The organism is Nocardia sp. NPDC004068 (genome assembly GCF_042874315.1).
Lineage (GTDB): Bacteria > Actinomycetota > Actinomycetes > Mycobacteriales > Mycobacteriaceae > Nocardia.
Window position 1 is genome coordinate 54,575 of sequence record NZ_JBIAMW010000004.1, and the last position, 55,624, is coordinate 110,198.

Below are 55,624 nucleotides of genomic sequence, written 5' to 3' on the forward strand. Positions count from 1 at the left end.
TCGCGGCCTGGGGGCCGCAACCGCGGGAACAAGGGGGGAGCGGGTTGGGTGCCGCAACCGCGGGAACATGGGGGAGCGGGTTGGGTGCCGTGAGGTGGGGAACAAGGGGAATGCGGCGTGGGAGCCGTAGGGCCGGGAAAGAAATGATGGGCCGGGCATAGGCTGCGAGGGATCGGGCCGAACCGGCGGCTCGGAAGGAGTTCCGCTCATGGTCAATGTCACCGACGGCTTCGGATCGAGCATCCTCGGGTATCCGCGGATCGGCCCGCACCGGGAACTCAAGCGCGCGCTGGACGGGTACTGGCACGGGAGCGTGTCCCGGGAGGAGCTGCTGCGGGTCGGGCGGGAGATCCAGGACAGTCAGTTCGCCGAGCTGCACGCGGCGGGGCTGACGCAGGTGCCGGGGAACACCTTCTCCTTCTACGATCACATCCTCGACAACGCGCTGCTGTTCGGCGCGGTCCCCAAGCGGTTCGAGCCGTATCGAGAAGGCTTGCACCCCTTGGACTTCTACTTCCTCATGGCTCGCGGCCGCCCGGATCTGCCGCCGCTCGAGCTGGTGCGCCTGTTCGGCACGAACTATCACTATCGGCAGCCGGAGCTGGACGCCGACACCGAGTTCTCGCTGCATCCCGAGGCGCTGCTGGAGGAATTCGATCGCGCCAAGGAGCGCGGCATCGAACTGCGCCCCGTCGTGCTCGGGCCGCTGTCGCTGCTGCTGCTGTCCAAGGCGGGGCAGGTGCCCGGCGAGGACGAATTCGATCGATTGTCGTTGCTGGACAAGCTGCTTCCGGTCTACGAGCAGTTGTTCGAGATCCTGGCCAAGCGCGGATCCACCTGTGTGCAACTCGACGAACCCTGCTTCACCAGCGAGCGCACGCCCGCGGAGCTGGCCGCGTTCGAGCTTGCGTACCAACGACTTTCGACCGCGCCGCTGCGCCCGCGCATCCTCGTCACGGGGCAGTACGGCGATTTCGGTGAGGCCGTGCGCATTCTGGCGCAGACCGCGGTGGAGGCGATCGGACTGGACCTGTCCAGCTACCGCATGCATCCCGAGGAACTGGCCGAGATCCCCGGCATCCGGCGCAAGCGCCTGTACGCGGGCGTCATCAGCGGAACCAATGTGTGGCGCGCGGATCGCTACGTCACGCTGACCTACCTCAACGAGCTGGCGAAGGTCTGCCCCGACCTGATCGTGTCCACCGGCACCACGCTGCTGCACGTGCCCTACGACCTGCTCGTCGAATACGACCTCGAGGGTCCGGTCGCCGACCGCCTCGCCTTCGCCAAACAGAAGGTGCTCGAGGTGGTCTCGCTGGCCAAGGCGCTCACCGAGGGCCCGTCGGAGAACTGGCGCAAGCGGCCCAGCGAGGTGCACTTCAAGCAGAAACACGCGGTGCGCCAACGGGTTTACGCGATCACGCCGGAGATGCGCGAGCGCGAACCGTACGAGGTGCGCCGAGAGGCCCAGCGGCAGAAGCTGAATCTGCCCGTGGTGCCCGCGACCACCCTCGGCTCCTTCCCGCAGACCGCGGGCGCCCGGCAGGCGCGCTACGACCTGGGCGAGGGCCGGCTGTCCTTCGACGACTACCGCAAGCGCATCGAGGCCGAGATCGAGGCGACCATCCGCCTGCAGGAGGACATCGGCCTGGACGTGCTGGTGCACGGCGAGCACGAGCGCAACGACATGGTGCAGTACTTCGCCGAACTCCTCGACGGCTTCGCCACCACCCACTTCGGCTGGGTGCAGGTGTACGGCTCGCGCTGCGTGCGCCCGCCGATCCTCTACGGCGACGTCGCGCGGCGCGAACCGATGACCGTCGACTGGATCACCTACGCGCAGTCGCTGACCGACAAACCGGTGAAAGGCATTGTCACCGGGCCGGTCACGATGGTCGCGCGCTCGTTCGTGCGGCAGGACCAGCCGCTGTACGAGACGGCCGATCAGGTGGCGCTGGCCATCCGCGACGAACTGGCCGATCTGGAGAAGGCCGGCGTCGCCATCATCCAGGTCGACGAGCCCGCCGTGCGCGAACTGCTGCCGTTGCGGCCCACCGGACGGCCGGAGTACCTGCGCTGGGCGGTCAACGCGTTCCGGTTGGCCACCTCGGGCGTGCGCCCGGAGACCCAGATCCACACTCACATCGCCTACTCCAGCCGCGCCGAAATCGTCCGTGCCATCGAGGAACTCGACGCCGACGTGACCGCGATCGTCGCGAGCCGCTCGATCGAATGGGTGCTCAAGGCGCTCGCCGAGGACGCCGAGGAGGGCCACGGCCTGTCCCACGGCGTCGGCCCGGGCGTCTACGAGAGCCGGTCGGCGCGCATCCCCGACATCGACGAACTCGACGCGGCCCTCACGGCAGCGGCGGCGGCCGTCACGCCGGAACGGTTGTGGGCCAATCCGGACGGCGGTTTGAAGACCCGGCACTACTGGCAGCTGGAACCGTCGCTGCGGAACATGGTCGCGGCGGCTCGGCGCGTGCGGCGCCGAGCGGAATCCGCGGACTAGATTCCACGACGTTCCCGGGCGCTGCCTGCGCGGTTTCGGGAGGGGTCGGGCCTAGCATCGGCTAACGAAGCGTTACTTCTCTTCGGTAGGGAAGGGACAGTCGATGCGGGCGCTGGCGGTTTACCTTGTCTCCCTCTGTTGCTGCACGGTGTTCGGGATCGGAGCGGCGGCGGCCGATCCGGTCGAGGCGATGGAACATCCGGCCGACGGAAGTTCCTCGCCGCCGGGGGCTAACGACTGGCAATGCGCGCCCGCGGCGGCGCATCCGGATCCGGTCGTCCTGGTGCACGGCACCTGGGACAACCAGAACGCCTGGGATGTGCTCGCGCCCGACCTGCGCGCGGCCGGGTACTGCGTCTACTCGCTCAACTACGGTCGCGACACCTCCAGCGTCTGGGGCGTGCGGCCCGGCGTGTACGGCACGGGCGATATGCGCGCGTCGGCCCGGGAACTCGCCGCGTTCGTGGAAAGGGTTCGGGCGGCGACGAATTCGGCCCGGGTCGATATCGTGGCGCATTCGCAGGGCGGTGTGGTCACGCGGCAGTATCTGCGCTTCGAGGGCGGTGCGGATCCGGCCGATCCGTCCCGCAACAAGGTCGGGGACGTGGTGATGATCGCGGCGACCAATCACGGCACCACCGCCCTGGACATGGGTCGGCTCGTGCATCTGGGCAGTTCCGACGGGCCCGCGGACCGCATGGTGGGCGCGGTGCTCGGCACGGCCGCGGCGCAACAGGTCGTCGGCAGCGAATTCCTGAAGCGGCTCAACGCGGGCGGGGACACCGAGGCCGGGATCCGCTACACCGTCATCGCGACTCGCGTGGACCAGGTCACCACGCCGCCGGAGTCGGCGTTCCTGCGGCCCGGTCCGGCGTCGCGGGTGGAAAACCTGTGGGTGCAGTCGTTCTGCCCGGCCGATACCTCCGGACACGGCTCGCTGCCCCGGTCGCCCACGGTCATCCGGCTGGTGAAGCACGCGCTCGATCCCGCGTTCGGGGATCTGACCTGCGCGGCGTGAAGGTCGAACTCGAGTATTGAAACGGAATGATCTGTTCTGTTAGAGTCTGAACAGAACGAAGCATTCCGTTTCAAGGAGATCGATATGACCGCCATCCGCCCCTTCCGCATCGAGATCCCCCAGGCCGATCTGGACGACCTCCGCGACCGCCTGGACCGCACCCGCTGGGCCGACCAGATCCCCGGTTCGGGAGACACCTACGGCGTCGGCGTCGATCGGGTCCGGCATCTGGTCGACCTGTGGCGCGACGGGTTCGACTGGCGGGCCGTGGAGGCGCGGCTGAACGCCTACCCGCAGTTCGTCACCGAGATCGACGGGCAGGACATCCACTTCCTGCATGTGCGCTCGCCGCGGGAGGACGCCTTCCCGCTCGTGCTGACCCACGGCTGGCCGGGCACGTTCGTGGAGTTCCTCGGCGTGATCGAACCGCTGACCCGGGCCGGATACCACCTGGTGATCCCGTCGGTGCCCGGCTACGCGTTCTCCGGGCCGACCCGGGAGGCGGGCTGGAACGACCAGCGGATCGCGCGGGCCTGGGCCGAGCTCATGGCGCGGCTCGGGTACGAGCGCTACGGCGCGGTCGGCAACGACGGCGGCGCGCAGATCTCCCCCGAACTCGGCCGGGTCGCCCCGGAACACGTTGTGGCCGTGCAGGTTTCGCAGGTGTACTCGTTCCCCTCGGGCGATCCGGCCGAACTGACCGACCTGACCGAGGACGAGCAGCGGTCGCTGGCGACGCTGGACTGGTTCGTGAAGAACAAGATGGGCTTCAACATTCTCCAGTCCCAGCAGCCGCAGACGCTCGCGCACGCGCTCATGGACTCCCCGGCGGGCCTGGTCGGCTGGAACGCGCAGCTGCTCGGACCCGATCTGGACGACGAGTTCGTGTTGACCAATATCGCCCTGCACTGGTTCTCCGGCAGCGCGGGCTCGGCGATCCGGCACTACTTCGAGAAGGCCGCCGCCGCGCGACCGACCGAACCGACCACGGTTCCGCTGTCCCTGGTCGGATCGAACGGCGACTTCCACGGCATCCGGCGCTTCGCCGAGCGCGATCACGCGAACATCGTCGAGTGGAAGACCCACGACGTGTTCACCCACTATCTGCACCACGCCGCGCCGGAGCTGATGGCGACCGAGATCGCCGAATTCTTCGCCGGATACCGGTGATTCGGGCCTAACCGTCCAGCGCGTGGGCGAGGGTGCGCAGGCCGGTGACGATGGTGCTCGCGGTCGGCGCCCCGGCGGGCGCGAGCAGCCACTGGATGAGCAGGCCGTCGAGCAGGGTGAGCAGGACCGCGCCGAGGGCGTCGTCGGCGCGATCGCCGGGAACGAGCATGCGGGCCAGGGATTGGCGGGCCAGCTCCTGTTTGGCCGCCATCTCGTCGCGGACCTCCCCGGAATGCAGTGCCTGCGCGAGGCTTTCGATATTCGCCGCCCACAGCGCGCGGTCCTCGGTGAAGGTCTTGATCAACTGTTGCAGGAACGCCTGCAATCGGGCCGAGGGCCGGTCCTCGGCGGTGTCGCCGAAGGTGTCGAGGATGTGCTGGACCGCGTCGGTCGTCGATTCGATCATCGCCTGCTCGAGCAAGGCGTCGCGGGTGCCGAAGTGGTAGTTGATCGCGGCCAGATTGCTCCCGGAGCGGAAGACGATGTCGCGCACCGTGGTCCGCGCGTAGCCGCGTTCGGCGAGGCACTCCTTGGCCGCGGACAGGAGATCGTCACGAGTTCCCACGTCAGCAGGGTAGCAAGCGGCGGCTGACGAGTGTTTCATACGCTTGTTTCTGACAAGTGTTTGAAACGCCTGTATGCTTTCGGAGGTGACCCCCGAGACGAGAGGCAGGTCCGCGATGATCGCGCAGCGTCCGATATCCCCGTTCGAGCAAGGCTTCTTCCGCGCCGAGGCGCACCTGGGCTCGGTGCCCGTCGGTGGCATGGCGTTGTTCATCGGCGCGACGGTCGAGGGCGAGCCGGACCCGGCCGTCCTGGCGGCCGTGCTGGACGAGTTGGTCGCGGGCCATCCGCTGCTCGGCTGCCGGTACGTGCCCGACGCGGACGTGCCGACGCTGCGCCGGGTCGAGGGGTACCGCGCGCCGGTCGAGGTGGTCGAGGGCGGCGAGGAGGAGTACCTGCGCCTGGTGAATCGGCCGCAGGACTGGACCGGCGGCCTGTTCCGCGCGGTCGTGCTGCGGGACGGCGCGGTCAGCCGGGTCGTGCTGGTCATCCATCACGGAATCGCCGACGGCCGTTCGGCTTTCGCGCTGCTGGGTGAGATGTGGCGGCGTTACACGGCCCGCGTGCAGGGCGATCCACTCCCGATTTCCGATGTGCCGCAGGATCTTCCGGAGGCGATCGACGATCGGCTGGCCGCGGTGATCCCCGACTCGGCGGTGCTCGGACTGCTCGACGCCATGCGGGGTGTCCTCGCCGAACCGCCTCGCACACTGCCGTTCGACGGCGTTCCCGACGATCCGCGCGGCCGCTACGCCCTGGACCGCATCGAGTTGGACCCCGACGAGACCGAACGTTTCGCGGCCGCCGCGCGAGCGGCCGGGCTGACGGTGCACAGCCTGTTGAGCGGATGCGCGATGGCGGCGGTGCGCGGTCGGTTCGACGACGCCGATCCGCTGCCGATGGTCTGTGGCTACGCGGCCGATATCCGGGGCGCCCTCGATCCGGCCGTGCCCGAGAGCCTCGTGCTCAACTGCGCGGCCGGATTCGGGACACCGCTGTCGGTGCCCGCCACACCGGATCCGGTCGAACTCGGCCGGATCATCGATGCCGATGTCCGCGCGGCACGCGAGGCCCGCCTTCCGGCCCTGATCGCGTTGCTGCCGCGGCACATTCGGGACGAGGCGACGGCGGCGATGTTCAGCTCACCGCCGACCCTCGCCCTGTCCAATGTGGGCCGCCTCCCGGCGCATGTGCTCCCGGCGGGGCTGCGCTACCTCCGCACCGACGTCTTCGCCATGGGCCCGGGGATGCCGCCGAAACTGACCGTGTTCACCGTGGGCGACCGCCTGACCATCCAGCTCGAATACGATACGACCGAGCGCAGCCGGGCGCGGATGTTCGAAGTGCGCCAAGCCCTTTCGGAGCTGTTGCGGCGGACCTCCGCTCAGATGGTGGCGGTGTCGATGACGAACCGGTAGCGGACGTCGCTGGCGATGGCCCGCTCGTACGCCTCATCGATGCGGTCGGCGGAGATGACCTCGATCTCGGCGCCGATGTGGTGTTCGGCGCAGAAGTCGAGCATCTGCTGGGTCTCGGCGATGCCGCCGATATTGGAGCCCGCCAGCGATCGGCGGCGGCCGGTCAGCGTGAACGGTTGCACCGCAACGGGTTTGTCGGGCAGCCCCAGCATCACGAGGGTGCCGTCCAGGGCCAGCAGGCGCATGTAGTCGTTGATGGGCAGATCGGCGGAGACCGTGTTGAGGATCAGGTCGAAGCGGCTGCGCAACTCGCGGAAGGTCTGCTTGTCGCTCGTGGCGTAGTAGCGTCGCGCCCCGAAGCGGCGGCCGTCGGCCTCCTTGCTCAGCGAATGACTGAGGACGGTGACCTCGGCGCCCAGCGCGCTGGCGATCTTCACCCCGACGTGGCCGAGACCGCCCATCCCGACGATGGCGACCTGCTTGCCGGGTCCGGCGTTCCAGTGCCGCAGCGGCGAATACAGCGTGATGCCCGCGCACAGCAGGGGCGCGGCCTGTTCCAGGCTGATGCCGTCCGGGATGGAGAGGACGAAGTGCTCGGTCACCACCACCTGGGTGGAGTAGCCGCCGAAGGTCACGCCGCCCGGCTGGACCTCCTCGGGGACGCGGCCGTTGTAGGTCATGGTCGCGCCGCGCAGGCAGTAGCTCTCCTCGCCCGCCAGGCAGGAGGAGCACTCGCCGCAGGAGTCCACCATGCAGCCGACGCCGACCCGGTCGCCGACCTTGTGCTTGGTGACGCCCGAGCCGACGGCGGCGACGATCCCGGCGATCTCGTGGCCGGGCACGCAGGGATAGGCGGTGCCGTGCCACTCGTCGCGGGCGGTGTGGATGTCGGAATGGCAGATGCCCGCGTACTTGATATCGATCAGTACGTCGTTCGGGCCGAGTTCGCGTCGCTCGATCGTGGTCTTGGCGAAGCGCCCGTCGGGCGCGTCGATGGCATACGCGGCGGCAGTGGTCATGCTTCCATGCCTACCCGCGCATAGTTACCGACGCAAACCATCGAGAGATGGCCAACTTCTCGCGCGGCAGCGGGGGAGTGTGCGACTCCCGGCAACCCGCCGCGCGGTTGCGGGGAGTGTGCAACTCCCGGGTCAACTCGCCGCGCGATTGCGGGGAGTGTGCAACTCCCGGGTCAACTCGCCGCGTGGTTGCGGGTGTGTGCAACTCCCCGGCCAACTCGCCGCGCGGTTTGCCGCACGGTCGCGCGGTTGGTGGCCGATGCTGTGCGGATGGCGATTCTGCTGGCCCTGGTTTCGATGTGCTCGACGTTGCTGGGTGGCTTGGTGGCGGCGCGGATCGGGGAGCGCAAACGGCTGGTGCTGGGGTTGGCCGCGGGCGTGCTGCTCGGGGTGGTGGCCTTCGATCTGCTGCCCGACGCGCTGGCCGAATCGCACTACGAGGTCGCCGGGGTGCCGGGGGCGCTGATCGCGGGGGTGGTCGGGTTCTTCACCGTGCACATCATCGAGCAGGAGATGGCCGTGCACGTCGGGCACGAGAACGAGTTCGGGGCGCACAGCCACGACTTCCAGTCGGTCGGGCTGATCGCGGCCTGCGGGCTGGTGTTCCACAGCATGCTCGACGGGCTGAGCATCGGGGTGGGGTTCCAGACCGGGACCGCGCTCGGCCTGTCGGTGGCGATCGCGGTGATCTGCCACGACTTCGCCGACGGGTTCAACGCGTTCACCATTCCGACGCTGTACGGCAACGCGCATCGGCGGGCGGTGGTGCTGCTGGTGCTGGACGCGATCGCGCCGGTCGTGGGCGCGCTGATCGGGACGCTCGTCCGCGTGCCCGCGAATCTGGCCGGGCTCTACCTCGGCTACTTCGCGGGGTTCCTGCTGTACCTGGCGACCGGGGACATCCTGCCGGAGGCGCACGCCGGGCGGCCGTCGCGGCTGGTGCTGGCGTGCACGATCGGGGGTGCGGGGCTCATGTTCGGTGTTTCCGTGCTGAATCACTGATCCCGCGACACGCTCGGGTTGTTTTGGTACACATAGAAGCACAATCGCCGAAGCCCGCGGGCGCGTACGAGGCGGGAGTGTCATGTACGACGGCACGGATATCGATGTGGACCGGGCGCGGCCGCGCCGGGTCGGACGGGCCGGTCGCACGGCCGCGCTGATACTCGCCGTGCTGTTGACGGCCCTGGTGCTGTTCGGTTATCGAAACGAGTTGCCGCGCTTGACATTCGGGTCCGGTGACCGCACCACCACACTGCTCGGGCCGCCGCTGCCGCCCTTGGACGCGGCGCTGGTGGCCGCCGACGTCGAACCCGAATTGGTCAATGTCGACGTCTCGATCCGCCCGAGCGGGATCAGCGCCGCCGGATCGGGCATCGTGCTCACCGCCGACGGGCAGGTGTTGACCAGTCATCACGTGGTGAAGGGGGCGGACGTCATCACCGTCGGGGATCTGGGCAACGGCCGCGCCTATCCCGCGGTCGTGCTCGGCTACGACGCGACCAGCGATATCGCGTTGCTGTCGCTGTCGGGGGCGTTCGGGCTGCCGGTGGCGCGGGTGGGCAGTTCGGCGGCGCTGCGGCTGGGCGACGAGATCCTGGCCATCGGCAACGCGGGCGGCACCGGATCACCCACTGTCACACCGGGTTCGGTGACGTCGCTGAGCAGTTCGATCGTGGCCCGCGACGCCGCGGATCTGTCCCGCAAGGCGCTCGCGGGCATGATCGAGGTGGCCGCGCCGGTGGCGTCGGGCCAGTCGGGCGGGGCGCTGGTCGACCGGTACGGCGCGGTGGTCGGCGTGATCACCGCCGCGTCGGGTGAGGTCGCCAGGGCCGCCGGGCGGGCGAGCGGCTACGCGGTCCCGATCGATACGGCCATGACCGTGGTCCGCCAGATCCGTTCGGGCATCCCCACCGACACCGTCCACGTCGGCCCGACCGCCACCCTCGGCGTCCTCACCTCCGACGCCCGCCAACCGCCCGGCGCCCGCGTCGACGTCACCCTCTACGGCCAGCCCGCCTACACCGCGGGCCTGCTCGTGGGCGAGGTCATCACCGCCGTCGACGGCCGCACCATCACCTCGGTGCAGAGCCTCAAGGCCGCCCTGAACACCCGAAAGCCTTCGGACACAGTGCGTTTGGACCTCACCGACCCCGACGGCACCCACCGCACCCTGCCCGTGGTCCTGGCGTCGGGGCCGCCGAACTAGAACGCGTGCAGCCAGTAGTCCTGGAACCGGAGGAACACCAGCAGGATCACAACGGCGTAGAAGACGGCGACGACGGTCCAGCGCCATTCGGCGAGGATGCGGGCCGGGCCGCGGGAACCGCCGAAGAGTTGGTCGGTGGCGACGGCGAGCATGAGGGGGGTGGCGGTCCAGACGACCATGCAATAGGGGCACAGGGCGTTGATGCGGTAGAGGCTCTGGAAGATCAGCCAGCCGATGAACACCATGCCGAGGAGCAGGCCCAGCCACAGGCCCGCCCAGAACCAGCGGGGCAGCCCGACGCCCGCGACGGCGAGGACGGCGAGGGTGACCGCCACCGAGAAGCCGACCACGCCGATCAGGGGGTTGGGGAAGCCGAAGACGGCGGCCTGATCGGTGGCCATGACCGACCCGCACGACAACACCGGGTTGATGCTGCACGACGGCCGATAGTTCGGATCCATGAACAGCTTGAACCGCTCGACGGTCAGGGTGACCGCCGCGATCCAGCCCGCCAGCGAGGCGATCAGCAGCAACCAGGCGGAACGAACGGGCGCCGCGATCACTTCGCCGCGGCCTCGATCTTCTGGCGGAACGCGTCGGGCGCGGCGATGTCCTGCGGGGCGAGCTGCTGCCCGTTCACGAACACGGTCGGCGTCGACTGGATGCCGCTGTTCAACACGTCCTTGGTGACCTTCTGCACGTACGAGTCGTACTTGTCGTCGTTGATGCATTGGGCCACAACGGGATCGGTGTACCCGGCCTCCTGCGCGATCTGGACCAGCTTCTCGTCGGGCAGGCCGCCGGAGCCCTCCGGGGGCTGCTGCTTGTACATGCTCGCCACCCACGCCTGGAACTTGGTGGGATCGTTCTCGGCCACGCAGTAGGCGGCGTTGGCCGCGCGCGAGGAGTAGCGGGCGCCGCCCGAGGCGCGGTCGAGGAACGCGATGATGTTGTACTCGACGGCCGCGGTCCCGGCCTTCACCTCGTCCTCGAGGACGGTCGCGTTGGTGGCCTCGAACAGCTGGCAGGACGGGCACTGGAGGTCGGCGACCAAGCGGACCGTGGCCTTGGCGCCGGGCTTGCCGATCCGGATCGAGCCGTTGTCGGTGATGGAACCGGTGACGGCGTCCGGGGCCGGGGGCTGGGCGGTGACCGTTGGCGTGGGCCCGGCGTCGTTCTTGTCGGACTGACGCACCGCGATGCTGATGCCGATGGCCGCGATCAGGCCGATCAACACGACCGCCACGCCCACCTGGATCGCGATGGTCCGCCTGCGATCGGTCCGCTGCACCGCCGCCAGCGCGTTCCTGCCCCGCGGATTGTTGCTCACCTTCGAGTTCACCACGCCTTCCTGTGCTCGTCCGGACACCCGTGCGTGCCGCCCCGATCGTACGGGCGGGCCGCGCGCGTGCCGCGCCCGCACACATCAATACCGGTCGAACCTGAGAGTCCGGACAGAACCCGTCACGACTCGGCGAGGCGGCGGCGCTGTTCCTCGACGTCGAACGCGGGTGCGGGCCAGGTCAGTTCGAGCCCGCTCAGGGCGTCGATGAGCAGTTCGGTGACCGCGAGCCGGGCGTACCACTTGCGGTCGGCCGGAACGACGTACCAGGGCGCGTGGTCGGTCGAGGTGCGGTCGAGGACGGCCTGGTACGCCTCCTGGTAGGCGGGCCAGTACGCCCGCTCGTCGATATCGCCCGGATTGAACTTCCAGTACTTGTCCGGGCGGTCCAAGCGCCGGGCCAGCCGCTTGCGCTGCTCGTCGAGGGAGACGAACATGGCGACCTTCACCAGCGTCGTGCCCGCCTCCACCAGACCGCGTTCGAACTCGTTGATCTCGTCGTAGCGGGCGGCCCACACCTGCCGCGGGACCAGCTCGTGGACCCGCACGACCAGCACGTCCTCGTAGTGCGAGCGGTCGAACACGCCGATCTGCCCGCCGCGCGGCAACTTTCGCTCGATCCGCCACAGGTAGTGGTGGCGCCGCTCCTCCTCGGTCGGCACGCCGAAGGCCGCGTGGTCGACGCCCTGCGGATCCACCGAGCCGATCACGTGCCGCACGATGCCGCCCTTGCCCGCGGTGTCCATGCCCTGCAACACCAGCAGCACACTGCGCGGGTCGCCGGAACGGCCGTTGGCGTAGAGCTTCTCCTGTAGATCCGACAGCACCTGCTGGCGCTCGACGAGCCGCTTCGCGCCGGTCGCCTTGTCGCCGTCGAAGCCGGGCGTGGCCGAGGTGTCGAGGTCGGCGACCTGCACGCCGTCGGCGCGCAGGGCCGGGGGAAACGGGGAGTCGGAGGATTTTGCCATGCGGCGAGTATGGCTCGCGCGGGCCGAGATTCACTGGATGCAGGCCAGGCGGGCCAGCTGGGCGGCGAGCTCGGCGTCGGTGACCGGGCTGAGGATGAGGTCCGCGGCCGTGGTGAGCAGATAGCGGCCGTCGCCGGTGAAGTCGAGCCAGGTGCGGTAGCGGGTCGGGGGCGACATCGGATTGTCCGGGGCGACGGTGACGGTGATGAAACCGCGCGAGTCCACCGATTCGCGCAGCTTGCGGCGGAACCGGGCGGCGCCCCGATGGCTCGGACCCGAATAGGGCGGCATGCCCTCCAGTTCGAGCACCGCCTCCTGCGGCTCGCGCAACGGGCCCTGCTGACCGGGCGGCGCGGAGCCGATCACCTCGACCAGTTTCGCGCCGAGCGCGCGGGCGTGACAGACCAGCACGACCACCGCGTCGGGTTTGGCGATGAGGATTCCGGCGTGTTGATGGACCACGGCGGCGAAGGCGAGGACGCGTTCGGGTTCGGCGCCGGTCCGTTCCCCGGAGATGGTGATCGTGGTGGCGTCGCCGCGCGCGCACAACAGCAGCGCCGCGGTCAGATCCGGATCGGTGTTGCGGGCGTAGCGATGTCGCAAACCCAGTGCGGCGTACTCGGATTCGGTGCGCGCGGTGGTCGCCGGGATCATGTTCACCGGGTACGGGCGCCGGTCCAGCCCGGTCTCGGTGGCCCAGACGTGGGTGAACTCGTCGGGGGTGAGCACCCACTTCACTACTCCGGCCCCCCGCTCGGCGCCGGGGTGAACCGCGGGACGCGATCGCCGGAGGCGGGCAGGGTCTGGTTGTAGACGTAGCTGAGCACGTCGCGGGCGTCGGCGAGGGCCGACGCGGCGGCCAGATCGTGGTCCATGCGGCGCTGGCCGCCGTGCACGGCCTCGGCCGCCGGATCCGGCAGCGGCCGGTAGGGCTGGGGCGGCGGCGGGATGGCGTCCCGAATCGATTGCGCCGCTTCGGCATTGGACTCCATGAGCCGTTGCAGGGTGTCGCACACCTCGGGCAGGGCCAGGCCCCGGCCGACGAAATCGCGGGTGGCCTGGAGGGCGGCCTCGTAGGCGCGGCCGCGCCAGCGGGTGAACTCGACGTTCACCGAATCGGAGAAGACCCGGAACGCCTCCCCGACCAGTTCGGCGTGCCGCCGCCAGGAATCCGCGACCGCGCCGAGCGCGCCCGGATCCAGCGACTCGTGCACCTGATCCCAGATCTCCTGATGGGTGAAGGCGCCGAACACCTCCCGGTCCGGCACGAACGGCGGATCGGTCTCCGGGGGTGGGGTCACCGCACGTCCTCGGAGCGCGCGGTGATCAGTTCCAGCGCCGCGCGATTGGCGGCCTCGGCCTCGTCGAAGTGCTTGCCCGCCGCCAGATACGCCGCCTTGAACAGCAGCGCGGTCTGCTGGAAGGCGGTGATGGTGTCGTGGAATTCGCGGCCCTTCGCGGCGAATCCGCGGGTGAGGGCGTGTCCGGAGGGCAGATTCGGGAATCCGCCGACCTCGGTGACCGGCTGATCGGCGCGGCGGGCGTGCTGGAGATCCGCCACCAGCCGATCGCAGGCCGCCGCCAGATTGCGCGCCACATCCTCGGCGATCTCGAAGACCGCGCCCCCCGGATCCGTTGCCGCGGCATACAATTCGCGAGCGGCCTGTTGTCCGGTGTCCGGAACCCGCACTGCTGCTCCCCTTCCGGTTACGACCGACCCCGACCCCGTCTGGCGAATCTACCGGATCGCGCACGTCGCCGCCGATCCTCGCCGCTGTGAGCCGACACACGATATTCGGGCCGGAGTTGGGATCGTGCTTGCGCCCGAGGCGATTTCGTCACCGGGCCGGGCGGGTGGCGCTCACGTATTGCAGCAGTCCGTGCACCTCTTGGCGGATCTCGGTCAGGCCGGACCGCTCGAACAGGTCCGGGAAGGTGTCGATGTCGAACACCCGCAGCCCGCCCGCGCCGCCCACCAGCGTGCTCACCGCGCCGAACCAGGTGTCGTCGCGATGGCTGGTGCTGATCGCGATCCGGCCGCCGGGGGCCAGCACCCGGATCATCTCCCGCGCGGCCACCAGCGGATCCGGGATCAGGTACAGCGCGCCGAAGCAGCAGACCGCGTCGAATGTGCCGTCCGCGAACGGCAATCGGCGCGCGTCGCCGCGCACGTAGCCGACCCGCGGACCGGAGTTGTCGACGCGGGCCTGGCGCAGCATCGGACCGGAGAAGTCGATGCCGACCGCGTAGCCGTCACCGGCGAGGCGGGTGCTCAGATAGCCGGTGATGTTGCCGGGTCCACACGCCACGTCGAGGACCCGGCTGCCGGGCCGCAGCCGCAGCGTGCGCGCGGCGTCGTGCCGATCGGCCCGCATGGTCCGGCCGGTGGCCAGGAAGAACGCGGCCGGACGCCAGGCCCGCTCGTAGACCAGGGCGAAGGCCGGGTTGTTCATCGTGCGCCGGGCGAGATTCACAGGGTCATCCTAGCTGTAACGTTTTGTCACAGATATAGCTCAGGCCCGGTCGACCTCGATGGTCATCCCGGCCGCCCGCAGCCGTTCGATCAGCGCGTCGCCCATGGCCGTGGCCGGGGTGAGCACCCCGGCCAGCGCGGGCAGTTCGTCGAAGGCCAGGCACAGGCCCGACTCGCCGAGCATGACCGCGGTGGCCTGATAGCCCGGATCGCCCGTGCCGGAGAAGGTGGCGACGTACTTCGCGCCGGATGTGGTGCGGGTGAAGGTCTTCGAGGTGAACCAGCCGTTGCGCCGGGACTTCTCGCTCGGCCCGGTGCCCGGCTTGGGCAGCACGCGATCGAGCAGGCGCCGCCCGGCCGCGGCCCGCGACAGCACCGCCGTCGCCGCGACGCCCGCCACGATCCCGCCCGCCAGCCCCGCCGCGGCCAGCGGCGCGACCGGCGACGAACCGGCGCTCATCACCTCGCGGTAGCGGAAGTTCTTGCCGTACGCCCAGCCCAGCAGCCCGTTGCTGCGGCGCACCATCTTGGTGTTGTGCGGGCCCATGATGAACGTGGCCACCCAGCCGTGCAGGCTCGGATCGATGGCCGACGCCCGCATGAGCGCCTGATCGGACTGGCGGCCCAGATCGGGTTCGACGGCCGGATCGGGGCTGAGCGAATACGGATGGGTCATGATCCTGCCGTTGGCCGGGTCGGCGGCGACCGACTCCATCATCGCGCGCAGGGCGTCGACGGTGCCGCCGCTCACCCCGCCCTTGAGCCAGGCCACCATCGTGGTATCGGTGAGTTCGCCGGTGTTGTCCTCGACCGAGCGGCGGTAGAGCTGGTAGACGTTCAGATCCGACGGAATCGAGTCGTAGCCACAGGAATTCACGATCTTCGCGCCCGTGCCCACGGCCTGCTCGGTGAACCGATCGATGCATTCGCGGATGAACGGCGGCTCCCCGGTCAGATCGGCGTAGTGGGTACCCGCCTGCGCGCACGCCTGGGCCAGCGGCAGGCCGTAGCGCAGGTACGGGCCGACCGTCGTGACGACCACCCGCGTGCGCGCGGCGAGCGCGTCCAGCGCCGCCTGATCCGACGAATCCGCAACCAGCAGTGGCCAATTCGCGGCCGCCGCACCCAAGCCGTCGCGCACGGTGGTGAGCTTGTCCGGGGATCGGCCCGCCAGCGCGATGCGCGCGTCCGCGGGCGCCGCCCCGGCCAGATACTCCGCGGTCAGCCCGCCGACGAAACCGGTCGCGCCGAACAGCACGAGGTCGAATTCCCTGTCTGCCATGGATATCTCCTGACGGCGGGCCTGGCCGGATGGAGCTACGCCTTGCGCCGCTTGGTGGTGCCGGACTTCTTGCGGGCGGTGCCCGCCCGGGAGGAATTCTTCTTCGTCTGCGGGTGCTGCGCCAGCCACGAATGATGGAGCTTGCCCAATTCGGTCACCGGTGGGTCGCCGTAGAGCCATTCGCGGGCGATGCGATGCCAGTTCGCGGTCGCCTCGAGCTGGCCGAGCACGCCGAAGGTGAGGAAATCGGCGCGGCGGGAGAACAGATGCTCCGGGGGCAGGTTCTGCTGTTTCATGCCCGCGTACTCCGCCGCGCGCGGATCGACCGCGAGAACGAAAGCGCCGCTTGCCAATTCGGGGGTGATGGTCAGCTCCTCGTCGACCACGACCCATTCGCAGGCGGCCAGCACGTACTCCAGCGCCTCCTCGGGGGTGACCTCGTCGGGCTCCTCGATCACGCCGCGGTCGATCAGCAGCCGCCACAACTCCTCGGCGCGGTCCTCGGCGGCGTAGCGGATGCCGGCCATCTCGGCCTGTACGTGCTGGGGATCCATCCGGTTGTAGAGACCGAAGTCCAGGAACGCCACCCGCCCGTTGTCGCCGAGCAGCAGGTTGCCCGGGTGCGGGTCGCCGCAGAACTCGTTGAAGGTGAACAGCGAACCGACGTAGAAGCGGTAGATGATCTCCCCGACCCGATCGCGTTCGGCGGCCGGCAGGGCCCGGATCTCGTCGAACCCGTGGCCGGGGAAGTACTCGCTGACCAGCACGCGGGTGGTGGACAGCTCCGGCATCGTCTTGGGCACCACGATGAACGGGTGGTCGGCGTAGAGGGTCGCGATCTCGTACTGGGTGCGCGCCTCGGCCACGTAGTCGAGTTCGCTCTCCAGATTCAGCCGCAGCTCGTCGAGCACGGCCGGGGTCACCCACGGCATCGCCGACTGGAGGATGCGACGGAACATGGCCAGGTTCTTCAGGTCCGCGCGCACGGCCACATCGATGCCCGGGTACTGCACCTTCACCGCGACCTGCCGCCCGTCGTGCAGGCGGGCCCGGTACACCTGGCCGATCGAGGCCGCGGCGATGGGCTCGTCCTCGAATTCGGCGAAGACCTCGGAGAGCGGGCGGCCGAAATCCTCCTCGACAACCGCGCACATGGTCTCGAAGGAGACCTTCGGCGCGCTGTCGCGCAGCACGGCCAGTCGGCGCTGGAAGCGTTCGCGATGTTCGGCGGGGACGAGATCGAGATCGAGCACCGACAGCATCTGGCCGAGCTTCATGGCCACGCCCTTCATGGTGCCCAGCACCATGACCATCTGCTCGGTCGAGCGGATCATCGACTCCTCGGCCATGCGCGCGCGGACGGCCTCGGAGCGGCCGCGCATCGAGCGCCGGGTCCGTTGGGCGCGGATGACGTTACCGGCGACGGCCACCCCCAGCTTCGTTCCGCGCGCGAGTCGGGACGTCGGCAACTCTTTCGCCATGGAGAGCTACTCCGCCTCTCTGCGTATTCCTCGACCAGCGTTTGCAGTCTGCTAACAGGCTGCCGATCATGGCAGCCCGGGTCAAGGGTTGCCGGGATGCGCACACCGCGGATTACCGCAGCGCGGAATGTTGCGGCGCGGAATACGACCGGCGGGATCGTCCGCGCGGCGGATTCAGCCGCGGGGCGCGGGCAAGGCGTGCGGCTGGGCGTTGAACTCCTCGGGCGAGCCGCCCGCGCGGACCATGCCCTCGATCGCGCTCCACGCCATCATCGTCATGTGGTCGAGCATCTTGTCGGCGGTCATGGCGCGGTTGGTGATCCACCAGTCCGTCGCGAGCTGCACGCCGCCCACGAGGACGTAGGAGTAGAGCATGACGCCCTCGGTGGAGACGCCGCGGTCGAACGCCTTGTCCCGCAGCACGGCCGCGACCACGTCGGCGAACAGCTTCTCGAAGTCGGCGAGGGTCGACTTGTCGGTGCTCGAGCCGTTGCCCATGATGAAGCGGTAGACGTCGGTGTCGGCGTCGACCGTGTGCACGTAGGCGGCGAGGGTGTTGCGCACCAGCTGGTATTCGTCGAGGTCGTCGCTGATCGCCTCGTAGATGCGCGGCATCAGCGTGGTCTCCACGAAGCGTTCCATGGTGGCTCGGGTCAGATCGCTCTTGTCCGAGAAGTACCGGTACAGCACGGTTTTGGAGACGCCGATCTCGGCGGCGATCTCGTCCATCCCGATATCGCCGCCGCGCTTGCGGATCGCGGCCAGGGTGCCGTCGACGAGTTCCTCGCGCCGGTCGATCTTGTGCTGATGCCAGCGCCGCTTGCGGCCGTCCACTCGGCCCGTGCGCGCCGGAGCGCTCGCGCCGGGGCGTGCGGCTCGTTCCTCGACTTCGACGAGGTCTTCGGTGGACAGGGCGGACTCCTCCCTCGGGGGGTGTGCGGGCCGCTCCCAGCTTAAGTCTTTTTCCGCGCGCGCAGGGAAGAAGCGAGGGAGGTTCGGCGAGCCAGCAGAATGGGGTTATGGAGCAATCTCCCGGCAGTGTCCCCGTTGCGACCCAGACGCGCCCGGCGGTGCCGGCGGGCTCGTTCGCCGATCTCATGGACGAGAGCGGAAAGCGGCGTGACCTGCGCAAGATGAAGGCCGTCGCGACCGGATTCCTGCTCGCGGCGACGGTGATCTATCTGGTGTGCTGCTGGCTGGGTTCGCGCGGAATCGGCGGCGGCTGGGTCGGATACGTGCGCGCGGCGTCGGAGGCGGGCATGGTCGGCGCGCTGGCGGACTGGTTCGCGGTGACCGCCCTGTTCCGGCATCCGCTGGGTCTGCCGATTCCGCACACCGCGATCATCCGCAAGAAGAAGGACCAGCTCGGCGAGAGCCTCGGCGACTTCGTGCGGACCAACTTCCTGTCGCCGGAAACCGTTGTGGCCAAGGTGAATTCGGCCCAGATCTCGCTGCGGCTGGGGCGCTGGACCGCGCAGCCCGCGCACGCGGCCCGGATCTCGGAGGAGACCTCCACGCTGCTGCGCGCGGTGATCGGCGCGCTGCGCGACGAGGACGTCGAGCAGGTGATCGATCACACCATCGTGAAACGCATCGCCGAACCCCTGTGGGGTCCCCCGATCGGCCGGGTGCTCGCCGAACTGCTCGGCGAGAACCGCCAGGCCCCCCTGCTGGATCTGCTCGCCGAGCGGGCCCATCAATGGGCGCTGGGCAGTCAGGAGACGATCGACCGGATCGTCATGCGCGACGCGCCGTCGTGGGCGCCGAAATTCGTCAACGTCCTGCTGTCCGAGCGCATTTATCGGGAATTGGTGGAATTCACCTGGAAGGTCCGCTCCCAGCCCGATCACGAGGTGCGCCTGGCCGCGACCCGGTTCCTCGAGGATTTCGCGCACGATCTCCAGTACGACGACGCCATGATCAAGAAGGCCGAACGGGTCAAGACCGAGATCATGGGCCGCGAGGAGATCACCGGCATGGCCCAGGCCACCTGGCGGGCCGCCAAGCGGATGATCCTGGAATCGGCCGACGATCCGAACAGCACCCTGCGCCGCAAGATCACCGAGAACGTGCAGCAACTCGGCCAGCGGCTGGTCGACGAGCCGGAACTGCGCGGTCGGATCGACGGCTGGACCGAACGCGGCGTCCGATATCTGGTGTCGAACTACGGTTCCGAGATCGCGACGCTGATCAGCGATACGGTGGCGCGGTGGGATGCCGACGAGGCGAGTTCCAAGATCGAATTGCAGGCCGGTCGCGATCTGCAATTCATCCGCATCAACGGAACGGTGGTGGGTTCGCTGGCCGGACTGGCGATCTACGCCGTTTCGCATTTGCTGTTCCCGGGTTGGTCGGCGTAGTCCGAGAATCCGATCGAAATTAGTGCTAGCAGGGCGCTTGCAAGAGTTAGCACCACGCCCTAGACTCGACAGTACAACCGCCGGAAGGTGAGTGATGGCAGACGATGCCGAGGGTTCCGAGCCGAAGGTGGCCCGCGTAGCCAACGCGGCGCACGACATCGGAAGCTTCATCCGTGCGCAGCGGGAAGCCGCGCAGGTCTCGCTACGCCAGCTCGCTCAGCTGGCGGGGGTGAGCAATCCGTACCTCAGCCAGATCGAGCGCGGGTTGCGCAACCCGTCCGCCGAGGTGCTCGCGCAGATCGCCAAGGGTCTGCGGGTCTCCTCGGAGGTCTTGTACATGCGGGCGGGCTATCTCGAGCAGAGGCCGCACAGCCCGGTCCGGGACGCCCTGCTGGCCGAAACGGGAATCACCGAGCGGCAGAAGCAGGTCCTGCTGGACATCTACGAGTCGTTCCGTCGCGAGAACGCGGGGAACGGCCTCGGAGGGGACGCGCCGGAATCGGCGGGGGGCGTTCCCGGGGGAGACAGGGACAACGAGGTTCCGCAGCACGCCACCCATGGCACACCGACCGAAGTTCCACGCCAGGAGGACGGAACATCATGACCCAAGCCAACGCCACCGTCACCAAGCCGCTCTACGCCACCGTCGGCGCGGGCGACGCCCTGTTCAACGCCGTCACCGAGGCCGTCGACCGGCTCCGGGAGCGCGCGGCCACCGCCGACGTCTCCGGCCGGGTCGAGGAGGCCCGCGAGCGGCTCGCCAACCTGCCCGCCGACGCCCAGGAGCAGTTCGGGACGCTGCGTCAGCGCCTCGCCGCCCTGCCCGCCGAACTGCCCGACGACGTCGCCGAGCTGCGCGAGAAGCTGACCCCCGAGGAGCTGCGCCGGGTCGTCGACCAGTACTACCACCAGCTGCTGGACCTGTACCAGGATCTGGCCGGGCGCGGTGAGGTGCGGGTCGGCAAGCTGCGCGAGACCAACACCGCGTTCGACGAGCAGTTCGGCCGGGTCGAGGACATCCTGGGCAAGGTCACCGTCCAGGCCCGCGGCCTGCTGGGCCGGGCCGCCGAGGAGGCCGACGAGGCCGCCGACGCCGTCGAGGCCGAGGTCGTCTCGGTGACCGAGCAGACCGAGCCCGCCAAGAAGGCCGCCCCGAAGAAGGCGCCCGCGAAGAAGGCCCCCGCGGCCAAGAAGACCACCCCCGCCGAGTAACGGCGACCAGAGGGTGACCCCTACCGCCCCCGCGCGAGCACTCCGCGCGGGGGCGTTGCTTCTATCATGGGAAGTGTGTACCAGCTGACAAGTGCAATCATCTGGCTGCTGTGGCTGGCGGCTATGGGGGCGACCATCTTCGCGCTGGTCCACGCCATCCGGCAGCGTGCCGACGCCTTCACCGCCGTGGACAAGCTGACCAAGCCGATCTGGGTGACCATCCTCGCGGTGGCGCTGGGACTGTTGTTCCTCGCGCGCACCCCGGTGGGCCTGATCGGCATCGCCGCGGTCGTCGCCACCGGCGTCTACCTGGCCGACGTGCGCCCCAAGGTGGACGAGATCCAGCGCGGGCCGCGCTGGTGACTCCTGCTAGCACTAGCAAGCACTTCGGGCTTGAGTTACTGTGGCACTGAGTAACACACAAAGGAGTGCCCGATGTCGGCAACGCCGCCCAACCCGTTCGCGGGTCTCGCGCGTCGGGTGCACGAGCGCATGCTCGTCCATCGCGCCCGCCTGCGCACTCGGGTCTACGCCACCGCCGCGCTGAACCCCCCGACCGCGCCCCGCGAGGTCGTGCCCGTGACCGCGGTCGACGGGGTACGGCTGCGGGTGCACGCCTACGGTCCCGCCGACGGCGACGTGATCGTCCTGGTCCACGGCTGGACCTGCTGCCTCGAGTACTGGAATCCCCAGATCAACGAGTTCGCCGGGCGCTACCGCGTGATCGCCTACGACCACCGCGGCCACGGCGAGAGCGAATTCGGCGACGGCCGGGTGGACACCGATCTGCTGGCCGACGATTTGTCCGCGGTCCTCGACGCGACGCTGCGGCCGGGCCAGCGGGCCGTGCTCGTCGGGCACAGCCTGGGCGGTATGACGATTCAGGCCTGGGCGGGCCGCTACCCCGAACAGGTCACCCAGCGCGCGGCCGCCGTGGTGCTCACCAACACCGCCCCGCACGGCCTGATCGCCGAGACGACCGTGGTGCCGCTGTTCAACCGCGGCCTGGTCGCGCTGCCGGATCTGCTCGGCCGCCTCGGGCTCGGCGCGCCGCTGGCGTTCCCGCCGCTGCGCGCGGTGCGCTGGGTGTTCCGCCGCCAGATCATGAGCCTGGCCTCGACCGGGGACGTCGCCGACTTCGCCATGGCCATCGTGCGGTCCTGTCCCGCGCGGGTGCGCGCCAAGTTCGGCATCCTGCTCGCCGAACTCGACCTCGGCCGCGCGGCGCTGAATCTGACCGTGCCCACCACCGTCATCGCGGGTTCCGCCGACGATATGACCCCGGTCGTGCACTCCGAGCGCATCGTCGAGATGCTGCGGGAGTCGGGCGGATTCGTGAAGCTGGTGGTCCTGCCCACCGGACATCTGGGCAATGTCGAGCAGTACGAACGGTTCAACCAGGAACTCGGCGAGGTGCTCGACGCGACCTTCGCGCCGGTGCGCGAGGCCACGGCCTAGCCGCTCCAGCGGCCGCGATCGTTCGCGATTCGTTACCGGGGAGGCCCGTAGCGTCGCCCGGGTCCGCTCCGATATGTGTTCCAGATAACAAAACTTCTCCGTCCTTCCGGGGATGCCGGCGAATTGCCTTGCGGCGATCGGGTATTCGGGGGAAGCGGGATGTGGGCGGCGAAACGATCTTTTTGCCGCTTGCACTAGCAAGCACTACGGCTAGCGCGGTAGTGTGCGCGAGGACACAAAGGAGTGCTCATGCTGGTGAAGCTGCCGGGGACCGGCATCCGCCGTGGGGTCGACGCCCTCAACGCCGCCTACAGCGCGCGGCTGCGGTCGCGCACTTACGCCACGGCCGCGCTGAACGTGGCGCCGTCGCCGGACGTCGTATCCGTCACCACCGCCGACGGGGCTCGCCTGCGGGTGCACGCCTACGGTCCCGCGGACGGCGACGTGATCGTGCTCATCCACGGCTGGTCGTGCTGCGTCGAGTACTGGAACCCCCAGATCAACGAATTCTCCGCCGACTACCGCGTGGTCGCCTACGACCAGCGCGGGCACGGCGAATCCACCTCGGGCACCGAGCGTTTCGGCCCGGACCGGCTCGCCGAGGATCTGTCCGCCGTCCTGGACGCGGTGCTGCCGCCCGGGCGGCGCGCGGTGCTGGTCGGCCACAGCATGGGCGGCATGACGATTCAGGCCTGGGCGCAACGGTTTCCGGAGCAGGTCGCCACGCGCGCCTCGGCGATCATGCTCGCCACCACCGCCGCGGGCCGAATCACCGGGCGCGCCAAGATCATTCCGCTGCTGAACGAGGTGGTGCCCGCGCCGGTGTGGCTGGCGCAGGCGCTGTTCGGCGCCCCGCTGCCGCTGCCCGGATCGGTCGCGGTGCGCGAGCTGTTCAAGAACCGCATCATGGGCCCGACCGCCGAGGCGGAGGCGGCGGCGTTCGGGCTGTCGATCATCCGCTCCTGCAACCCGATGGTCCGCGGCGCGGTGGCGCGCGATCTGACCACCCTCGACCTCGCCGAGGCCGCCGCCCACATCACCGTGCCGACCAGCGTGATCGCCGGTGAGCACGACAAACTGCTGCCGCGCGTCCACTCCGAGGAGATCGCGGAGCTGCTGGCCGCCAACGGTTCCCTGGACCGGTTCACCGTCCTGCCGACCGGGCATCTGCCCAATATCGAGGCGCCCGACGCGTTCAACGCCGAGCTGCGCCGCCTGATCCGTGTCGCCCAGACGACCGTGCCCCGGTTGCGTCCGGGCGGTGCCGCCGCATCGTAACGGGCGTACGGTGTCCGAGAAGCGGACACTGGAGGCAGCAGACTTCCCCGACGTCAGCCGGGGGACGGGGCGGCAGCACGGGCGACCGCGTTGCCAGCCAAGGCCGGTCAAGGGCGCCCGGTCTTGGCCTGCCGCTCAGCTGAACACCACCGTGCGGCGGCCGTGCACGAGCACCCGCCCCTCCAGATGCCAGCGCAGCCCGCGCGCGAGCACCACCCGCTCGATGTCGCGGCCCTGGCGGACCATGTCGCGCACGGTGTCGCCGTGGTCGATGCGGATGACGTCCTGTTCGATGATCGGCCCCGCGTCCAGTTCCGCCGTCACGTAATGACAGGTCGCCCCGATGAGTTTCACCCCGCGCGCGAACGCCTGGTGATACGGCCGCGCACCCACGAACGACGGCAGGAAGCTGTGGTGGATGTTGATCGCCCGCCCCGCCCAGTGCGCGCACAGCTCGGCCGGGAGGACCTGCATGAACCGGGCCAGCACCACCGCGTCCGGCTCGTGCGCGTCGACGAGTTCGCGGACCTGCGCGAAGGCCGGCCCGCGCTCGGCGGGATCCTTCGGGAACGGCACGTGATGGAACTTCACCCCGTGCGCCTCGGTCATCGCGGCCAGATCCGGGTGGTTGCCGATCACCGCCTCGATGGTCGCCGGAAGTTCGCCGCTGACCGCGCGGCCCAGCAGATCGTGCAGGCAGTGCCCGTCCCGGCTGACCAGCAGCACCGCCCGGCGGCGCACCGCCGAATCGAGCAGCTGCCACTCGGTCTGCGGCCCGAACTCCCGCGCGACGGCCGCGAACCGGACACGCAACTCGTCGAGCCCGAACGGGACCGTGGCGGCCGCCAGCGCCTGCCGGGTGAAGAACCAGCCCGATTCGGGATCGGAGTGATACCCCGCCTCCACGATCGACCCCCCGAATTCGGCGATGAAGGACGTGATGCGCGCGATGATGCCCGGCCGGTCCGGGCAGCCCAGGGCGAGCGTGTAACGACGGTCGTCGGAGTCGGCGGGGACGGCACTCATGGACCCCATCCTCGCAGGTGGAACGGGCGCGACCGGGCGAGGCCGGGTCAGAGCGCGTAAAACGGCTCCGCGTAACGGAATTCGCCGACGATGCCGGTCTCGTAGGTGCTCAGCGCCCGGACCTGGAAATGCGTCGCCCAGCTCGGTTCGTCGGGGACGATGCCCAGCCGCGCGCCGGGCACGAACCCGAACCGCGGGTAGTAGTCGAGGCTGCCCAGCAGTCCGACCAGGGGTTCGTCCAGGGCGTCGGCCGCACCGAGGGCCGCGTGCACGAGCGCCGATCCCACCCCCGCCCCCTGCCGATCGGGCAGCACCCCGATCGGCCCGAGCGCCAGCACCGGGAACGGCCCGACTCCGGCGCGGGTGAGGCAGACGTGTCCGACCACGGCCTCCCCGAACTGCGCGACCATCGACAGCGTCGGCATCCAGGCCGGATCGCCGCGCAACCGGTGCACCAGCGCGACCTCGGCCGGTTCGGCCGGTCCGCCCGATGCGAAGGCGGCGCGATGGACCGCGTCGACAGCGGGGATGTCGCCGGTCCGTTCCCGACGAATCAGCACCGTGTCGTTCTCCTCCCCGATGATGGGCCCGCCCGGGGCCGTCTCTGCTTCGAGTGTGCGGGACGGCCGAGGCCGCTCGCAACGCATATGTGTCAGACTCTGCCCCATGGCGGAGACCTCCAGCGAATCCGGGAATCGCGCGCCGACCCGCGGGGAGGTGGCCGCGATCATCGACCACACCCTGCTCGCGCCCGAGGCCACCCGCGAACAGGTGGACGAGACGATCGCCGAGGCCCGTCGCCTGGGCGTGTACGCGATCTGCGTGTCGCCGTCGATGCTGCCGGTCCGCGCTCCGGGCCTGGTCGTCGCCACCGTCGCGGGTTTCCCGTCCGGCAAACATCATTCGCTGGTCAAGGGCACCGAGGCGCGGCTGGCGGTGGATCAGGGCGCGGCCGAGGTGGATATGGTCATCGACGTCGGGGCCGCGCTCGCCGGGGACTACAACGCCGTGCTGGCCGATATCGTCACCGTGCGCGAGGCGATCGGGGACCGGGCCCTGCTCAAGGTGATCATCGAGGCGGCCGCGCTGCCCGACGCGGCCGTCGTCGAGACCTGCCGCGCGGCCGAACGCGCCGGGGCCGATTTCGTCAAGACCTCCACCGGTTTCCACCCCGCGGGCGGCGCGAGCGTGCACGCGGTGCGCCTGATGGCCGAGACCGTGGGCGGACGGCTGGGCATCAAGGCCAGCGGCGGCATCCGCACCGCCGCGGCCGCCGCCGACCTGATCGCCGCGGGCGCCACCCGGCTCGGGCTGTCCCGCTCGGCCGCGGTGCTCGACGGCTTCCCGGTCTGATCAGCAGCGGCCGTCGCCGCCCTCCAGCTTGGTCGCGCCGCCGGTCAGTTTCACCTCGATGCCGGTGTCGGTGACCTTGACGTCGGTGGGCTTCAGATCGAGCGGATAGCTCTGGAGACTCTCGGTCATCGTCTGCACGATGCCGTCGACCAGATCGGTGGGCAGGCCCAGGCCCAACAGCTGCGCCGATTGGGTGGTCACCTGGATCTGGTCGCCGACGACGCGCGGCAGCAGCCGCAGATCGGCCAGCCCGCCCAGCACCTTCACATCCAGGGTGCCGGTGCTCGGATCGGATTGGACGCCGGAGACCAAGCCGCTCAACGTCTTCGCCATGCCCTCGTTGCTCCAGGTCGCGTCGGCGCTGGAGTTGTCGACCGTGGCGCCGCCGCGGCCGTTGTCGATGAGGTTGATGTCGTTGAGCCGGGCGCGCACCCGCATGTCCTGGGCCGGGCCGAAACTGGCGTCGTCACTGGTCAATTCGACGTACTGGACCTGGTGGTCGACGGCGGTGAGCAGCAGTGGTTTCGGGCCGAAGTGGATGTCGACCTTGGAGCCCAGCTCCTTCTCCACCTGCGCGGAGATGCAATTCGAGCTCTGGCGGCGGAAGTAGGTCTCCGCGGCGGCGGCCGTGCCGACCAGCGCGAGCACGACGACGAGCCCGAGGATCAGCACGATCCGTCGCACGTTGCGCGGGCGTCCATCAGGGGGAGTCGAACTCATGGCAGCGATTCTTCCCGAGCTTTCTGAGCCGGTTCTGTGGGGCCGGTGAAGGGATTCGACGAAGCCGGACGAATTGTGACATTCCGCACAACCCCGGGCGTAGCCTGGATCACATGTCCGGGGAAGCCGCCGCCAGCAGTATTCGTGATCCCGAACGGGGTTGGTCGATACTGCGGCGACTCGCGGGGCGGCACGCCGGATATTTCACCACCCGGCTCGTGCTGCGCACCGGCTGCGAGGAGCGCATCCGCTCGGCCCTCGAGGACGGTCGCGTGCTCCGAGCGGGCGTGGGCCTGTTGCGGATGGCCGACTGGCCCGAGGGCCCGCTCGACGAATTCGCCATGTGGTCGGCCTGGTTCGAGGGCAAGGCGGCCGTCTCCCATCACAGCGCCGCCGAACTGCACGGAATCGGCCGGTTGCGACCGCGATTCGTGCACCTGTCCGCGGCGGGCGGCCGCGTCCCCAGCGCCCCGAAGCTGGTCGTGCTGCGCCGGGTGCTGCGCGGTGACGAGGTCGAGTCCGCCGGAACGTTTCTGGTGACCACGCCCCTGCGGACCGTCCTCGATCTCGCCGAGACCGGTATCGGTCAGGCCGCGCTCGACGAGGTGGTGGCCGACGCGGTCGCCATCAACCGCTGCGCTGGCAACGAATTGCGTTCGGCCGCAATGACTCTGCCGCAGCGGAGTGCCCTGCGCATCCGGCACGCGCTCGAACGGGTGTGAGTCTCATCCCGGCGCGACGGTCGCCCACGGTACCGACAGTACATTGTCGCGCAGGCGGCGGCGCGGGTCGTGCACCGGAAAACCTCGCTGCCGCAACAGGTCCGCCGCCGCGCGCCACCGCACCCGGGGACCGTAGGGGGCCAGCGGCGCGGCGTGCGCCCAGGCCCGATCGGCCGCGGCGAGCAGCGCGTGCACGCGTTCACCCGGAATATTGCGGTGGATCAACACCTTCGGCAGCCGTTCGGCCAGATCGGACGGCCGCTCGACGGTGAAGGGGTCCCAGGCCAGCGTCAGCGACAGCGGACCGGAGCGGTCCAGCAGCACCCAGGCGCAGCGGCGGCCCACCTCGTCACAGGTGCCGTCGAGCAGCAGACCGCCGGGCGCCAGCCCCGCGAGCACGGTCGACCACGCCTCGGGCACGGCCGTTTCCGGATACTGCCGCAGAACGTTGAACGCCCGCACCAGAATCGGGCGCAGCCCCGCCAATTCGAAACCGCCCCGGGCGAATTCGACGCCGTCGCGGCCCGGCACCACCCGCGCCGGATCGATCTCGAGCCCCACCACCCGCACGTCCGGGCGCACCCGCCGCAGCCGGGCGGCCAGCTCCAGCGTGGTCACCGGGCTCGCGCCGTAACCCAGATCCACCACCAGCGGATCGGTCGCGGCGCGCAGCCGGGCGGTCACGAGGTCGTGGTGTGTCAGCCATCTGTCGCTGCGGCGCAGGCGATTTCGCCCCGTGGTGCCGCGGGTGATCGCCCCGACGGGCCGGGTCTGTCCGTGATCGCGCATGCCACCGAACGGGTCAGGCCGTCGGATTCCGTTCGTCGAGCCAGCGCGTGGTGAACTCCGCCTCGGCGCGCAGCAGGTCGACGAGATTGATCAACATCAGCTGCTCCAGTTTCGGGCCGAGCAGCGGGATGAACACCTTGGCGGTGGAGGAGGTGCGCAGCGTGCAGCCGGTGTCGGTGGGAAACAGGTGCATGGTGCCGCCCAGACTGCCCGGGCCCGCCGGAATCGCCGCGCTGTACTCGCCGGTGACCTCGGGCGCGAACGGCCCGTAGGTCTCCTTGCGGGTGATCACCATGTCCTTGCGCATCACCGCCTGCGCCGCGTCGGGCAGCATCTCGCGCGGCAGCACATGCCGCAGCACCACCTCGATGCCGCCGTCCCCGGCGTCCAGCGTGACGACGTCGTTGGGGGAGTACTTGCGCATCTCCTCCATGCGCGCGTCCCAGTAGGCGCGGTCGGCGAGTGCCGCGTACACCTCTTTGGTGGTGTGCAGCCGGTAGCGAGCGGAGTAGTCCAGTCGACGGGCCATGGGCGCTGAATGTACCGTGCCCGATCGGCCCGATCCGGGCCGCCGCTCCGGTCATGCGCGATCGCTACCGATTCGCGGCGATCCAATTGCCGGTGAACTCCGCCTCCGAGGCCAGCAGTTCGGTGAGCTTCTCGGCCACCACGGCCTCGATCTTCTTGCCGAACAACGGCACCTTCACCTCGACCGAGCCGTCGACCACGATCGTCGCCGAGCTGTCGTCGCCGGTGAGTGTCACCGTGCCGCGCAGCTGGGCGGGCGCGCCCTCGACGTGGGCCTCGAAGACGCCCGAACTGCCCTCGTAGGTCTCGGTGCGGGGGATGATCAGATCCCCCGGGCGCACGGCGGTGAGGGCGTCGGGCAGTTCCGCGGCCGGGATGGACTGGACCATCTGCACCCGCAGCCGCTCGCCGTCGGATTCGAATCCGTCCAGGCGGGCCCCGGGGCCGCCGACCTCGGCGAGGCGGTCCTTCCAATACTGCTCGTCGGCGATCGCCGCACGCACGGCGGCGGCCGGATGCGAGTAGTGAGCGGTGTACGCCAAGGGTGTCGCCATGACCGAACACGGTACCGTCTGTGCTCGTGCGTACATCCCAGGTGGTGCCGTTCGAGGAAGTGAGCGCGCTGCTCACGGCAACCGGTGCGCGGGTGCGCAATTCGGTGCCGCTCGCGGACCTGACCACCCTGCGCGTCGGTGGCCCGGCGACCGTCGCCGACTGCGACTCGATCGACGCGCTCGTCGCCACCGTGCGCGCCCTGGACGCGGCGGGGATTCCGGTGCTGTTGCTGGCGGGCGGGTCGAATCTGCTCATCGGCGACGGCGGATTCGGCGGGGTCGTGGTGCGGATCACGGCCGGTGCCGTGGATATCGGGCCGGATCGGGTCGTGGCAGAGGCGGGCGCGAACTGGGACGCGGTGGTCGCCGCGACCGTCGCGGCCGGGTTCGGCGGGCTGGAGTGCCTGTCCGGGATTCCGGGGTCCGCGGGGGCGACGCCGGTGCAGAACGTCGGCGCCTACGGCGTCGAGGTCGCGCAGCTGCTGCTGAGGGTGCGGCTGCTGGACCGGGCGAGCGGTGAGGTCCGCTGGGTGTCGCCCGACGAGCTCGGATTCGGTTATCGCACTTCGGTTCTCAAGCACAGCGACCGCGCGGTGGTGCTCGGGGTCGAATTCGCCCTGCGCGCCGACGGTTCCAGCGCGCCGCTGCGCTACCGCGAGCTGTACCAGGCGCTGGGCGCGGCCGAGGGCGACAGTCGTCCGGCGGCCGAGGCGCGCGCGGCGGTGCTGCGGCTGCGCGCGGGCAAGGGCATGGTGCTCGATCCGGACGATCACGACACCTGGAGCGCGGGTTCGTTCTTCACCAATCCCGTGGTGCCGTTCGAGCGCGAGGCGCAGGTGCGGGCGGCGATCGCGGCGCACGTGGGCGACGTCACCGTTCCCACCTATCCCGCGGCCGGGGGTGTGAAGTTCTCCGCGGGCTGGCTGATCGAGCGGGCCGGATTCGCCAAGGGTTTCCCCGGGCCGGACGCGCCCGCGCGACTGTCCACCAAACACACGTTGGCCCTGACCAACCGGGGTGCGGCCACGGCCGCCGACCTCGTTGAGCTGGCGCGCGCGGTGCGCGACGGGGTCGCCGAGCGGTTCGGCATCAGGCTCGAGCCCGAGCCCGTGACCGTCGGAGTCTCGCTCTGACGGTAAATTCGAGGAAGTGAGCATTCGAGAAGTCACCAGTCGACGTGCCCTGCTGGTCGGGATGGCCCAGCTGGCCACGGCCGCCCTGGTCGCCGGATGTTCGAGCGGCAACGGCGGGGGCGACAAGGCGGCGCCGAAGGACAAGGCGCCCGTGGCCAAGGTCACGTTCGATCCCGGCAACGGCGGCACGGACATCAATCCCACCGCGCCCGTGTCGGTTTCGGTCGCCAACGGCCGGATCGACCAGGTGGCGCTGAACAATCCCAACGGCAAACAGGTCAAGGGCGAACTCTCGCCCGACAAGACCGGCTTCAAGATCACCGAGCCGCTCGGCTACGGCGTGACCTACACCTGGTCGGGCACCGCGGTCGGTACCGACAACAAGTCCGTGCCGATCGAGGGCAAGTTCACCACGGTGTCGCCCAAGCAGACCGTGCCCGCGACCATCAATATCGGCGACGGCCAGGAGGTCGGCATCGCCGCGCCGATCATCCTGCAGTTCAAACAGCACGTCGCCGACAAGGCCGCGGCCGAACGCGCCCTCACGGTCACCACCACCCCGCCCACCGAGGGCGGCTGGGCCTGGCTCCCCGACGAGAACGGCGGCTCCCGCGCCCACTGGCGGCCGCGCAACTACTGGGCCCCCGGCACCGAGGTCAGCCTGTCCGCCAAGCTCTACGGCCTGCAACTGGCCGACGGCGTCTTCGGCGACTCCGACCTCACCTCGCAGTTCAAGATCGGCCGCGCCCAGATCGTGAAGGGCAACGCCCCCAGCCACCGCGTCCAGGTGGTCCGCGACGGCGACACGATCTTCGACTTCGCCTGCAGCTACGGCGAGGGCAACGAGGCCCGCAACGTCACCCGTTCCGGCATCCACGTCGTCACCGAGAAATACGAGGACTTCATGATGTCGAACCCGCCCTTCTACACCAACGTCCGCGAACGCTGGGCCGTCCGCATCTCCAACAACGGCGAATTCATCCACGCCAACCCCGAATCCGCCTCCGCCCAAGGCAATTCCAACGTCACCAACGGCTGCATCAACCTCAGCACCACCGACGCCCAGAAGTACTTCCCCACCGCCATGTACGGCGACCCGGTCGAAGTCACCGGCACCTCCATCGCCCTCTCCGCCGCGGACGGGGACATCTACGACTGGACGATCGACTGGGAAACCTGGCAGACAATGTCCGCCTTGCACGGGGAGCCGTCGTCGGTGGTGTCGGCGACACCGGTACCGCCGGGGCCGGTGCGCGGGGGGAACTGACCCGGCCGCTTCGCTCCCGGGTTCGATTGGGGCCCTTGGCTTTTCGGGACTCCCTTGTATGGGCGGAGTCCTATATCCGTGCGAGCACGCCGCACGGAGTGCTGCGGATCACCCCAAAACCAGCGCAACACCCCTTGTACCCGCGAGCGAAGCGAGCGGGTCAGGCGCGGCGGGCGAAGCGGCCCGCGTCGGCCTGGTCTCGGGGCTTGACGACGATGGTGTCGAGGTTGACGTGGGCGGGGCGGGTGGCGACGAAGCCGATGATCTCGGCGATGTCCTGGGCCACGAGCGGGTCGATGCCCTCGTAGACCTTGGCGGCGCGGTCGGCGTCGCCGCCGAAACGGACCAGGGAGAACTCGGTTTCGACTGCGCCGGGGGCGATTTCGGTGAGGCGGACCGGTTGGCCGAGGAGTTCGCCGCGCAGCGTGCGGTGCAGGACGGCCTGGGCGTGCTTGGCCGAGGTGTAGCCGGCGCCGTTGTCGTAGGGCTGGAGGGCGGCCACCGAGGTGACCGTGACGATCAGGCCGTCGCCGGAGTCGATCAGCTTGGGCAGCAGCGCCTTGGTCATGCGCAGCGTGCCGAGCACATTCGTCTCCCACATCCAGCGCCAATCGTCGAGATCGGCCTCGGCGACCGGCGCCAGGCCCTTCGCGCCCCCGGCATTGTTGACCAGCACATCGACCCGCTCGACCGCGTCGGCGAACGCCCGCACCGAATCCTCGTCGGTCACGTCCAGCGGCAGCGCGGTCCCGCCGATCTCGCGGGCCAACCGCTCCAACCGGTCCACCCGCCGCGCGCCGACCACCACATGACAGCCCTGTTTCGCGAGCTCACGGGCGGTGGCCTCGCCGATCCCCGAACTGGCCCCGGTCACGACAGCGGTACGAGTGCTCATGCGCCCGAGCTTAAAGTTTCCCGTCCCGATTAGCCTATTCGGCATGATTCGGGAAGTCGTGAGCGCCGACGGAACCAGCATCGTCTACCGCGTGACCGGACCGGCCGACGCGCGTCCGCTGATCCTGCTGCACGGCTGGGCGGGCAACCTGCTCAACTGGGGCGCGGCCGCCGCCGAGCTGGCACAGCGCTATCGCGTCGTCGCCGTCGATCTGCGCGGCCACGGCTACTCCGGCGCTCCCGAGACCGGCTACGACGACCCGAAGAACTGGGCGGCCGACGTCGCGGCCGTGCTGGCACGCGAGGAAATTCAGACCGGCGCGGTGCTGCTGGGCTGGTCCTACGGCGGCATCGTGCTCACCGACTATCTGACCGCCTACGGGACGGGTGCGGTCGCGGGCGTGGTCTACTGCGGGTCCCAGGCCAATATCGGCCGCGACGTCCCCGGGGCCGAGATGGGTTCTGCCATGCGGCAGGCCATTCCGGACGCGTTCTCCGACCGCGCGGGCCGGGCGGTGCGCGGCCTGTCGGCCTTCGGCAGTTCGGGTACCGGCGGCGGCGTCGACAAGGGGCCGGACGCGCAACGGCTCTTCGGCGGCAGCCTCTCGACCCCGCCCCGGGTCCGCAAGGCGCTGTTCTACCGCACCGTCGACAACACCGAAACCCTTCGCGCCCTTGACATTCCGGTGCTCGTACTGCACGGCACGGAGGATCCGGTCGTCCCGATCGGCAACGGCCGCTACATCGCCGCGACCGCACCCGACGTACGCGCCTCCTACTGGGAGGGCGCGCAGCACGGCCTGTTCATCGAGGACGCCGACCGATTCGTCGCCGAGGTGAGCGGCTTCGTCGACGCACTGAACTGAGGTTTTGCCCGCGTCCGGTCCGGTTCGAACCAGGACCCCCGCGACATCGTTCGACAGGTGTGAGCCGACACACCGAAGGTCTTGAGCGAAGCCCGGTTTCGCGGACGGGCACGTCGGCCGCCGCTGTGTCGCTGCGGATTTGCCGATCGGTCCGCCGGAAGCTCGGTGCGGGCGTGCCCATTCGGCGGTTGGCCCGGCTTGTGATGGGTGTCACTAGGTGGTGGAGGTCGCATCGGGCAATTCCCTCGGACGTGCACACTGGAGGAGTGAGTCAACGCGCGGACCTACGGCCGAATCGGATCGCCGTGTTGTCGGTGCACACCTCGCCCCTCGCGCAGCCGGGCACCGGCGACGCGGGCGGGATGAACGTCTACGTCCTGCAGACCGCCATCCAGTTGGCTCGCCGCGGGGTCGAGGTGGAGATCTTCACCCGAGCCACCTCCTCCAACGACGAACCGGTCGTCGAGGCCGCGCCCGGCGTCCTGGTCCGCAATGTGGTCGCGGGCCCGTTCGAGGGCCTGGACAAACACGATCTGCCCACCCAGCTGTGCCCGTTCGCCGCCGAGGTGCTGCGGCAGGAGGCCCGGCACCTGCCCGGCCACTACGACCTCATCCACTCGCACTACTGGCTGTCCGGCCAGATCGGCTGGCTCGCCCGCGACCGCTGGCGGGTGCCGCTCGTGCACACCGCGCACACCCTGGCCGCGGTGAAGAACGCCTATCTCGCCGAGGGCGACGTCCCCGAACCGCCCGCCCGCGAGGTCGGCGAGAAGCAGATCACCGCCGAGGCGGATCGGCTGGTCGCCAACACCGCCGAGGAGGCCCGGCAGCTGACCGAGCTGTACGGCGCGAATCCCGAACACATAGATGTGGTCCTTCCGGGTGCGGATCTCGCCCGCTACCGCCCCGGCGATCGTGCCGCCGCCCGTACCGAACTGGGCCTGCTCCCGCACGAACAGGTCGTGGCGTTCGTCGGCCGGATCCAGCCGCTCAAGGCGCCCGATGTGCTGGTCCGGGCGGCCGCGCGAGTACTGGCCGAGGAACCCGGTCGCGCACTGCGGGTGCTGATCGTGGGCGGTCCGTCCGGCACCGGGCTGGAACGGCCCGACGCGCTCATCGAGCTGGCGGCCGAACTCGGCATCGCCGATCGCGTCACCTTCCTGCCGCCGCAACCGCCACAGCGGCTGGTGCGGATCTACCGCGCCGCCGATCTGGTGGCGGTGCCCAGCTACAACGAATCGTTCGGCCTGGTCGCCATCGAGGCGCAGGCCAGCGGGACGCCGGTGTTGGCCGCGCACGTCGGCGGTCTCGGCACGGCGGTGCGCGACGGCGTGTCCGGCCTGCTCGTGCCCAACCACTCCACCGCGGAGTGGGCGGCGGCGCTGCGCCGCCTGCTGAACGATCCGATTCGCTTGCGGCACATGGGCATCGCCGCGGTGGACCACGCCGCCGAATTCTCCTGGGAGCACACCGCCGAGGGTTTGCTGGACAGCTACGCCGAGGCGCTGGCCCGGTATCGAGGTGTGCGCTCGCGCGGGCCGGGTACGTTGCTCTCGGAGAGCAATCAAGCCAGATCGCGGGCGCTGTGGCGGCGCCGGACAGGAGCGGTGCGCCGGTGAGCGACGACACGATCCCCGACCTCGTCGAGGACACCCTGCGCGACCGCGAGATCGAATACACCCGCGAGGGCGAGGACACCTTCATCGTCGTCCTGCCCGGCGAACGGAAACTCAAGACGACCGTCATGCTCACGGTCGGCAAACACGGCGCCCGCTTCGAATGCTTCGTCTGCCGCAAACCCGACGAGAACTTCGAGGGCGTCTACAAATTCCTCCTCCGCCGCAACCGCCGCCTCTACGCCGTCGCCTACACCCTCGACCGAGTGGGCGACATCTACCTCGTCGGCCGCACCTCCACCCACGCCATCACCCCCGACGAACTCGACCGCATCTTCGGCCAGATCCTCGAGGCCGTGGACGCCGACTTCAACGTCCTCCTCGAACTCGGCTTCGCCGAATCCATCCGCCGAGAATGGAAATGGCGAGTCTCCCGAGGCGAATCCCTCAAAAACCTGAGAGCCTTCGAACACCTGGTAGACGAGGACGCCTAACCCCCAGGCCGACGAACCCAGCCGCACCCTTTATTCGAATCCGCACCCCTTGCAGGGCCATGCAACGGGTGCGGATCCGAATAAGGGGTGCGGCTGGGGTTGCGGTGCTGGCGATCGGTCTCGGGTACCGGCATGCTCATGGCCGGACGACGAGGGAAGGTGAATGCCATGGCCGTGCTGGCTCTCGATATCGGGGCGACGAAGTTGGCGGCGGGGGTGGTGCACGGGGGGCGGGCGGTGCGGGAGGTTCGGCAGGTGAAGGTGCCGGGGGAGGGGGTTTGGGAGGCTTGCCGCGGGTTGTTGGTGGAGGTGGCGGGGGCGGAACGGGTTTCGGCGGTGGGAATCGGGTCGGCGGGGCCGGTGGATGTGCGGTCGGGGGTGGCGTCGCCGTTGAACATTCCGGAGTGGCGGGATGGGTTTCCGATCGTGGCCGCCGTGCAGGAGTTGTTCCCGGGGGCGGTGATTCGGTTCGCGATCGATGGGGCGTGTCTGGCGTTGGCCGAGCATCATCTCGGCGGGTTGCGGGGGTTGCGGGACGGGCTGGCGATGACGGTCTCGTCGGGGATCGGGGGCGGGATCATCATCGATGGCCGGGTCGCGGTGGGGCGCACGGGAAACGCGGGTCATATCGGGCACATCGTGGTGCCTGGGTGGGAGGAGCCGTGTGGTTGCGGCGGGGTGGGCTGCGTCGAGGCGGTGGCCAGCGGGATGTCGTCGGTGCGGTGGGCGCGGTCGCGGGGGTGGGGCGGGAACACGGGCGTGGAGTTGTCGGAGGCGGCGCGGGCGGGGGACGAGATCGCGCTCGCCGCGCTGGCTCGATCGGGAACCGCTCTGGGACAGGCGATTTCGTCCGCCGCGGCGCTGCTCGACATCGATCGGGTGGTGATCGGCGGTGGGTTCGCGGAATCCGGTGCGCCGCTGTGGGATCCGCTGCGGGCCGCGATCGCGAAGCACGCGCGGCTGGGATTCACGCGGGGGCTGCGGGTGGTCAAGTCGCGAATCACCAACGGCGCCACGCTCGTCGGTGCGGGTGTGCTGGCGGCCGGGCACGCGACCGCCGACGAGTACGACTGAGTCAGGCGGCGCGGGCGTGGGCCACGAGGGCGTTGGCGTGACCGTGGCCGAGTCCGTATTCTCTCTTCAGCCAGGCCACCAATTCCATATGTTTGGTGAGTTCCGAGGTTCGGATCAGCTCCAGCCATTCGGCGATCGGGCGGCCGTACTTCTTCTCGATCGAGGGGAAGTAGGAGGCGGGGCCCTTGGGGGAGGGGGTCGTGTCGCTCATGCCCCTTACGACGACGCGCCCGGGCGAAATTCGTCGCGCGCGGGTCGTGGCTCGCGTCACTCCGCTCGGTTAGCGTGACTCGGGTGCCTGCCGAATTCTGTCCTGGTGATGTGGTTTTCGTGCCCAGCGGACCGTTCCAGGGAGTCTGCGGGGTGGTGCGGGAGGTCGACGCCGAACGCGAGCAGCTACGGCTCGTCGTCGCGGTGCGCGACCGTCGGCACCAGGTGGTCGTCGGCTTCGCCGAGGCCGAACCCGCGTAGGCCGGTGAGCAGCGGCATCGGCTCCGTGGCAGGATGACCGCATGACGTACACCCTCGTTTTGCTGCGCCACGGCGAGAGCGAATGGAACGCCCTGAACCTGTTCACCGGCTGGGTGGATGTGCATCTGACGGACAAGGGCCGGGCCGAGGGCAAGCGCGCCGGGGAGCTGCTCGCCGAGCGGAACATCCTCCCCGACATCGTGTTCACCTCGCTGCTGCGCCGCGCGATCAGCACCGCCAATATCGCCCTCGACGCCGCCGACCGGCACTGGATTCCCGTCATCCGGGACTGGCGTCTCAACGAGCGGCACTACGGCGCGTTGCAGGGCAAGAACAAGGCTCAGGTACGGGACAAGTACGGCGATGAGCAGTTCATGCTGTGGCGCCGGAGCTACGACACCCCGCCGCCCCCGATCGAGCCCGGCAGCGAGTACAGCCAGGACGGCGACGCCCGGTACGCCGCGGACGAGGTCCCCGCGACCGAATGCCTGAAGGACGTCGTGGCCCGCATGGTCCCCTACTGGGAGTCGACCATCTCCGCCGAACTGCGCGCGGGCAAGACGGTTCTCGTTGCGGCCCACGGCAATTCGCTCCGCGCCCTGGTCAAGCACCTGGAGAACATCTCCGACGACGACATCGCCGGCCTCAACATCCCCACCGGCATCCCCCTCCGCTACGAACTCGACGAGAACCTCCGCCCCACGGGCCCCGGCGAATACCTCGACCCGGAAGCCGCCGCAGCCGGCGCCGCCGCGGTAGCCAGCCAGGGCGGCAAATAACCTGCACCCCAGCCGCACCTCTTCTCGGTAAACGCACCCCCTGCAAGGTGTGCGACGCCGAATAAAGGGTGCGGCTGTGCTGTGTTCGGCAACCCCAGCCGCACCCCTTGTTGGGATTCGCACGCCTTGTAGAGGGTGCGGATCCTGATAAAGGGTGCGGCTGTGCTGTGTTCGGCAACCCCAGCCGCACCCCTTGTTGGGATTCGCACACCTTGTAGAGGGTGCGGATCCAGATAAAGGGTGCGGCTGGGGTGGTGAACCTTTGGGTAGCGGGGGTTTGGAAGGGGGCGAGGGGAGGGGTTGAGCGGGTGTGGAGAGCGGTCCTGGCGCGAGCGGGTTTCCGGTGAGGGTAAGGGTGCCGGGGGAGTCGGTTTGTGGCTGAGGGTGGTGGGCCTGGGGGCGTGGTTTTTTGGGGGGTGCGGGTGGGGTGGGTTTGCTGGTAATGTTCGGCCGTTCAGCGTTGCGGCATGCTGGAATGCTTTCTGCCAGGGGCGGTTTCGAACCATTGCGTGGGAGCTCGGGGTTGTGCGGCGATGGTCGGAATCGGTTGTGGAAAGAGATGGATATGTTCGGTGTGGGGCGGGTTTTCGGGTGGGGTGTTGTGGCGGTTACGGCTGTGGCCGGGAGCTTGGTCGGGGGTGGGAGTGCCGGGGCGGCGGATCCGGTGACGTTGGGGGGTGGCTCGGGGATCATCGTGGAGCAGTTGGATGATCCGGGGATGGCCGCGGATTGCACGTTGACGGCGGTGGGGCGGGACGGGGCGGATCGGCTCGTCGGGTTGACCGCGGGGCATTGCGGGCAGGTCGGGTCGCGGTTGCTGGCCGAGTACGACCCGAAGGCCGGTGTGGTCGGTCGGATCACCGCCAAGAGCGAGGAAATGGATTGGGCCGTGATCGAATTCGATCCGGCTCGGGTGGTGCCGACGCGTCGGGTGACCCAATCGGAGATCAATGGCGTCGGGGGCGCGCCGGGGGTCGGTGACAATGTCTGCAAGAACGGTCGCACGACCGGTTTCACCTGCGGCATCGTGTGGGAGACGCATCCGGCGTGGTTCGCCAGCCATGTGTGTGCCGATCACGGTGACTCCGGGTCGCCGGTGCTGCGCGGCGATCAGCTGATCGGAATGGTGGTGGCGGGCAAGGACTTCCAGGTGGGGCCGATCACCGTCCCGCTGCCGTCCTGCCAGGGCGCGGGCGACGTCATCCACCAGCCCGACGCCGCCACCGACATTCAGATGGTGCTGCGGGACATCGACCGTCAGGCCGGGCCGGGCGCCGGGTTCCGGCTGATCTGACCTACGAGGACGAGTCGCGATCACGGGCCGCGGGGTCGGTCGTGATCGCGACTCGAAGTGTCGTGAGTCCATTGGGCGTTCGCGTCCCGCGAGCGCATTCGGGGTTCCCCGGCCGTCAGCCAATTCGGCGCTTGTGTCCGGTGAGCCGATTCGGCGTTCGTGTCCGGTGAGCCGATTCGGCGTTCGTGTCCGGTGAGCCGATTCGGCGTTCGTGTCCGGTGAGCCGATTCGGCGTTCGTATCCGGTGAGCCGATTCGGCGTTCGTATCCGGTGAGCCGATTCGGCGTTCGTATCCGGTGAGCCGATGCGTCATTCGCATCCGGTAAGCCGATTCGACGTCCGCATTCCGTGAGCCCGCCGAACGTTCGCGTCCCGTGACCCTCATCACGTCTACGCCTCCGTAGCTATCACGTTGCCCCACAACAAAATACCCAGTGCCCCCAGTCACATAACCCCCGCTAGAACCCCCTACCCCCACCCGAACCACAACAACCCCCCAGCTCACCCCACCCCTCTGAGAAACTGACCCCCTGAAACTTTCTCTCCCCCATTAACGTAACCAACAGTTTGCAACCGACCCCCCAGTAGCTACACTTCCGGACATTCGACCAGCTCGAGAGATGGATCACGTCCGATGAAGTACGCGCTGCGCGTCACCGTGTTCGCGGTCGCCGCGACCGTCAGTTTTCCGTTCCTCGGACCCGGGTCCGCCAGCGCGGCGCCGGTCGCGAGCGGGCCGGACGGCGGTGTGGCGGGGGCGAGCTGGACCGCGGCCGAGGACGGGCCGCAGCGGTACCCGAACATCAATATCGAGTGGGACGTGCCGATCACCATGAGTGACGGAACGGTGCTGAAGGCCAATGTCTATCGGCCCGCCGACGCCGCCGGACACCCCGTGGACACGCGGACTCCCGTGATCGTGAACATCACGCCCTACACCAAACTCGTCAGCAATCTCGCCGACCACGCCCAGTCGGTGCCGGGACTGTCGGACGCGTTGCTGGACCTGTTCCGCCGGACCGATCTGTCCGGAACCCCGCTGTCCGGAATCACCGATCTGACAAAGGCATTCGGCGGCGGCGAGTTACGGAACTTCTCCGTGGACCGGCAGCTGATCAGGAGCGGGTACGCGCAGGTCGTGGTCGACGCGCGCGGAACCGGATTCTCCCAGGGCGAGTGGGACATGCTGCGAGACCGCGAGCAGCAGGACTCCGTCGAGGTGATCGATTGGGCCGCGGCCCAGTCGTGGTCGGACGGCAAGGTCGGCATGAACGGCCTGTCCTACTCCGCGATCAATCAGGTGCAGGCAGCCGAGAAGCATCCGGCCGCGCTGAAGGCGATCTTCCCCGTCGTACCGGGCAGCGATCTCGTACAGGACGTGCTCGATCCGGGCAGCGGATTCGGGTTCAACTTCATTCCGTTGTGGCTCACCGCGATCAACGCCACCAAATGGATTCCGGACGTGCAGTCCCTGGTGCAGGGGCGGTTCGACACCCAATGGCTGAACGATCGGGCGGCCAGTCCGCTGACCTACATGGACGTGCTGCTCAACGCGTACGCGAGTGTGCGGATGGAGGATCTGGATCCGCGGGTGCGCGGGATGCTCACCGACTTCTCGGCCGAGCGGCAGGCGTGGCTGGGCGATCCGTCCCGGGTGAGCGTGCCGACGTTCGTGGTCGGCGGATGGCACGACCTGTTCACCTATTCGGAGTCCAAGATCTACAACGAGATTCCGCTGCCGCCGGGGCACAAGCAGCTGCTGATGGGCAACACCTATCACCTCAGCTCCGGCAACGAGTACGGCGGACCGGGCCTGCCGCCGCGGCTGGACGTGCTGCAACGCGCGTGGTTCGACAAGTGGCTCAAGGGAATCGACAACGGCGTCGACGGCTACGGTCCGGTGACCCTGTACAACCAGGGCAGCGGCGGCTGGGTCACCCAGAGCGGCTTCGGGACCACCGCGCCCGCGACCGAGGCGAGCGAGTACCGGCGCATGTACCTCTCGGCGATCCGCAGCGGGACCTCGAACGGACTGTACGACGGCTCGCTGACCGTCGAACCCGACGCCGAACCCACGCGACTCACGGTCGCGCCCGGCCTGACCACGCTGTGCTCCAACGACGCCGCGCAGGCGACCGCGGGCGTGCTCGCGGTCCTCGACGGGTGCGCGAAGGATTCGCGGATCGCCGAGACCAACGGCCTCACCTTCACCAGCGCGCCGGTCGCCGAGGAGACGATCATCTCCGGCCCGATCGCGGTGCGGCTCAACACGATTCAGGACGCGGCCGACGGGTACTGGACCGTCACCGTGAACGATGTCGCGCCGGACGGGCAGTCGACGGTGCTGTCCTCGGGGCAGCTGATGGCGTCCATGCGCGAGATCGACGAGGCGGCCAGCGCGCGCTCGGCCAACGGCGACTACACCGATCCGCATCCGTACAACTCGCTGGATCGGCGGCGGCCGACCACCCCGGGTGAGGCGACCACCCTCGACATCGCCCTCGCCGGAACGCAGGCCGTGCTGCGGCCCGGTCATAGGCTGCGGATCGACGTGTTCGCGGGCAACTTCCCCAAGGGGCTGCCGATCACGCCGATGCTCGTGGACACCGGTCTGCTGCCCGAACATCTGCGCCTCGACCCGGACACGCCGAGTTTCGTGAACATCCCGGTGCGCGGCAACCCGGGCTGGTGAGCCGTGGCGCGTTCCCGTCGGAAGTCGGCGGGAATGCGTCTTTCCGGCCGGTGGGTTCCGAATTAACTTGGGGCGCATGGCTTTTGTGCTCCCGATCCTGGTCGGCTGCGTCCTCGTGGTGCTGCTGTCGCTGATTCCCGAACCGCGGCGGTTGCAGTTCAACGCGATCTTCGTCGCGGGCGCGGGCGCGGCGTATCTGAGCGGGGGTGGCTTCGGCGGCTGGGAGTTCGTGTTCACCGCGGCCGCGACCTGGTGCGCCTATCGCGGACTGCGGTCCTGGAACTGGATCGGCGTCGCGTGGCTGCTGCACACCGGCTGGGATCTGGCCCATCACTTCAAGGGCCATCCGATCATCCCGTTCGCGCACGACTCCTCGCTGGGCTGCGCGATCTGCGATCCGGTGATCGCGCTGTGGGCGTTCCGGGGCGGGCCGACGCTGTTGCCGCGGACCCGCCGACGCCTCGCGTGAGTCGCATGTCACACTCGTTCGCGGATGCGGTCGGGGCCACCGTCCGCGGGCACAATGGACGAGAGTTCGGCTGCCCGTCGCGCAGCCGTGAGATGGGCGGCGCCGCAAGGAAAGCTGCGCGCGGCATCGTAGTCCCGGTGCGCGCGGCCGCGGGCGACGACATCGCCGGGCGGCCCGAACTCTGCGTAAACGCTCGGCTAACGGGTGCGTAAGCGCCCATGACCTGCGCGAAACTTCGTGGACCGGGGCATGGTGGACGCGTCCGCGATCGTACGATTCAGATGTGAGCGTTCCCCAGGCCGTGCTGCTGGCAGTACTCGCGGCCGTCGTTGGCCTGGCCGTCGGTGGTCTGCTCATCCCGTATGTGAACGCCCGGCAGGCGCAGCGCCGCGAGGCCGATTCCGGGCTGACCATGTCCCAGGTCCTCGACCTCATCGTGCTCGCCTCGGAGAGCGGGATCGCGGTGGTCGACGAGTACCGGGACGTGGTGCTGGTGAATCCGCGCGCGGAGGAACTCGGCCTGGTCCGCGAGCGGCTGCTCGACGAGCGGGCGTGGGCTGCGGTCGAGAAGGTGATCACCTCCGGCGAGAGCGTGGACTTCGATCTGACGGCCAAGAATCCCGTGCCCGGCCGCAGCCGCATCGCCGTGCGCGGCGTGGCCCGGCCGCTGTCGCGCGAGGAGAGCAGCTTCGTCGTGCTGTTCGCCGACGACGATTCCGAGCAGGCCCGCATGGAGGCGACCCGGCGCGATTTCGTGGCCAATGTCAGCCACGAACTCAAGACGCCCGTCGGCGCGATGAGCCTGCTCGCCGAGGCCCTGCTGGAGTCGGCCGACGATCCCGATTCGGTGCGGCATTTCGGCGAGCGGCTGCTGGTCGAGTCCAGCCGGATGGGCAAGATGGTGACCGAGCTGATCGCGCTGTCGCGCCTACAGGGCGCGGAGAAGCTGCCGCAGCTCGAGGCCGTCGATGTGGACACCGTCGTCAACGCGGCCATCGAACGGTCCCGGACGGCCGCGGAGGCCGCGGGCATCACCGTCAGCACCGATCGCAACAGCGGTCTGGAGATGCTCGGCGACGAGACCCTGCTCATGACGGCCCTGTCGAATCTGGTCGAGAACGCCATCAACTACTCCCCGAAGGGTTCGCACGTCTCGGTGAGCCGGTCGCTGCGCGGCGGGTACGTGAACATCGCGGTCACCGACCGCGGCATCGGCATCGCCAAGGAGGATCAGGAGCGGGTGTTCGAGCGCTTCTTCCGCGCCGACAAGGCCCGTTCGCGCGCCACCGGCGGGACCGGACTCGGGCTGGCTATCGTCAAACACGTGGCCGCCAACCACAACGGTGAGATCACCCTGTGGAGCAAACTGGGCACCGGCTCGACGTTCACGCTGCGCATACCGGCCGTCGAAACCGACGACCGGAGTTCCGCCGACCCGGCGGAGAAGAAGAGTCCCACCGCCATCCAGGTGGGCAAGAAGGAAACCGGCCCGCGCCCGGCAGGGCGGGCCAGACCAAACGGTGTGGAGGCAACCCGATGACGAGTGTGCTGATCGTCGAGGACGAGGAGTCGCTGGCCGATCCGCTCGCATTCCTGCTGCGCAAGGAGGGGTTCGAGGTCACGGTAGTCGGCGACGGACCGTCCGCGCTGGCCGAATTCGACCGCTCGGGCGCCGACATCGTGCTGCTCGACCTCATGCTGCCCGGCATGAGCGGAACCGATGTGTGCAAGCAGCTGCGGACCCGCAGCAGCGTGCCGGTCATCATGGTGACCGCCCGCGACAGCGAGATCGACAAGGTGGTCGGGCTGGAACTGGGCGCGGACGACTATGTGACCAAGCCGTATTCCTCGCGCGAGCTGATCGCGCGCATCCGCGCGGTGCTGCGCCGCGGCGCGGGCGAGGACATCGACGGGTCGAGCGAGAGCGGCGTGCTCGAGGCGGGTCCGGTGCGCATGGACGTGGACCGGCACACCGTGCAGGTCAACGGCAAGCCGGTGACCCTGCCGCTCAAGGAGTTCGATCTGCTGGAGTACCTGTTGCGCAACTCCGGGCGCGTGCTCACCCGCGGGCAGCTCATCGACCGGGTGTGGGGCGCGGACTACGTCGGCGACACCAAGACCCTCGACGTGCACGTCAAGCGGTTGCGCTCGAAGATCGAGACCGATCCGGCCAAGCCGGAGCATCTGGTGACCGTGCGCGGGCTGGGCTACAAGCTCGAGGCCTGATCCGGCGGACGGGCCGCGCCCCCGGATCGGGTGGCGCGGCCTCGATTCCGCGGCAACGACTTTCGGGATCAGCTGTACACGAACAGCCGACGCAGCGGATTGGTGATCTCGGTGAGGGCGTGCGGATTGCCGTTGTCGTCGTATTGACGGCAGTCGTGGATCTGCACGTAGTGCCCGTCGCCGCGGCATTCGATGGAGTGGCCGTTGCCGTACGGGCTGACCAGCAGGTACTTGAATACCTTGGCCGGATCGAAGTACGCGCCGGGGTCCAGCGGGGAGACGAAGGCGTCGCTGCGGTCGCGGTAGGCGTTCCAGCCGTACGGATCGTCGGGGGAGGGGTCGGCGTTCGCGGCCTGCGGGACGAGCAGGGCGGCGCCCGCGGCGAGTACCGCGGCGGCGAGGAGTCGCTTCATCATGGGTGGATCATCGCTCCCCGGAAGCGGCCCGCTACGCGCGAAACGCCGAGGCCGGTCGCCAACGCGCGACCGGCCCCCGGGGGAAACTAGACGACGTGCACCCAGGCGGTGCCGATCTGCGGCAGCTCCTGGCGCTGCAACGGGAACCAGCCGAAGTCGTCCTTCTGCCAGCAGTCGTCCACCGGATTGGTGTTGTCGCGGCAGGCGATCGGCCGGGAGGTGCCGTAGGGGCTGACGATGACCTGCTTGCCGTCCGCCTGGGCGTTCAGCGCGGCCGGATCGGTGTAGACGACGAAGTTGTCGTTCATCAGCGAGTAGTCGTTCGGGGTGACGGCGGGGTCGGCCTGTGCGACGGGGGCGAGAGCCAGCGCGGCGCCGGCCGCGAGCACGGCGGTTGCCAAGAATTTCCTCATCATGGGTAAGACACCTACCACCGCCAGGTGAATCGCGCATGGCGGACCGGTGTCTTGTAAGAAGTACCACTTCCGCCGGTCCAAATTGGTCAATGGACCGAATTTCTCGCCAGGTCGGCGAGCGCGGCCCGCAATTCGTTCCGCACGCCCGGCTCGGCGATTCGGTCGTCCGGGCCGATATCGTTGCGGCTCACCGGGATTCGACGGCAGGCCGATTCGACGATCGTCGCGCCGACATATCCGAGCACCGTGCGCAGCGAGGCCACCGCGCCCTCGCCCCGGCCCTCGGCGGCGACATTGATCCACGCCACCGGCTTTTCGTGGAGATCGGCACCGCCCACGGTCCACTCCAGCAGATTCTTCAGGCTGCCCGGAATCAACCCGGCGTATTCCGGTGCGCAGAACAACACCGCGTCCGCGGCGGCCAGCCGTTCGCGTAATTCGGCCACCGCGGGCGGATCGGGACGATCCCCGGGCACGAAGGCGGGCACATTCTCCAGCCCGGTATACAGCTCGGCGAAAATATCGTCGCCCGAACGGGATTCGAGGGCCCGCAGCGCGGCGGTATTCGTCGAACCCGGGCGGGTGCTGCCGGAGATCATCAGGACGCGAACGCTCACGGGACGTGCAAGAGCGCGCGGGCGCGCGGTATTCCGCGGGTCAGGGGGTGAGCGGGCGCGCGACCGCCGTCGCGGGATGCACCGCCACCAGACCCAGCCCCTCGCGGCGTTTGCAGTGCCGGGCCAGTTCCTCGTAGGCCGGGGCGCCGATGAGTTCGATCAGCTCGGGGGCGTAGGACTGCCAGACCGGGCGGGTGCCGACGTGCGCGTCCGGCGAACCGCTGCAATACCAGTTCAGATCCAGTCCGCCCGGACCCCAGCCGCGGCGGTCGTACTCGGTGATGACCGTGCGCAGGATCTCCACGCCGTCGGGCCGTTCCACCCAGTCCTGGGTGCGGCGGATCGGAAGTTGCCAGCACACCTCGGGTTTCACCGTGAGCGGTTCCAGGCCCCGGCGCAGGGCCATGGTGTGCAGCGCGCAGCCGATGCCGCCCGCGAAGCCGGGACGGTTGAGGAAGATGCAGGCGCCGTCGTAGCGGCGGGTGCGCAGGGCGGGCTCGTCGTCGAGCTCGTCCTCCTCGAGGTAGAGCTTCTTGCGGACCTTGCCCGACTCGTCGCGGGCCTCGTCCATCAGCTGCCAGTCCTCGGGTGTGAGCAGTTTCACAGCCTTCTGGAGTTTGCGGCGATCGTCGTCGTCGCAGAGGAACGCGCCGTGCGAGCAGCAACCGTCGTCGGGGCGGCCCTCGATGATGCCTTGGCAGGCCGGGGTGCCGAAGACGCACGTCCAGCGCGAGAGCAGCCAGGTGAGGTCGGCGACGATGGTGTGCTCGTCGTTAGCCGGATCGACGAATTCGATCCACTCCCGGGGGAAGTCGAGATCCACCTCGGGTGCGGGGTCGATCTTCGCCGCTGGTCGCAGCCCGGTCGGACCGCTCGCCGATGCTCCTGCCGTCACATCGCCAGACGCTAACAGCAAATCGGGATGAACGGTTCGTGGCCCGGCGGTCGGGGTGGACCCAGTACCGTGTCCCTGTGCGGCTCGGTGTGCTCGATGTGGGAAGCAATACCGTCCACCTGCTCGTGGTGGACGCGCATCGGGGTGGTCACCCGATGCCGATGAGTTCGACCAAGGCCGCGCTGCGTCTGTCGGAGAACATCGACGACGACGGCTGCATCACCCCGGCGGGCGCGCAGCGCCTGACCCGGACGGTCGGCGAATTCGCCGGTATCGCAAAGACTTCCGGCTGCGTGGAGTTGATGGCCTTCGCCACCTCCGCGGTGCGCGAGGCCGCCAATTCCGACGAGGTGCTCGCCCGCGTGCGCACCGAGACCGGGGTGAATCTGCGGGTGCTGACCGGTGTGGACGAGGCCCGGCTGACCTTCCTCGCGGTCCGGCGCTGGTACGGCTGGAGCGCCGGGCGCATCCTTAATCTCGACATCGGCGGCGGCTCGCTGGAGATGAGCAACGGCGCGGACGAGGCTCCCGACGTCGCGCTGTCACTCCCCCTGGGCGCGGGTCGGCTCACCCGCGAATGGCTTTCGGCCGATCCGCCGGGCAAGCGGCGGGTGAGCGTGCTGCGCGACTGGCTCGACGCGGAACTGGTCGATCCGGCCCGGCGGCTGCTCGAGCCCGGCCGCCCCGATCTCGCGGTGGGCACGTCGAAGACGTTCCGCACGCTGGCCCGGCTCACCGGCGCGGCCCCCTCCTCGGCAGGACCGCGCGCGCGGCGTACCCTTACGAGTTCCGGCCTGCGGCAGGTGATCGCGTTCATCTCCCGAATGACCGCCGCCGACCGGGCAGAATTGGAGGGCGTGAGTTCCGATCGGTCACAGCAACTGGTGGCCGGCGCATTGGTCGCGGAGGCGAGTATGCGGGCGTTATCGCTGGATACTCTCGAGATTTGCCCATGGGCGCTGCGGGAGGGACTGATCCTGCGCAAACTGGATACCGACCTCGAGAACGAACCCGGTGCCGACAACGGCCGCCCCACAGGGGTTCCGGGCCCGACCGAAACGGTGTCGCGATGAGTGACGAATCGACCCAGCTGTCGGTCGCCGAACTACTCGCCCGCAATGGGCAGGGTGTTCCGACCACCGGTGGTGGCCGGCGTCGGCGCGGTGGCCGCGGCATCGCGGTGACCGATCTGACCGGCGACCTACCCGCCGTGCCCGAGGGCTCCTCGGCGCACGCCGCCCCCGAACCGGAGGAGTCCTCGTACTCCCCGGCGTCCGGGCCCATCTCCTTCTACGATCCGCTGGCCCGAAATGCCGCGCCCGCACCGGATTACGATCCGCCCGCCGCCCCGGCCTACGAACCGCCCGCCGCGCCCGTCTACGAGGCGCCCGCCTTCGATCCGCCGCGCTTCGAGCCGACCTCCTTCGCGCCCCCCACCTTCGAGCCGCCCTCGTATCCGCCGCCCGAGCCGGAGCCGCGCGCCACGCCCGAGTTCGGCTGGCCCCCCTCCCCGGCCGCGCAGGCCCCCACGGGTGGCCGCCGGGCGCGCCGCGAGCGGATGGAGGCGTTGGCGCAGGAGGCCGAGGGGCTGTCGGTGGCCGATCTGGCCGCTCCCGCACCGGCTTCCGACCCGCCGCGTTCCGGTCGGCGACGGCGGCGCGATCCGGACGAGGAGACCACCGAGGTCTCGCCGTACCGGGGTCCGTTGCCACAGAACGAGGATCTCGGCCCGCCCACCGCGCCGTGGGCCCCCCCGCGTCCCCCCGAGCCGAGCCCGCCGCAGCGGCAGTTCGGCGAACCCGGTTTCGATCGCGGCGAGCCCGGCGGCCCGCCGCGCAACGGCAGGCGCCCCGACGGGCCGCCGCCCCCCGGCGGCCTGCCCGCGTGGTCGGCCCGAAGACGCACTCCACCGGAACCGCCCGCGCCCGAACGGCCTTCGATTCGCAACGGTCGTGCGGCACCCGACGAGATCGGGGCGCAGCCGGACCGTCCCTCGCTGCGCAACGGCCGTGCGACACCCGACGAGATCGGGGCACAGCCGGACCGTCCCTCGCTCCGCAACGGGCGTGTGGCCCCTGAGGACCTCGGGGCGCAGTCGGATCGGCCCCCGCTCCGCAATGGCCGTGCGGCGCCCGAGGAGCTTCCGGCCCGGAACGGGCGTGCCGCGCCCGAGGAGGTCGGCGCGCAGACCGCGGTGTGGTCGCTGGCGGAACGCGATCAGCAGTTGGTGTCCGGGCCCACGGTCGCCGGGGATCTGTTGCGCGAGGCGAACGAACGTGACCGCCGGGGTGCGCGGCGTGGCGGGCCGCTTCCGGAGTCCGAGCACCGCACCGAATTGCTCCGGCCGCTCGACGACGATCTGGACGAACCCCTCGACGACCTCGACGACGAGGAGGAACTCGACGAGCCCACCCCGCGCCGCCGGGCCCGAACCTCGTTCGCGCCCAAGCGTTCTCGGGGCGCGCGCAAGGCCGACGAGGACGCCAACCGCAAACAGTGGATGATCCTCGGCGGCCAGGCCGCGGGCGCCGCGATCGGCGGGATGGTGCTGTTCAAGGGCTTCGAGAAGATGTGGGATCTGCTGCCGTTCGTCGCGCTGCTGCTGGCGATGGTGGTCATCCTCGGGCTGGTGGCCCTGGTCCGGGTGCTGCGCCGCACCGACGACATCCTCAGCACCGTCATCGCGGTCGTCGTGGGCATCTTCGTGACGCTCGGACCGCTGGCGTTCCTGCTCAGCACCAATTGACCGGAGCCGCGGTGGACAACGAGCAGTCGGGCAACGTCATCCGGGTCGGATTGTCCACGGCCTCGGTCTATCCCGAGAACACCGAGGCCGCGTTCCGCTACGCGGCCGAACTCGGCTACGACGGCGTCGAACTCATGGTCTGGGCGGAACCGGCCAGTCAGAGCATCGCCACCGTGCAGAGCTACACGCGCCGCTACGGGATGCCGGTGCTCGCGCTGCACGCGCCGTGCCTGCTCATCTCGCAACGGGTCTGGGGCGCGGACCCGGCCGCGAAACTCGAGCGCAGCGTGCACACCGCCGAGGCGCTGGACGCGAGCACGGTGGTGATCCATCCGCCGTTCCGCTGGCAGCGCCGCTACGCCGAGGGCTTCGCCGACCAGGTCGCCGAGCTCGAGGAGACCAGCGCGGTGGCCGTCGCGGTGGAGAACATGTTCCCGATGCGGGCCGACACGTTGTTCGGGCGGCGCTCGGGCGCGGCGCGGCGGCTGGAACGCCGTGGCGGACCGGGCCTTTCGCTCACCGCGTTCAGCCCGTCCTACGATCCGACCGACACCGGTTTCCGGCACTACACGCTGGATCTGTCGCACACCGCGACCGCGGGCGCGGACGCGCTGGCCCTGGCCGAGCGCATGGGCTCGGGCCTGACCCACCTGCACCTGGCCGACGGGCGCGGCGCGGCGCACGACGAGCACCTCATTCCGGGCGAGGGCACCCAGCCGTGCGCCGAGGTGTGTGCGGGATTGGCGCGCAATGGTTTCCGCGGTCACGCCGTCATCGAGGTGAACACCCAGAACGCCCGCACCACGCTGGACCGGGCGGCCATGTTGCATCGCGCGCTCACCTTCGCGCGCACCCATCTCAACGGCCCGCGCGCGGGCCGGGGCGCGCCGGAAACGACCGGGGCGCAACGGTTCCGATAGGTCGGGCCCGGTCGCGCCGAAATCGTTGGGGCGCAAGGTTTCCGGTGGTACGAAGGCGGCTAAGCGGGTGCTCGTTCCGGTCCGTTATACAGTGTAGAGCGGACTGTACGGAAGGAGCGGCTCGTGACGGAGCTGGCCATCGAGACCGGACGGGCGGAGGACGCCCGCGACGACGCGCCCTTCGCCCGCGTCTGCGATCTGCGCGACGCGGGCGGCGCGAGGGACGTGGGGCGTTATCGGGGCACGATCGACCCGATCTGGACCATCGGCCCCAAGGTGCACGGCGGGACCATGGTCGCGAGCAGCGCGGCGGCGGCCACCCGCTGGTTGCGCGCGCGGCATCCCGAGGCCGGGGACATGTTCGCCATCTCGGCGAGCACCGACTTCCTCGGCGCGCCCGCGCCCGGCGAGGTCGACTACGAGGTCCGCATCCGCAAGACCGGCCGCCAGATCTGCCTGGTCGACGTCGGGCTGGTGCAGGACGGGCGCACGCTGGTCCACACCGCCCTCACCTTCGGCCACCTCGACGACACCGCGCCGATCTACGCGCCCGGCAGCTACACCGATCTGCCCGCCGAGCCCTCGCCCGAGGCGCTGGGCTACACCCCGGATTCGCCGATGGGCAAGTTCGTGCACGTCGCGCGGGGCGCGTCGGTGGCCATCGATCCGGTCTGGGCGCGGTTCCTGGAGGGCGAGACGGGCGAACCGCGGCTGCGGCTGTGGATCCGGCCCCGGCCCGGCGACGAGCGGGATCCGGAGGTGGCCTCCTGGTTCGCCATGATGGCCGCCGATATGAGCCCGCCGGTGCCGATGAACCTCGGCCAGGTCGGCTGGGCCCCGACCGTGCAGATGACGACCTACCTGCGGCGCCGGCCCGCGCCCGGCTGGCTGCGGGTCGTGGCGACCACCCACGCGGTCGGCGAGCGCATGTTCGACGAGGACCAACTCGTGCTCGACTCGACCGGCGCGGTGGTCGCCCAATCGCGGCAGCTGGCCCTGATCCCGCAGCGGCGGTAGGTGGGCGATGGCTTTGGTCGGCCTTGATCCCGCAGCGGCGGTAGGTGGGGCCGAGGGCCTTGGTCGGCCTTGATCCCGCAGCGGCGGCAGGTGGGCCGAGGGCCTTGGTCTGCCCTGGTCCCGCAGCGGCGGTAGGTGGGCGGATAGCTTCAGTCGGCCCTGATCCCGCGACAGCGGGAGGTGGGCCGATAGCCTTGGCGCCATGACGAGAATTGCGGTGATCGGTGGCGGGCGGATCGGGGAGGCGTTGATCGCCGGGCTGTTGGAGTCGGGGCAGGCCGTCAAGGATCTGGTCGTCGTGGAGACCATGGCCGCGCGGGCGGAGTTCCTGGCCGAGCGGTTCGGGATCCGGGTCACCGATTCGATCGCGGAGGCCGCGACGGGAGCCGATCTGCTGGTCGTCTCGGTCAAGCCCCATGACGTCGACGCCGTCCTGACCGAACTGGGCAAGGCCGATCCGGACAGCGATCGCGATCAGGTGCTGATGTCGATGGCGGCGGGCGTCTCGACGACCCGGCTCGAGGCCAAACTGCCCGCGGGTTTCCCGGTGGTGCGGGTCATGCCGAACACCCCGATGCTGGTCGGGCAGGGCATGAGCGCGATCGCCCCGGGCCGCTACGCGCGCAAGGACGAGCTGAAACTCGTCACCGAGGTGCTCGAGTCCGTCGGCAAGGTCGTCACGGTTGCCGAGGCGCAGCTGGACGCCATCACCGCGGTCTCCGGCTCGGGTCCGGCGTACTTCTTCCTGGTGGTGGAGGCCATGGTCGAGGCCGGGGTCGGGCTCGGGCTGAGCCGGGACGTGGCCCGGCAGCTGGTCGTGCAGACCATGCTCGGGTCGGCCGCGCTGCTCGAGGAGTCCGAACAGGACGCCGCCGAACTGCGCGCGGCGGTCACCTCGCCCGCCGGGACGACGGCCGCCGCGGTGCGCGAACTGGAACGGGCCGGGGTCCGTTCGGCCTTCATCGAGGCGCTGCACGCGGCCCAGCGCCGCGCGGCCGAACAGGGCGGTCCGGAGGTCTGAGGATCGTGCCGCCGATGAACGCAGTCTGACCGGGAGGTTCCGGCGCGGCGAATCCTATTTCTCCCACCCGTCGCAGTAATCCCACTGGTCCCGCTAAGCTGCAAGGAGCACGTGCGTGTCTGTTCCGCCGGTGGGGAAGCCGGCGGCGCGGACGTGCCGGAGGTCAGTGGCGCAATGATGTCTGGAAACAGCTCTGCGAGTTCCAATCCCGTATTCGGTGGAGGGACCCAGTTCCTCACCGTCGCCGAGGTGGCGAAGCTGATGCGGGTCTCCAAGATGACGGTGTACCGGCTGGTGCACTCCGGCGAGTTGCCCGCGGTTCGCGTGGGTCGGTCGTTCCGGGTGCACGCCAAGGCCGTGCACGACTATCTGCAGACGTCCTACTTCGACGCCGGGTAGTCCGAGCCCGAGGATCGACCGGCCGGGCGGCGTGTCCGGCCGGTCGATCCAGCCTGCTCGCGGCGCCCGCGCGGGTGCCCGTTTTCGTTCGCCGACCGTCGGCCCGGTACGATGAACCACCGTTGTGTTGCCTGCCGGTGGCGCGGGCCGCACCGGCAGGCGGGCACTGGCGACGGACGTGGACGCAGGCCGCCGAACACGACTGGGCGTACGTAACCGGCGTGCGCGCCGAGCTAGAGAGAGAACGCGAGGAAACCCTATGGGTTCTGTGATCAAGAAGCGCCGTAAGCGCATGTCGAAGAAGAAGCACCGCAAGCTGCTTCGCCGCACTCGCGTGCAGCGTCGCAAACTCGGCAAGTAGGTCCGAGGCTCGGGGCCCGTCACCGGATTGGTGCCGGGCCTTTCATTTTGAAATCGAGCCGTTTTAAAGGTTCGTGTTACCAGTGGTGGAAGTCATTGTTGGATCCGGGTTAAAGCCGTTGATCCGCCGATGTCAGGGGCTACGCTGGAACGCGGGAATTGGTGGAGGGGGGCTGTACAGGCGGGATCCGGCGTGGGCGTGAGCGTGCGGGACGGGCATAGCCCCAAGGTCGTGCTGGTGACGGGCGCCAGCCGCTTCTTCGGCGGCGACACCGTTGCGCGGTTGACGGCCGACCCCGCCGTCGAGCGCGTCGTCGCCGTCGACACCCGGATGCCCGACCGGGATCTCACCCGCCGCCTGGGCCGCGCCGAATTCGTCCGCGCCGATATTCGAAACCCGTTGATACGCAAGGTGATCGACGCCAACCAGGTCGACACCGTGGTGCATTCGGCGATGCTGTCGCGCCCGCCGTCCAGCGGGGGCCGGGCGGTCATGAAGGACTTCAACGTGCTCGGCACGATGCAGTTGGTCGCGGCCTGTCAGAAGGCGCCCAGCGTGCGGCGCGTGGTGGTGCGGTCGTCCTCGGCGGTCTACGGCTGTAGCGCCAAGGACCCCGCGCGCTTCACCGAGGAGATGAGCGCGCGCACCCCGCCGCGCGGCGAATACGCGCGCGATCTCATCGAGGTGGAGGGTTACGTGCGCGGCCTGGCCCGCCGTCGGCCCGACATCGCCACGGCCATCCTGCGTTTCCCGCCGATCGTCGGCCCGCGGCTGGCCGGACGGGGGGTGCGCTATCCGCGGTCGCCGATCACCCCGACCATCTTCGGCCGGGATCCGCGGCTGCAACTGCTGCACGAGGAGGACGGCATCGCCGCGCTCGTGCACGCCGCGCGGCACGCGCCGGGCGGCACGTTCAATGTCGCGGGCGACGGCGCGCTGGCGCTGTCACAGGCCATCCGCCGCGCGGGCCGGATCGCGATCCCGGTGCCGTACGCGGCCTTTCGCACCGTGGGCCGGTCTCTGATGGGTCCGGTCATGCGGGAGTTCACGGTCGAACAGATCGACTATTTCCATTTCGGTTGCGGTCTGGACACCACCCGGATGCGCAGCGAACTGGGTTTCCAGCCACGCTGGACCACGGTGCAAGCATTCGACGACTTCGTTGGGGGCGCAGCGTTGCGACCCGTCATCGATCCACGGTGGATCGACACCGCTGAAACCAAACTTCTCGGCCTGATCGGGGCCGGAGCGGGAGCAACCGATGAATGACGTGGCCAAGGTCATCCAACTGCACGACATCGACTTCGAGGCGCGGCAGCGACCGCAGTCCCGGCGCTGGCCGGGCGAGACGGCGCCGACCCCGGTCACCTCGCTGACCGAGCGGCTGGCCGAGGCGACGCCCCCCGAACCCGTCGGCCTCGCCGATCTGCTGCGCGGCAAGCTCGCCGAAAGCATCCGTGGCACAGCCGATTTCGCGCGCCGCAGGCTCACCGGCGACTATCGCGTGGACGAGTTCGGCCTCGACGAACATCTGCTGGAGTCGGTGATCCTGCCCGCGCTGCGGCCGTTGTCGGAGCTGTGGTTCCGGGTGCGGGTCAGCGGTATCGAGAATGTGCCCGCCACGGGCGGCGCGCTGCTGGTCGCCAATCACGCGGGCGTGCTCCCGCTGGACGGGCTGATGCTGCAACTCGCCGTGCACGACGAGCATCCCGGCCATCGCGCGCTGCGGCTGCTGGCCGCGGATCTGGTCTTCGACATGCCCGTGGTGGGCGGACTCGCGCGCAAGGCCGGGCACACCCTGGCCTGCCCCGCCGACGCCGAGCGACTGCTGCGCGCGAGCGAACTGGTCGGGGTGTTCCCGGAGGGGTTCAAGGGCATCGGCAAGCCCTACGGCGAGCGGTACAAGTTGCAGCGGTTCGGGCGCGGCGGATTCGTCTCGGCCGCGGTCAAGACGGGCGTGCCGATCATCCCGGTCTCGATCGTCGGCTCCGAGGAGATCTACCCCAAGCTCGCCGATCTGAAGCCGCTCGCCCGGCTGCTCGGCCTGCCGTATTTCCCTGTGACGCCGCTGTTTCCGCATCTGGG

General features: G+C 69.6%; 60 protein-coding genes (1 of these 60 only partly in view). 36 read left to right on the top strand and 24 right to left on the bottom strand.

Annotated elements, in window-relative coordinates:
- The first annotated feature begins 208 nt into the window (after positions 1-208).
- The 3 genes from metE (at position 209) to ACFYTQ_RS11170 (ending at position 4,700) form a co-directional block, all read left to right on the top strand.
- Positions 209-2,512 (top strand): 5-methyltetrahydropteroyltriglutamate--homocysteine S-methyltransferase, encoded by a 2,304-nt coding sequence (gene metE, locus ACFYTQ_RS11160; protein ID WP_387359348.1) that lies wholly within the window; start codon positions 209-211, stop codon positions 2,510-2,512.
- A 148-nt stretch (positions 2,513-2,660) separates the two neighbouring features.
- Positions 2,661-3,530, top strand: coding sequence for an esterase/lipase family protein (locus tag ACFYTQ_RS11165; RefSeq protein WP_387359350.1), 870 nt, complete (start codon positions 2,661-2,663; stop codon positions 3,528-3,530).
- Between the two features lie 84 nt (positions 3,531-3,614).
- Entirely contained in the window at positions 3,615-4,700 is a 1,086-nt protein-coding gene (locus tag ACFYTQ_RS11170; RefSeq protein WP_387359352.1) for an epoxide hydrolase family protein, read from the top strand.
- A 7-nt stretch (positions 4,701-4,707) separates the two neighbouring features.
- Here ACFYTQ_RS11170 and ACFYTQ_RS11175 read toward each other — a convergent pair whose 3' ends face one another.
- Positions 4,708-5,265: a TetR/AcrR family transcriptional regulator gene (locus tag ACFYTQ_RS11175; protein ID WP_387359354.1), complete on the bottom strand. Its 558-nt coding sequence runs from the start codon at positions 5,263-5,265 to the stop codon at positions 4,708-4,710.
- Between the two features lie 85 nt (positions 5,266-5,350).
- Between ACFYTQ_RS11175 and ACFYTQ_RS11180 the strand changes: the two genes are divergently transcribed.
- Complete coding sequence (locus ACFYTQ_RS11180) at positions 5,351-6,682, top strand: hypothetical protein (protein ID WP_387359356.1); 1,332 nt, start codon at positions 5,351-5,353, stop codon at positions 6,680-6,682.
- On the opposite strand, the gene ACFYTQ_RS11185 is transcribed toward ACFYTQ_RS11180, so the two are convergent.
- Entirely contained in the window at positions 6,649-7,701 is a 1,053-nt protein-coding gene (locus ACFYTQ_RS11185) for an NAD(P)-dependent alcohol dehydrogenase (RefSeq protein ID WP_387359358.1), read from the bottom strand. The two genes, ACFYTQ_RS11180 and ACFYTQ_RS11185, sit on opposite strands and share 34 nt — an antisense overlap.
- Before the next feature lie 270 nt (positions 7,702-7,971).
- Between ACFYTQ_RS11185 and ACFYTQ_RS11190 the strand changes: the two genes are divergently transcribed.
- Complete coding sequence (locus ACFYTQ_RS11190; RefSeq protein WP_387359360.1) at positions 7,972-8,703, top strand: ZIP family metal transporter; 732 nt, start codon at positions 7,972-7,974, stop codon at positions 8,701-8,703.
- Positions 8,704-8,785: 82 nt separating this feature from the next.
- Entirely contained in the window at positions 8,786-9,910 is a 1,125-nt protein-coding gene (locus ACFYTQ_RS11195) for a S1C family serine protease (RefSeq protein WP_387359362.1), read from the top strand.
- Here the strand turns inward: ACFYTQ_RS11195 and ACFYTQ_RS11200 are convergent.
- The 10 genes from ACFYTQ_RS11200 to ACFYTQ_RS11245 form a co-directional block, all read right to left on the bottom strand.
- The gene (locus tag ACFYTQ_RS11200; protein ID WP_387359364.1) at positions 9,907-10,473 is read right to left on the bottom strand and encodes a vitamin K epoxide reductase family protein; all 567 of its coding nucleotides are present in this window, start codon (positions 10,471-10,473) and stop codon (positions 9,907-9,909) included. The two genes, ACFYTQ_RS11195 and ACFYTQ_RS11200, sit on opposite strands and share 4 nt — an antisense overlap.
- On the bottom strand, positions 10,470-11,252 hold the full coding sequence (locus tag ACFYTQ_RS11205; RefSeq protein WP_387359366.1) for a DsbA family protein: 783 nt from the start codon (positions 11,250-11,252) through the stop codon (positions 10,470-10,472). The genes ACFYTQ_RS11200 and ACFYTQ_RS11205 overlap by 4 nt, the downstream gene beginning before the upstream one ends.
- 122 nt (positions 11,253-11,374) lie before the next feature.
- Complete coding sequence (locus ACFYTQ_RS11210; RefSeq protein WP_387359367.1) at positions 11,375-12,220, bottom strand: polyphosphate kinase 2 family protein; 846 nt, start codon at positions 12,218-12,220, stop codon at positions 11,375-11,377.
- A 30-nt stretch (positions 12,221-12,250) separates the two neighbouring features.
- Entirely contained in the window at positions 12,251-12,958 is a 708-nt protein-coding gene (locus ACFYTQ_RS11215) for an ESX secretion-associated protein EspG (RefSeq protein ID WP_387359369.1), read from the bottom strand.
- Positions 12,958-13,521: a hypothetical protein gene (locus ACFYTQ_RS11220; protein WP_387359371.1), complete on the bottom strand. Its 564-nt coding sequence runs from the start codon at positions 13,519-13,521 to the stop codon at positions 12,958-12,960. Before ACFYTQ_RS11220 ends, ACFYTQ_RS11215 begins: the two co-directional genes overlap by 1 nt.
- Positions 13,518-13,910 carry a hypothetical protein gene (locus ACFYTQ_RS11225; protein ID WP_387359373.1) on the bottom strand — a complete coding sequence of 131 codons (393 nt, stop codon included), beginning with the start codon at positions 13,908-13,910 and terminating at the stop codon, positions 13,518-13,520. The genes ACFYTQ_RS11220 and ACFYTQ_RS11225 overlap by 4 nt, the downstream gene beginning before the upstream one ends.
- A gap of 148 nt (positions 13,911-14,058) precedes the next feature.
- Positions 14,059-14,694 (bottom strand): class I SAM-dependent methyltransferase, encoded by a 636-nt coding sequence (locus ACFYTQ_RS11230; RefSeq protein WP_387359374.1) that lies wholly within the window; start codon positions 14,692-14,694, stop codon positions 14,059-14,061.
- Positions 14,695-14,733: 39 nt separating this feature from the next.
- Positions 14,734-15,981 carry a saccharopine dehydrogenase family protein gene (locus ACFYTQ_RS11235; RefSeq protein WP_387360161.1) on the bottom strand — a complete coding sequence of 416 codons (1,248 nt, stop codon included), beginning with the start codon at positions 15,979-15,981 and terminating at the stop codon, positions 14,734-14,736.
- A gap of 29 nt (positions 15,982-16,010) precedes the next feature.
- On the bottom strand, positions 16,011-17,456 hold the full coding sequence (locus tag ACFYTQ_RS11240) for an ABC1 kinase family protein (protein WP_387359376.1): 1,446 nt from the start codon (positions 17,454-17,456) through the stop codon (positions 16,011-16,013).
- A gap of 174 nt (positions 17,457-17,630) precedes the next feature.
- Complete coding sequence (locus ACFYTQ_RS11245; protein ID WP_387359378.1) at positions 17,631-18,290, bottom strand: TetR/AcrR family transcriptional regulator; 660 nt, start codon at positions 18,288-18,290, stop codon at positions 17,631-17,633.
- 185 nt (positions 18,291-18,475) lie between these two features.
- On the opposite strand from ACFYTQ_RS11245, the gene ACFYTQ_RS11250 reads away from it, so the two are divergent.
- The 6 genes from ACFYTQ_RS11250 to ACFYTQ_RS11275 all read left to right on the top strand — a co-directional run bounded on the left by ACFYTQ_RS11250 (position 18,476) and on the right by ACFYTQ_RS11275 (position 23,764).
- Positions 18,476-19,816 carry a DUF445 domain-containing protein gene (locus ACFYTQ_RS11250; protein ID WP_387359380.1) on the top strand — a complete coding sequence of 447 codons (1,341 nt, stop codon included), beginning with the start codon at positions 18,476-18,478 and terminating at the stop codon, positions 19,814-19,816.
- Between the two features lie 94 nt (positions 19,817-19,910).
- Positions 19,911-20,420 carry a helix-turn-helix domain-containing protein gene (locus ACFYTQ_RS11255; protein ID WP_387359382.1) on the top strand — a complete coding sequence of 170 codons (510 nt, stop codon included), beginning with the start codon at positions 19,911-19,913 and terminating at the stop codon, positions 20,418-20,420.
- On the top strand, positions 20,417-21,028 hold the full coding sequence (locus tag ACFYTQ_RS11260) for a heparin-binding hemagglutinin (RefSeq protein WP_387359384.1): 612 nt from the start codon (positions 20,417-20,419) through the stop codon (positions 21,026-21,028). The genes ACFYTQ_RS11255 and ACFYTQ_RS11260 overlap by 4 nt, the downstream gene beginning before the upstream one ends.
- Before the next feature lie 66 nt (positions 21,029-21,094).
- Complete coding sequence (locus ACFYTQ_RS11265) at positions 21,095-21,391, top strand: DUF2516 family protein (protein WP_387359386.1); 297 nt, start codon at positions 21,095-21,097, stop codon at positions 21,389-21,391.
- A gap of 72 nt (positions 21,392-21,463) precedes the next feature.
- Positions 21,464-22,486, top strand: a complete 1,023-nt coding sequence (locus ACFYTQ_RS11270; RefSeq protein WP_387359388.1) for an alpha/beta fold hydrolase — start codon at positions 21,464-21,466, stop codon at positions 22,484-22,486.
- Positions 22,487-22,735: 249 nt separating this feature from the next.
- Positions 22,736-23,764 carry an alpha/beta fold hydrolase gene (locus ACFYTQ_RS11275; protein WP_387359390.1) on the top strand — a complete coding sequence of 343 codons (1,029 nt, stop codon included), beginning with the start codon at positions 22,736-22,738 and terminating at the stop codon, positions 23,762-23,764.
- Positions 23,765-23,899: 135 nt separating this feature from the next.
- On the opposite strand, the gene purU is transcribed toward ACFYTQ_RS11275, so the two are convergent.
- Complete coding sequence (gene purU / locus ACFYTQ_RS11280) at positions 23,900-24,790, bottom strand: formyltetrahydrofolate deformylase (protein ID WP_387359392.1); 891 nt, start codon at positions 24,788-24,790, stop codon at positions 23,900-23,902.
- A gap of 47 nt (positions 24,791-24,837) precedes the next feature.
- Positions 24,838-25,350, bottom strand: a complete 513-nt coding sequence (locus tag ACFYTQ_RS11285) for a GNAT family N-acetyltransferase (RefSeq protein WP_387359394.1) — start codon at positions 25,348-25,350, stop codon at positions 24,838-24,840.
- Between the two features lie 106 nt (positions 25,351-25,456).
- Here ACFYTQ_RS11285 and deoC point away from each other — a divergent pair, with 106 nt between their 5' ends.
- Positions 25,457-26,143, top strand: coding sequence for a deoxyribose-phosphate aldolase (gene deoC / locus ACFYTQ_RS11290; RefSeq protein ID WP_387359396.1), 687 nt, complete (start codon positions 25,457-25,459; stop codon positions 26,141-26,143).
- Here the strand turns inward: deoC and ACFYTQ_RS11295 are convergent, their stop codons facing one another.
- The gene (locus ACFYTQ_RS11295; RefSeq protein ID WP_387359398.1) at positions 26,144-26,863 is read right to left on the bottom strand and encodes a DUF2993 domain-containing protein; all 720 of its coding nucleotides are present in this window, start codon (positions 26,861-26,863) and stop codon (positions 26,144-26,146) included.
- A 113-nt stretch (positions 26,864-26,976) separates the two neighbouring features.
- Between ACFYTQ_RS11295 and ACFYTQ_RS11300 the strand changes: the two genes are divergently transcribed.
- Positions 26,977-27,585 (top strand): hypothetical protein, encoded by a 609-nt coding sequence (locus ACFYTQ_RS11300; protein ID WP_387359400.1) that lies wholly within the window; start codon positions 26,977-26,979, stop codon positions 27,583-27,585.
- Positions 27,586-27,588: 3 nt separating this feature from the next.
- On the opposite strand, the gene ACFYTQ_RS11305 is transcribed toward ACFYTQ_RS11300, so the two are convergent.
- The 3 genes from ACFYTQ_RS11305 to ACFYTQ_RS11315 all read right to left on the bottom strand — a co-directional run bounded on the left by ACFYTQ_RS11305 (position 27,589) and on the right by ACFYTQ_RS11315 (position 29,456).
- Positions 27,589-28,374 (bottom strand): class I SAM-dependent methyltransferase, encoded by a 786-nt coding sequence (locus ACFYTQ_RS11305; RefSeq protein WP_387359401.1) that lies wholly within the window; start codon positions 28,372-28,374, stop codon positions 27,589-27,591.
- Between the two features lie 13 nt (positions 28,375-28,387).
- A complete protein-coding gene (locus ACFYTQ_RS11310) occupies positions 28,388-28,903 on the bottom strand; it encodes a DUF2505 domain-containing protein (protein ID WP_387359403.1) in 516 nt (171 codons plus the stop codon).
- A gap of 64 nt (positions 28,904-28,967) precedes the next feature.
- On the bottom strand, positions 28,968-29,456 hold the full coding sequence (locus tag ACFYTQ_RS11315) for a DUF2505 domain-containing protein (protein WP_387359405.1): 489 nt from the start codon (positions 29,454-29,456) through the stop codon (positions 28,968-28,970).
- 44 nt (positions 29,457-29,500) lie between these two features.
- On the opposite strand from ACFYTQ_RS11315, the gene ACFYTQ_RS11320 reads away from it, so the two are divergent.
- Entirely contained in the window at positions 29,501-30,589 is a 1,089-nt protein-coding gene (locus ACFYTQ_RS11320) for a UDP-N-acetylmuramate dehydrogenase (protein WP_387360163.1), read from the top strand.
- A 61-nt stretch (positions 30,590-30,650) separates the two neighbouring features.
- A complete protein-coding gene (locus tag ACFYTQ_RS11325; RefSeq protein WP_387360165.1) occupies positions 30,651-31,856 on the top strand; it encodes an Ig-like domain-containing protein in 1,206 nt (401 codons plus the stop codon).
- Between the two features lie 160 nt (positions 31,857-32,016).
- Here the strand turns inward: ACFYTQ_RS11325 and ACFYTQ_RS11330 are convergent, their stop codons facing one another.
- Positions 32,017-32,751, bottom strand: a complete 735-nt coding sequence (locus ACFYTQ_RS11330; RefSeq protein ID WP_387359407.1) for an SDR family NAD(P)-dependent oxidoreductase — start codon at positions 32,749-32,751, stop codon at positions 32,017-32,019.
- A gap of 43 nt (positions 32,752-32,794) precedes the next feature.
- Here ACFYTQ_RS11330 and ACFYTQ_RS11335 point away from each other — a divergent pair, with 43 nt between their 5' ends.
- The 4 genes from ACFYTQ_RS11335 to ACFYTQ_RS11350 all read left to right on the top strand — a co-directional run bounded on the left by ACFYTQ_RS11335 (position 32,795) and on the right by ACFYTQ_RS11350 (position 36,800).
- Positions 32,795-33,616 carry an alpha/beta fold hydrolase gene (locus tag ACFYTQ_RS11335; protein ID WP_387359409.1) on the top strand — a complete coding sequence of 274 codons (822 nt, stop codon included), beginning with the start codon at positions 32,795-32,797 and terminating at the stop codon, positions 33,614-33,616.
- Between the two features lie 203 nt (positions 33,617-33,819).
- Positions 33,820-35,235 carry a D-inositol-3-phosphate glycosyltransferase gene (mshA, locus tag ACFYTQ_RS11340; RefSeq protein WP_387359411.1) on the top strand — a complete coding sequence of 472 codons (1,416 nt, stop codon included), beginning with the start codon at positions 33,820-33,822 and terminating at the stop codon, positions 35,233-35,235.
- Positions 35,232-35,726, top strand: a complete 495-nt coding sequence (locus ACFYTQ_RS11345) for a YbjN domain-containing protein (RefSeq protein ID WP_387359413.1) — start codon at positions 35,232-35,234, stop codon at positions 35,724-35,726. The genes mshA and ACFYTQ_RS11345 overlap by 4 nt, the downstream gene beginning before the upstream one ends.
- Positions 35,727-35,894: 168 nt before the next feature.
- Positions 35,895-36,800, top strand: a complete 906-nt coding sequence (locus ACFYTQ_RS11350; protein ID WP_387359415.1) for an ROK family protein — start codon at positions 35,895-35,897, stop codon at positions 36,798-36,800.
- Position 36,801: 1 nt separating this feature from the next.
- Here the strand turns inward: ACFYTQ_RS11350 and ACFYTQ_RS11355 are convergent, their stop codons facing one another.
- Positions 36,802-37,011 (bottom strand): DUF4287 domain-containing protein, encoded by a 210-nt coding sequence (locus ACFYTQ_RS11355; RefSeq protein WP_387359417.1) that lies wholly within the window; start codon positions 37,009-37,011, stop codon positions 36,802-36,804.
- An 83-nt stretch (positions 37,012-37,094) separates the two neighbouring features.
- Between ACFYTQ_RS11355 and ACFYTQ_RS11360 the strand changes: the two genes are divergently transcribed.
- From ACFYTQ_RS11360 to ACFYTQ_RS11390, 7 genes are all read left to right on the top strand, one after another.
- Complete coding sequence (locus tag ACFYTQ_RS11360; protein WP_387359419.1) at positions 37,095-37,271, top strand: hypothetical protein; 177 nt, start codon at positions 37,095-37,097, stop codon at positions 37,269-37,271.
- A 41-nt stretch (positions 37,272-37,312) separates the two neighbouring features.
- On the top strand, positions 37,313-38,050 hold the full coding sequence (locus ACFYTQ_RS11365) for a phosphoglyceromutase (RefSeq protein ID WP_387359421.1): 738 nt from the start codon (positions 37,313-37,315) through the stop codon (positions 38,048-38,050).
- 664 nt (positions 38,051-38,714) lie between these two features.
- Positions 38,715-39,344 (top strand): S1 family peptidase, encoded by a 630-nt coding sequence (locus ACFYTQ_RS11370; protein ID WP_387359423.1) that lies wholly within the window; start codon positions 38,715-38,717, stop codon positions 39,342-39,344.
- A gap of 634 nt (positions 39,345-39,978) precedes the next feature.
- Positions 39,979-42,036: a CocE/NonD family hydrolase gene (locus ACFYTQ_RS11375; protein ID WP_387359425.1), complete on the top strand. Its 2,058-nt coding sequence runs from the start codon at positions 39,979-39,981 to the stop codon at positions 42,034-42,036.
- A gap of 76 nt (positions 42,037-42,112) precedes the next feature.
- Positions 42,113-42,505, top strand: coding sequence for a DUF6010 family protein (locus ACFYTQ_RS11380; protein WP_387359427.1), 393 nt, complete (start codon positions 42,113-42,115; stop codon positions 42,503-42,505).
- Positions 42,506-42,788: 283 nt separating this feature from the next.
- Positions 42,789-44,045, top strand: a complete 1,257-nt coding sequence (locus ACFYTQ_RS11385; RefSeq protein WP_387359429.1) for a sensor histidine kinase — start codon at positions 42,789-42,791, stop codon at positions 44,043-44,045.
- Positions 44,042-44,731 (top strand): response regulator, encoded by a 690-nt coding sequence (locus ACFYTQ_RS11390; RefSeq protein WP_387359431.1) that lies wholly within the window; start codon positions 44,042-44,044, stop codon positions 44,729-44,731. Before ACFYTQ_RS11385 ends, ACFYTQ_RS11390 begins: the two co-directional genes overlap by 4 nt.
- 68 nt (positions 44,732-44,799) lie before the next feature.
- On the opposite strand, the gene ACFYTQ_RS11395 is transcribed toward ACFYTQ_RS11390, so the two are convergent.
- From ACFYTQ_RS11395 to ACFYTQ_RS11410, 4 genes are all read right to left on the bottom strand, one after another.
- Complete coding sequence (locus ACFYTQ_RS11395; protein WP_387359433.1) at positions 44,800-45,147, bottom strand: hypothetical protein; 348 nt, start codon at positions 45,145-45,147, stop codon at positions 44,800-44,802.
- 86 nt (positions 45,148-45,233) lie between these two features.
- Positions 45,234-45,563, bottom strand: a complete 330-nt coding sequence (locus tag ACFYTQ_RS11400; RefSeq protein WP_387359435.1) for a hypothetical protein — start codon at positions 45,561-45,563, stop codon at positions 45,234-45,236.
- An 86-nt stretch (positions 45,564-45,649) separates the two neighbouring features.
- Positions 45,650-46,180: an NADPH-dependent FMN reductase gene (locus ACFYTQ_RS11405; protein ID WP_387359436.1), complete on the bottom strand. Its 531-nt coding sequence runs from the start codon at positions 46,178-46,180 to the stop codon at positions 45,650-45,652.
- A gap of 40 nt (positions 46,181-46,220) precedes the next feature.
- The gene (locus tag ACFYTQ_RS11410; protein WP_387359438.1) at positions 46,221-47,075 is read right to left on the bottom strand and encodes a hypothetical protein; all 855 of its coding nucleotides are present in this window, start codon (positions 47,073-47,075) and stop codon (positions 46,221-46,223) included.
- 77 nt (positions 47,076-47,152) lie between these two features.
- Here ACFYTQ_RS11410 and ACFYTQ_RS11415 point away from each other — a divergent pair, with 77 nt between their 5' ends.
- The 9 genes from ACFYTQ_RS11415 to ACFYTQ_RS11455 all read left to right on the top strand — a co-directional run.
- Positions 47,153-48,148, top strand: coding sequence for a hypothetical protein (locus ACFYTQ_RS11415; protein ID WP_387359440.1), 996 nt, complete (start codon positions 47,153-47,155; stop codon positions 48,146-48,148).
- A complete protein-coding gene (locus tag ACFYTQ_RS11420) occupies positions 48,145-49,821 on the top strand; it encodes a hypothetical protein (protein WP_387359442.1) in 1,677 nt (558 codons plus the stop codon). Before ACFYTQ_RS11415 ends, ACFYTQ_RS11420 begins: the two co-directional genes overlap by 4 nt.
- A gap of 11 nt (positions 49,822-49,832) precedes the next feature.
- Complete coding sequence (locus ACFYTQ_RS11425) at positions 49,833-50,741, top strand: sugar phosphate isomerase/epimerase family protein (protein ID WP_387359444.1); 909 nt, start codon at positions 49,833-49,835, stop codon at positions 50,739-50,741.
- Positions 50,742-50,939: 198 nt separating this feature from the next.
- Complete coding sequence (locus ACFYTQ_RS11430; protein WP_387360167.1) at positions 50,940-51,758, top strand: thioesterase family protein; 819 nt, start codon at positions 50,940-50,942, stop codon at positions 51,756-51,758.
- Positions 51,759-51,960: 202 nt separating this feature from the next.
- The gene (gene proC, locus ACFYTQ_RS11435) at positions 51,961-52,779 is read left to right on the top strand and encodes a pyrroline-5-carboxylate reductase (protein WP_387359446.1); all 819 of its coding nucleotides are present in this window, start codon (positions 51,961-51,963) and stop codon (positions 52,777-52,779) included.
- Positions 52,780-52,953: 174 nt separating this feature from the next.
- Complete coding sequence (locus ACFYTQ_RS11440; RefSeq protein WP_387359448.1) at positions 52,954-53,178, top strand: helix-turn-helix domain-containing protein; 225 nt, start codon at positions 52,954-52,956, stop codon at positions 53,176-53,178.
- A gap of 259 nt (positions 53,179-53,437) precedes the next feature.
- Positions 53,438-53,539: a 30S ribosomal protein bS22 gene (locus tag ACFYTQ_RS11445; protein ID WP_003402602.1), complete on the top strand. Its 102-nt coding sequence runs from the start codon at positions 53,438-53,440 to the stop codon at positions 53,537-53,539.
- A gap of 231 nt (positions 53,540-53,770) precedes the next feature.
- Positions 53,771-54,808 carry an NAD-dependent epimerase/dehydratase family protein gene (locus tag ACFYTQ_RS11450; RefSeq protein WP_387360169.1) on the top strand — a complete coding sequence of 346 codons (1,038 nt, stop codon included), beginning with the start codon at positions 53,771-53,773 and terminating at the stop codon, positions 54,806-54,808.
- A protein-coding gene (locus ACFYTQ_RS11455; protein WP_387359450.1) for a lysophospholipid acyltransferase family protein crosses the window boundary here: on the top strand, positions 54,801-55,624 show its 5' portion. The gene runs 193 nt beyond the window's last position; 824 of the gene's 1,017 nt are visible here — the first part of the coding sequence; its start codon is at positions 54,801-54,803; its stop codon lies beyond the right edge, outside the window. The genes ACFYTQ_RS11450 and ACFYTQ_RS11455 overlap by 8 nt, the downstream gene beginning before the upstream one ends.

Coding starts and splice junctions, on each gene's coding strand:
- metE (WP_387359348.1), top strand. CDS start 209: ATGGTCAATGTCACCGACGGCTTCGGATCGAGCATCCTCGGGTATCCG.
- ACFYTQ_RS11170 (WP_387359352.1), top strand. CDS start 3,615: ATGACCGCCATCCGCCCCTTCCGCATCGAGATCCCCCAGGCCGATCTG.
- ACFYTQ_RS11185 (WP_387359358.1), bottom strand. CDS start 7,701: ATGACCACTGCCGCCGCGTATGCCATCGACGCGCCCGACGGGCGCTTC.
- ACFYTQ_RS11190 (WP_387359360.1), top strand. CDS start 7,972: ATGGCGATTCTGCTGGCCCTGGTTTCGATGTGCTCGACGTTGCTGGGT.
- ACFYTQ_RS11195 (WP_387359362.1), top strand. CDS start 8,786: ATGTACGACGGCACGGATATCGATGTGGACCGGGCGCGGCCGCGCCGG.
- ACFYTQ_RS11210 (WP_387359367.1), bottom strand. CDS start 12,220: ATGGCAAAATCCTCCGACTCCCCGTTTCCCCCGGCCCTGCGCGCCGAC.
- ACFYTQ_RS11240 (WP_387359376.1), bottom strand. CDS start 17,456: ATGGCGAAAGAGTTGCCGACGTCCCGACTCGCGCGCGGAACGAAGCTG.
- ACFYTQ_RS11250 (WP_387359380.1), top strand. CDS start 18,476: ATGGAGCAATCTCCCGGCAGTGTCCCCGTTGCGACCCAGACGCGCCCG.
- ACFYTQ_RS11255 (WP_387359382.1), top strand. CDS start 19,911: ATGGCAGACGATGCCGAGGGTTCCGAGCCGAAGGTGGCCCGCGTAGCC.
- ACFYTQ_RS11260 (WP_387359384.1), top strand. CDS start 20,417: ATGACCCAAGCCAACGCCACCGTCACCAAGCCGCTCTACGCCACCGTC.
- ACFYTQ_RS11265 (WP_387359386.1), top strand. CDS start 21,095: ATGGGAAGTGTGTACCAGCTGACAAGTGCAATCATCTGGCTGCTGTGG.
- ACFYTQ_RS11270 (WP_387359388.1), top strand. CDS start 21,464: ATGTCGGCAACGCCGCCCAACCCGTTCGCGGGTCTCGCGCGTCGGGTG.
- ACFYTQ_RS11275 (WP_387359390.1), top strand. CDS start 22,736: ATGCTGGTGAAGCTGCCGGGGACCGGCATCCGCCGTGGGGTCGACGCC.
- purU (WP_387359392.1), bottom strand. CDS start 24,790: ATGAGTGCCGTCCCCGCCGACTCCGACGACCGTCGTTACACGCTCGCC.
- deoC (WP_387359396.1), top strand. CDS start 25,457: ATGGCGGAGACCTCCAGCGAATCCGGGAATCGCGCGCCGACCCGCGGG.
- ACFYTQ_RS11295 (WP_387359398.1), bottom strand. CDS start 26,863: ATGAGTTCGACTCCCCCTGATGGACGCCCGCGCAACGTGCGACGGATC.
- ACFYTQ_RS11300 (WP_387359400.1), top strand. CDS start 26,977: ATGTCCGGGGAAGCCGCCGCCAGCAGTATTCGTGATCCCGAACGGGGT.
- ACFYTQ_RS11305 (WP_387359401.1), bottom strand. CDS start 28,374: ATGCGCGATCACGGACAGACCCGGCCCGTCGGGGCGATCACCCGCGGC.
- ACFYTQ_RS11310 (WP_387359403.1), bottom strand. CDS start 28,903: ATGGCCCGTCGACTGGACTACTCCGCTCGCTACCGGCTGCACACCACC.
- ACFYTQ_RS11315 (WP_387359405.1), bottom strand. CDS start 29,456: ATGGCGACACCCTTGGCGTACACCGCTCACTACTCGCATCCGGCCGCC.
- ACFYTQ_RS11325 (WP_387360165.1), top strand. CDS start 30,651: ATGGCCCAGCTGGCCACGGCCGCCCTGGTCGCCGGATGTTCGAGCGGC.
- ACFYTQ_RS11330 (WP_387359407.1), bottom strand. CDS start 32,751: ATGAGCACTCGTACCGCTGTCGTGACCGGGGCCAGTTCGGGGATCGGC.
- ACFYTQ_RS11335 (WP_387359409.1), top strand. CDS start 32,795: ATGATTCGGGAAGTCGTGAGCGCCGACGGAACCAGCATCGTCTACCGC.
- mshA (WP_387359411.1), top strand. CDS start 33,820: ATGGGTGTCACTAGGTGGTGGAGGTCGCATCGGGCAATTCCCTCGGAC.
- ACFYTQ_RS11350 (WP_387359415.1), top strand. CDS start 35,895: ATGGCCGTGCTGGCTCTCGATATCGGGGCGACGAAGTTGGCGGCGGGG.
- ACFYTQ_RS11355 (WP_387359417.1), bottom strand. CDS start 37,011: ATGAGCGACACGACCCCCTCCCCCAAGGGCCCCGCCTCCTACTTCCCC.
- ACFYTQ_RS11365 (WP_387359421.1), top strand. CDS start 37,313: ATGACGTACACCCTCGTTTTGCTGCGCCACGGCGAGAGCGAATGGAAC.
- ACFYTQ_RS11375 (WP_387359425.1), top strand. CDS start 39,979: ATGAAGTACGCGCTGCGCGTCACCGTGTTCGCGGTCGCCGCGACCGTC.
- ACFYTQ_RS11380 (WP_387359427.1), top strand. CDS start 42,113: ATGGCTTTTGTGCTCCCGATCCTGGTCGGCTGCGTCCTCGTGGTGCTG.
- ACFYTQ_RS11390 (WP_387359431.1), top strand. CDS start 44,042: ATGACGAGTGTGCTGATCGTCGAGGACGAGGAGTCGCTGGCCGATCCG.
- ACFYTQ_RS11395 (WP_387359433.1), bottom strand. CDS start 45,147: ATGATGAAGCGACTCCTCGCCGCCGCGGTACTCGCCGCGGGCGCCGCC.
- ACFYTQ_RS11400 (WP_387359435.1), bottom strand. CDS start 45,563: ATGATGAGGAAATTCTTGGCAACCGCCGTGCTCGCGGCCGGCGCCGCG.
- ACFYTQ_RS11420 (WP_387359442.1), top strand. CDS start 48,145: ATGAGTGACGAATCGACCCAGCTGTCGGTCGCCGAACTACTCGCCCGC.
- proC (WP_387359446.1), top strand. CDS start 51,961: ATGACGAGAATTGCGGTGATCGGTGGCGGGCGGATCGGGGAGGCGTTG.
- ACFYTQ_RS11440 (WP_387359448.1), top strand. CDS start 52,954: ATGATGTCTGGAAACAGCTCTGCGAGTTCCAATCCCGTATTCGGTGGA.
- ACFYTQ_RS11445 (WP_003402602.1), top strand. CDS start 53,438: ATGGGTTCTGTGATCAAGAAGCGCCGTAAGCGCATGTCGAAGAAGAAG.